62 protein-coding genes (2 of these 62 cut by a window edge) are annotated in these 54986 nt (G+C 70.8%); 24 read left to right on the top strand and 38 right to left on the bottom strand.

Features of this window, described 5'->3' with window-relative positions:
• The 4 genes from LB823_RS06300 to LB823_RS06285 form a co-directional block, all read right to left on the bottom strand.
• A protein-coding gene (locus LB823_RS06300; RefSeq protein ID WP_224645910.1) for an RNA polymerase sigma factor crosses the window boundary here: on the bottom strand, positions 1–606 show its 5' portion. It extends 582 nt beyond the left edge of the window; only the first 606 of its 1188 coding nucleotides appear in the window; it begins with the start codon at positions 604–606; its stop codon lies off the left edge, out of view.
• Positions 606–983, bottom strand: coding sequence for a YciI family protein (locus tag LB823_RS06295; RefSeq protein WP_224645909.1), 378 nt, complete (start codon positions 981–983; stop codon positions 606–608). Before LB823_RS06295 ends, LB823_RS06300 begins: the two co-directional genes overlap by 1 nt.
• 83 nt (positions 984–1066) lie before the next feature.
• A complete protein-coding gene (locus tag LB823_RS06290) occupies positions 1067–1549 on the bottom strand; it encodes a nuclear transport factor 2 family protein (protein WP_224645908.1) in 483 nt (160 codons plus the stop codon).
• Positions 1550–1655: 106 nt separating this feature from the next.
• Positions 1656–2339, bottom strand: coding sequence for a type 1 glutamine amidotransferase domain-containing protein (locus tag LB823_RS06285; protein ID WP_224645907.1), 684 nt, complete (start codon positions 2337–2339; stop codon positions 1656–1658).
• A gap of 92 nt (positions 2340–2431) precedes the next feature.
• On the opposite strand from LB823_RS06285, the gene LB823_RS06280 reads away from it, so the two are divergent.
• Positions 2432–2875 carry a MarR family winged helix-turn-helix transcriptional regulator gene (locus tag LB823_RS06280; protein ID WP_224645906.1) on the top strand — a complete coding sequence of 148 codons (444 nt, stop codon included), beginning with the start codon at positions 2432–2434 and terminating at the stop codon, positions 2873–2875.
• On the opposite strand, the gene LB823_RS06275 is transcribed toward LB823_RS06280, so the two are convergent.
• The 4 genes from LB823_RS06275 to LB823_RS06260 are packed head-to-tail and all read right to left on the bottom strand — an operon-like array spanning position 2872 to position 5809.
• Positions 2872–3321 (bottom strand): acetyltransferase, encoded by a 450-nt coding sequence (locus LB823_RS06275; RefSeq protein WP_224645905.1) that lies wholly within the window; start codon positions 3319–3321, stop codon positions 2872–2874. The genes LB823_RS06280 and LB823_RS06275 overlap by 4 nt on opposite strands.
• Positions 3318–3980: a hypothetical protein gene (locus LB823_RS06270; protein WP_224645904.1), complete on the bottom strand. Its 663-nt coding sequence runs from the start codon at positions 3978–3980 to the stop codon at positions 3318–3320. The genes LB823_RS06275 and LB823_RS06270 overlap by 4 nt, the downstream gene beginning before the upstream one ends.
• A 52-nt stretch (positions 3981–4032) precedes the next feature.
• Positions 4033–4491, bottom strand: coding sequence for a peroxiredoxin (locus LB823_RS06265; protein WP_224645903.1), 459 nt, complete (start codon positions 4489–4491; stop codon positions 4033–4035).
• Positions 4492–4540: 49 nt separating this feature from the next.
• Positions 4541–5809 (bottom strand): ATP-binding protein, encoded by a 1269-nt coding sequence (locus LB823_RS06260; protein WP_224645902.1) that lies wholly within the window; start codon positions 5807–5809, stop codon positions 4541–4543.
• 68 nt (positions 5810–5877) lie between these two features.
• On the opposite strand from LB823_RS06260, the gene LB823_RS06255 reads away from it, so the two are divergent.
• Together LB823_RS06255 and LB823_RS06250 are read left to right on the top strand one after the other, a co-directional pair.
• Positions 5878–6510, top strand: a complete 633-nt coding sequence (locus LB823_RS06255) for a DUF2461 domain-containing protein (RefSeq protein ID WP_224645901.1) — start codon at positions 5878–5880, stop codon at positions 6508–6510.
• 28 nt (positions 6511–6538) lie between these two features.
• Positions 6539–6982 carry a YbaN family protein gene (locus LB823_RS06250; RefSeq protein ID WP_224645900.1) on the top strand — a complete coding sequence of 148 codons (444 nt, stop codon included), beginning with the start codon at positions 6539–6541 and terminating at the stop codon, positions 6980–6982.
• On the opposite strand, the gene LB823_RS06245 is transcribed toward LB823_RS06250, so the two are convergent.
• The 7 genes from LB823_RS06245 to LB823_RS06215 form a co-directional block, all read right to left on the bottom strand.
• The gene (locus tag LB823_RS06245; RefSeq protein WP_224645899.1) at positions 6963–7313 is read right to left on the bottom strand and encodes a hypothetical protein; all 351 of its coding nucleotides are present in this window, start codon (positions 7311–7313) and stop codon (positions 6963–6965) included. The two genes, LB823_RS06250 and LB823_RS06245, sit on opposite strands and share 20 nt — an antisense overlap.
• Before the next feature lie 90 nt (positions 7314–7403).
• A complete protein-coding gene (locus tag LB823_RS06240; RefSeq protein WP_224645898.1) occupies positions 7404–7835 on the bottom strand; it encodes a VOC family protein in 432 nt (143 codons plus the stop codon).
• A gap of 131 nt (positions 7836–7966) precedes the next feature.
• Positions 7967–8965 (bottom strand): acryloyl-CoA reductase, encoded by a 999-nt coding sequence (locus LB823_RS06235; protein ID WP_224645897.1) that lies wholly within the window; start codon positions 8963–8965, stop codon positions 7967–7969.
• A gap of 39 nt (positions 8966–9004) precedes the next feature.
• Entirely contained in the window at positions 9005–9436 is a 432-nt protein-coding gene (locus tag LB823_RS06230; RefSeq protein ID WP_224645896.1) for a YdeI/OmpD-associated family protein, read from the bottom strand.
• A 28-nt stretch (positions 9437–9464) separates the two neighbouring features.
• A complete protein-coding gene (locus LB823_RS06225) occupies positions 9465–9800 on the bottom strand; it encodes a VOC family protein (protein ID WP_224645895.1) in 336 nt (111 codons plus the stop codon).
• 2 nt (positions 9801–9802) lie between these two features.
• The gene (locus LB823_RS06220; RefSeq protein WP_224645894.1) at positions 9803–10633 is read right to left on the bottom strand and encodes a hypothetical protein; all 831 of its coding nucleotides are present in this window, start codon (positions 10631–10633) and stop codon (positions 9803–9805) included.
• A gap of 23 nt (positions 10634–10656) precedes the next feature.
• Positions 10657–12153 (bottom strand): MDR family MFS transporter, encoded by a 1497-nt coding sequence (locus LB823_RS06215; RefSeq protein ID WP_224645893.1) that lies wholly within the window; start codon positions 12151–12153, stop codon positions 10657–10659.
• A 221-nt stretch (positions 12154–12374) separates the two neighbouring features.
• Between LB823_RS06215 and LB823_RS06210 the strand changes: the two genes are divergently transcribed.
• Positions 12375–12839: a nitroreductase/quinone reductase family protein gene (locus LB823_RS06210; protein WP_224645892.1), complete on the top strand. Its 465-nt coding sequence runs from the start codon at positions 12375–12377 to the stop codon at positions 12837–12839.
• Positions 12840–12855: 16 nt separating this feature from the next.
• Here LB823_RS06210 and LB823_RS06205 read toward each other — a convergent pair whose 3' ends face one another.
• Both LB823_RS06205 and LB823_RS06200 read right to left on the bottom strand, forming a co-directional pair.
• Positions 12856–13338, bottom strand: a complete 483-nt coding sequence (locus LB823_RS06205) for an N-acetyltransferase (protein ID WP_224645891.1) — start codon at positions 13336–13338, stop codon at positions 12856–12858.
• A gap of 43 nt (positions 13339–13381) precedes the next feature.
• Positions 13382–14080, bottom strand: a complete 699-nt coding sequence (locus LB823_RS06200; protein WP_224645890.1) for an NAD(P)-dependent oxidoreductase — start codon at positions 14078–14080, stop codon at positions 13382–13384.
• 86 nt (positions 14081–14166) lie between these two features.
• Between LB823_RS06200 and LB823_RS06195 the strand changes: the two genes are divergently transcribed.
• Both LB823_RS06195 and LB823_RS06190 read left to right on the top strand, forming a co-directional pair.
• Positions 14167–14817, top strand: a complete 651-nt coding sequence (locus LB823_RS06195) for a TetR/AcrR family transcriptional regulator (RefSeq protein WP_224645889.1) — start codon at positions 14167–14169, stop codon at positions 14815–14817.
• A 59-nt stretch (positions 14818–14876) separates the two neighbouring features.
• The gene (locus tag LB823_RS06190) at positions 14877–15485 is read left to right on the top strand and encodes a vancomycin high temperature exclusion protein (RefSeq protein WP_224645888.1); all 609 of its coding nucleotides are present in this window, start codon (positions 14877–14879) and stop codon (positions 15483–15485) included.
• A 548-nt stretch (positions 15486–16033) separates the two neighbouring features.
• Here the strand turns inward: LB823_RS06190 and ychF are convergent.
• The 4 genes from ychF to LB823_RS06170 all read right to left on the bottom strand — a co-directional run bounded on the left by ychF (position 16034) and on the right by LB823_RS06170 (position 20812).
• Complete coding sequence (gene ychF, locus LB823_RS06185) at positions 16034–17107, bottom strand: redox-regulated ATPase YchF (protein WP_224645887.1); 1074 nt, start codon at positions 17105–17107, stop codon at positions 16034–16036.
• Positions 17108–17223: 116 nt separating this feature from the next.
• Complete coding sequence (locus LB823_RS06180; RefSeq protein WP_224645886.1) at positions 17224–18207, bottom strand: ABC transporter substrate-binding protein; 984 nt, start codon at positions 18205–18207, stop codon at positions 17224–17226.
• Between the two features lie 50 nt (positions 18208–18257).
• Complete coding sequence (locus LB823_RS06175) at positions 18258–19265, bottom strand: ABC transporter permease (protein ID WP_224645885.1); 1008 nt, start codon at positions 19263–19265, stop codon at positions 18258–18260.
• Positions 19265–20812 carry a sugar ABC transporter ATP-binding protein gene (locus LB823_RS06170; RefSeq protein ID WP_224645884.1) on the bottom strand — a complete coding sequence of 516 codons (1548 nt, stop codon included), beginning with the start codon at positions 20810–20812 and terminating at the stop codon, positions 19265–19267. The genes LB823_RS06175 and LB823_RS06170 overlap by 1 nt, the downstream gene beginning before the upstream one ends.
• Before the next feature lie 325 nt (positions 20813–21137).
• Here LB823_RS06170 and LB823_RS06165 point away from each other — a divergent pair, with 325 nt between their 5' ends.
• The 7 genes from LB823_RS06165 (at position 21138) to LB823_RS06135 (ending at position 29601) form a co-directional block, all read left to right on the top strand.
• Positions 21138–23408, top strand: a complete 2271-nt coding sequence (locus LB823_RS06165; protein ID WP_224645883.1) for a carbon starvation CstA family protein — start codon at positions 21138–21140, stop codon at positions 23406–23408.
• Positions 23369–23569, top strand: coding sequence for a YbdD/YjiX family protein (locus LB823_RS06160; protein WP_224645882.1), 201 nt, complete (start codon positions 23369–23371; stop codon positions 23567–23569). Before LB823_RS06165 ends, LB823_RS06160 begins: the two co-directional genes overlap by 40 nt.
• 67 nt (positions 23570–23636) lie before the next feature.
• Positions 23637–25109: an AlkA N-terminal domain-containing protein gene (locus LB823_RS06155; RefSeq protein WP_224645881.1), complete on the top strand. Its 1473-nt coding sequence runs from the start codon at positions 23637–23639 to the stop codon at positions 25107–25109.
• Positions 25106–25615, top strand: coding sequence for a methylated-DNA--[protein]-cysteine S-methyltransferase (locus LB823_RS06150; protein WP_224645880.1), 510 nt, complete (start codon positions 25106–25108; stop codon positions 25613–25615). Before LB823_RS06155 ends, LB823_RS06150 begins: the two co-directional genes overlap by 4 nt.
• Positions 25612–26820, top strand: a complete 1209-nt coding sequence (locus LB823_RS06145; RefSeq protein ID WP_224645879.1) for an AI-2E family transporter — start codon at positions 25612–25614, stop codon at positions 26818–26820. The genes LB823_RS06150 and LB823_RS06145 overlap by 4 nt, the downstream gene beginning before the upstream one ends.
• A 32-nt stretch (positions 26821–26852) precedes the next feature.
• On the top strand, positions 26853–27938 hold the full coding sequence (locus tag LB823_RS06140) for a DNA recombination protein RmuC (protein ID WP_224645878.1): 1086 nt from the start codon (positions 26853–26855) through the stop codon (positions 27936–27938).
• A gap of 16 nt (positions 27939–27954) precedes the next feature.
• Complete coding sequence (locus tag LB823_RS06135) at positions 27955–29601, top strand: DUF6542 domain-containing protein (RefSeq protein ID WP_224645877.1); 1647 nt, start codon at positions 27955–27957, stop codon at positions 29599–29601.
• 70 nt (positions 29602–29671) lie between these two features.
• Here the strand turns inward: LB823_RS06135 and LB823_RS06130 are convergent, their stop codons facing one another.
• Positions 29672–30622 carry a 4-hydroxy-3-methylbut-2-enyl diphosphate reductase gene (locus tag LB823_RS06130; RefSeq protein ID WP_224645876.1) on the bottom strand — a complete coding sequence of 317 codons (951 nt, stop codon included), beginning with the start codon at positions 30620–30622 and terminating at the stop codon, positions 29672–29674.
• Positions 30623–30681: 59 nt separating this feature from the next.
• Here LB823_RS06130 and LB823_RS06125 point away from each other — a divergent pair, with 59 nt between their 5' ends.
• The 3 genes from LB823_RS06125 to LB823_RS06115 are packed head-to-tail and all read left to right on the top strand — an operon-like array spanning position 30682 to position 32911.
• Positions 30682–31371, top strand: a complete 690-nt coding sequence (locus LB823_RS06125; RefSeq protein ID WP_224645875.1) for a lipid droplet-associated protein — start codon at positions 30682–30684, stop codon at positions 31369–31371.
• Entirely contained in the window at positions 31368–32705 is a 1338-nt protein-coding gene (gene xseA, locus LB823_RS06120; RefSeq protein ID WP_224645874.1) for an exodeoxyribonuclease VII large subunit, read from the top strand. Before LB823_RS06125 ends, xseA begins: the two co-directional genes overlap by 4 nt.
• Positions 32702–32911, top strand: coding sequence for an exodeoxyribonuclease VII small subunit (locus LB823_RS06115; RefSeq protein WP_224645873.1), 210 nt, complete (start codon positions 32702–32704; stop codon positions 32909–32911). Before xseA ends, LB823_RS06115 begins: the two co-directional genes overlap by 4 nt.
• A gap of 18 nt (positions 32912–32929) precedes the next feature.
• On the opposite strand, the gene LB823_RS06110 is transcribed toward LB823_RS06115, so the two are convergent.
• Positions 32930–33544 (bottom strand): DUF4245 domain-containing protein, encoded by a 615-nt coding sequence (locus tag LB823_RS06110; protein ID WP_224645872.1) that lies wholly within the window; start codon positions 33542–33544, stop codon positions 32930–32932.
• Between the two features lie 155 nt (positions 33545–33699).
• Between LB823_RS06110 and glpX the strand changes: the two genes are divergently transcribed.
• Positions 33700–34707 carry a class II fructose-bisphosphatase gene (gene glpX, locus LB823_RS06105; protein ID WP_224645871.1) on the top strand — a complete coding sequence of 336 codons (1008 nt, stop codon included), beginning with the start codon at positions 33700–33702 and terminating at the stop codon, positions 34705–34707.
• 59 nt (positions 34708–34766) lie between these two features.
• Positions 34767–36185 carry a class II fumarate hydratase gene (locus LB823_RS06100; RefSeq protein WP_224645870.1) on the top strand — a complete coding sequence of 473 codons (1419 nt, stop codon included), beginning with the start codon at positions 34767–34769 and terminating at the stop codon, positions 36183–36185.
• On the opposite strand, the gene LB823_RS06095 is transcribed toward LB823_RS06100, so the two are convergent.
• On the bottom strand, positions 36178–36765 hold the full coding sequence (locus LB823_RS06095; protein WP_224645869.1) for an NPCBM/NEW2 domain-containing protein: 588 nt from the start codon (positions 36763–36765) through the stop codon (positions 36178–36180). The genes LB823_RS06100 and LB823_RS06095 overlap by 8 nt on opposite strands.
• A 38-nt stretch (positions 36766–36803) precedes the next feature.
• Positions 36804–37115, bottom strand: a complete 312-nt coding sequence (locus LB823_RS06090; protein ID WP_224645868.1) for a hypothetical protein — start codon at positions 37113–37115, stop codon at positions 36804–36806.
• Between the two features lie 192 nt (positions 37116–37307).
• On the opposite strand from LB823_RS06090, the gene LB823_RS06085 reads away from it, so the two are divergent.
• Both LB823_RS06085 and LB823_RS06080 read left to right on the top strand, forming a co-directional pair.
• On the top strand, positions 37308–38840 hold the full coding sequence (locus LB823_RS06085) for a serine/threonine-protein kinase (protein ID WP_224645867.1): 1533 nt from the start codon (positions 37308–37310) through the stop codon (positions 38838–38840).
• Positions 38841–38850: 10 nt separating this feature from the next.
• Positions 38851–39432: a bifunctional 2-polyprenyl-6-hydroxyphenol methylase/3-demethylubiquinol 3-O-methyltransferase UbiG gene (locus tag LB823_RS06080; protein ID WP_224645866.1), complete on the top strand. Its 582-nt coding sequence runs from the start codon at positions 38851–38853 to the stop codon at positions 39430–39432.
• 48 nt (positions 39433–39480) lie between these two features.
• Here LB823_RS06080 and LB823_RS06075 read toward each other — a convergent pair whose 3' ends face one another.
• Both LB823_RS06075 and LB823_RS06070 read right to left on the bottom strand, forming a co-directional pair.
• The gene (locus tag LB823_RS06075; RefSeq protein WP_224645865.1) at positions 39481–41175 is read right to left on the bottom strand and encodes a fumarate hydratase; all 1695 of its coding nucleotides are present in this window, start codon (positions 41173–41175) and stop codon (positions 39481–39483) included.
• Between the two features lie 79 nt (positions 41176–41254).
• Complete coding sequence (locus LB823_RS06070) at positions 41255–41698, bottom strand: anthrone oxygenase family protein (RefSeq protein ID WP_224645864.1); 444 nt, start codon at positions 41696–41698, stop codon at positions 41255–41257.
• A gap of 80 nt (positions 41699–41778) precedes the next feature.
• Between LB823_RS06070 and LB823_RS06065 the strand changes: the two genes are divergently transcribed.
• A complete protein-coding gene (locus LB823_RS06065) occupies positions 41779–42708 on the top strand; it encodes an AraC family transcriptional regulator (protein WP_224645863.1) in 930 nt (309 codons plus the stop codon).
• Here the strand turns inward: LB823_RS06065 and LB823_RS06060 are convergent.
• From LB823_RS06060 to LB823_RS06030, 7 genes are all read right to left on the bottom strand, one after another.
• Positions 42701–44029 (bottom strand): permease prefix domain 1-containing protein, encoded by a 1329-nt coding sequence (locus tag LB823_RS06060; protein ID WP_224645862.1) that lies wholly within the window; start codon positions 44027–44029, stop codon positions 42701–42703. The genes LB823_RS06065 and LB823_RS06060 overlap by 8 nt on opposite strands.
• A complete protein-coding gene (locus LB823_RS06055; protein WP_224645861.1) occupies positions 44026–44376 on the bottom strand; it encodes a PadR family transcriptional regulator in 351 nt (116 codons plus the stop codon). Before LB823_RS06055 ends, LB823_RS06060 begins: the two co-directional genes overlap by 4 nt.
• A 146-nt stretch (positions 44377–44522) precedes the next feature.
• Entirely contained in the window at positions 44523–45830 is a 1308-nt protein-coding gene (locus LB823_RS06050; RefSeq protein ID WP_224645860.1) for a PhoH family protein, read from the bottom strand.
• A gap of 265 nt (positions 45831–46095) precedes the next feature.
• Positions 46096–46926 (bottom strand): acyl-ACP desaturase, encoded by an 831-nt coding sequence (locus LB823_RS06045; protein WP_224645859.1) that lies wholly within the window; start codon positions 46924–46926, stop codon positions 46096–46098.
• Positions 46927–46958: 32 nt separating this feature from the next.
• Positions 46959–47396 (bottom strand): hypothetical protein, encoded by a 438-nt coding sequence (locus LB823_RS06040; protein ID WP_224645858.1) that lies wholly within the window; start codon positions 47394–47396, stop codon positions 46959–46961.
• A gap of 28 nt (positions 47397–47424) precedes the next feature.
• A complete protein-coding gene (gene glyA, locus LB823_RS06035; protein ID WP_224645857.1) occupies positions 47425–48723 on the bottom strand; it encodes a serine hydroxymethyltransferase in 1299 nt (432 codons plus the stop codon).
• Positions 48724–48732: 9 nt separating this feature from the next.
• Entirely contained in the window at positions 48733–49944 is a 1212-nt protein-coding gene (locus tag LB823_RS06030) for a DUF885 domain-containing protein (protein ID WP_224645856.1), read from the bottom strand.
• 33 nt (positions 49945–49977) lie between these two features.
• On the opposite strand from LB823_RS06030, the gene coaA reads away from it, so the two are divergent.
• Together coaA and LB823_RS06020 are read left to right on the top strand one after the other, a co-directional pair.
• Positions 49978–50913, top strand: coding sequence for a type I pantothenate kinase (gene coaA / locus LB823_RS06025; protein WP_224645855.1), 936 nt, complete (start codon positions 49978–49980; stop codon positions 50911–50913).
• A gap of 45 nt (positions 50914–50958) precedes the next feature.
• Positions 50959–51567, top strand: coding sequence for a TetR/AcrR family transcriptional regulator (locus LB823_RS06020; RefSeq protein WP_224645854.1), 609 nt, complete (start codon positions 50959–50961; stop codon positions 51565–51567).
• Here the strand turns inward: LB823_RS06020 and LB823_RS06015 are convergent.
• Positions 51531–51926, bottom strand: coding sequence for a MerR family transcriptional regulator (locus tag LB823_RS06015; RefSeq protein WP_224645853.1), 396 nt, complete (start codon positions 51924–51926; stop codon positions 51531–51533). The genes LB823_RS06020 and LB823_RS06015 overlap by 37 nt on opposite strands.
• A 79-nt stretch (positions 51927–52005) precedes the next feature.
• Between LB823_RS06015 and LB823_RS06010 the strand changes: the two genes are divergently transcribed.
• Positions 52006–52791 carry an alpha/beta fold hydrolase gene (locus LB823_RS06010; RefSeq protein WP_224645852.1) on the top strand — a complete coding sequence of 262 codons (786 nt, stop codon included), beginning with the start codon at positions 52006–52008 and terminating at the stop codon, positions 52789–52791.
• A gap of 6 nt (positions 52792–52797) precedes the next feature.
• Here the strand turns inward: LB823_RS06010 and LB823_RS06005 are convergent, their stop codons facing one another.
• From LB823_RS06005 to LB823_RS05995, 3 genes are all read right to left on the bottom strand, one after another.
• Positions 52798–53805 (bottom strand): oxygenase MpaB family protein, encoded by a 1008-nt coding sequence (locus LB823_RS06005; RefSeq protein WP_224645851.1) that lies wholly within the window; start codon positions 53803–53805, stop codon positions 52798–52800.
• 127 nt (positions 53806–53932) lie between these two features.
• The gene (locus LB823_RS06000) at positions 53933–54733 is read right to left on the bottom strand and encodes an isoprenyl transferase (protein ID WP_224645925.1); all 801 of its coding nucleotides are present in this window, start codon (positions 54731–54733) and stop codon (positions 53933–53935) included.
• 125 nt (positions 54734–54858) lie between these two features.
• Positions 54859–54986: the end of an ABC transporter ATP-binding protein gene (locus LB823_RS05995; protein ID WP_224645850.1), read on the bottom strand. It continues 658 nt past the right edge of the window; only the last 128 of its 786 coding nucleotides appear in the window; its start codon lies off the right edge, out of view — the gene reads right to left on this strand; the stop codon is at positions 54859–54861.

Here is a 54986-nt window from a genome sequence, read left to right as displayed (position 1 = left end):
GAGGAGGAGTGCATGGCGCTCGCGCGGCGGGGTGGGCCATTCGATCGAGTACGAGCCGTACACGGCTTCGAGGACGGGCCCGAGGCGGCCCGCGAGCGCGTCCACCTCGGGGACCGCGAACGGGATCCGCTCGCGCTCGATGCGCTTCTTCGCCCGCGTCAGGCGGGCGGCCATGGTCGCCGTCGGGACCAGCAGGGCAGCGCCGATCTGCTCGGCGGTGAAGCCCAGGACGGTGTTGAGCATGAGCGGCACGCTCGCGCCCGCGACGGCCGGGTGCGCGCAGACGAGGAGCAGTTCGAGCCGTCGGTCGGGGCTCTCGCCCGGCGCCGCGGCGTCGTGCGCCGCCTCGTCGAAGGGCAGCGAGCGACGCTCCGCCGCGGACTTCCACCGGTCGCGCTGGCGGTTCCTCGCCACGGTGAGCAGCCACGCGTCCGGATCGTCGGGCGTCCCGTCGACCGGCCATTGCGTCAGCGCCCGCTCGAAGGCGTCCGCCAGGGCGTCCTCGGCGGCTGCGAGGTCGTGGGTGCGGGTCGCGAGCAGCGCGAGGAGCCTGCCGTACGAGGTGCGGGCGGCGTTCTCCGCCCGCACCTCGGCGTCCCCGGCCATCAGTCCTCGGCGTTCCAGATGCCCTCGTCGCAGGCTGCGGCGACCTTGCGGACCTCGATCACCGCGTACTGGGTGGCGGGGTGCTTCTCAGCCCAGGCCAGGGCCGCGTCCTGGTCCGGGACGTCGAGCAGGAAGACGCCGGCGAGCGCCTCGCGGGTGTCGGCGAACGGGCCGTCCTGGATCGTCAGGTCGCCGTCGCGGCGGGTGACGGTGACCGTCTTCGCCTGCGGTTCCAGGATCTCGGCGCCGATGAGCACGCCCGCGGCCTGCAGAGCGGCGGTGTAGTCCGCCATGGCCCGCTGCATCTGCAGGAAGGCCTCCTCCGCGATGTCGCCCTCGTCGGGTTCGGCGTTGTTGATCAGCAGTGCGTAGTGCATGGTTCCTCCTCGTATCCACTCTGCCCCAGGGGCGGGCACAGTGATGACGATCGAGGCGACGCGGAATCGACAGGGCGTGCCGATCAGGCGTACTGCAGGTTCGCGCGCGGGATCCTGCCGTCGGCGATGGTGAAGTCGAAGGTTGCCTTGAAGCCGCCGCCCGAGTTGCGGTTCACCTCGACCAGGATCTTCTGACCGTCAGCGCGACGCTCCTCCACCGTGAGCACCTCGATCGTGTAACCGGTGACCTCGGGCTCGGCGAAGGTGCGGATCTCGTCGTGGCCGCGGAATGTGCGCGTGTCGTCGACCAGGACCCCGTCGGCGGTGAACAGATTGACCATGGCGGTGGCATCCCGGTTGTTCCACGCGTCGACGAAGGCCTTGGTGACCGGGTCCATCTGGATCCGCCCGGCCGTCGGCGATGCGGAGGACGCAGCGGCGACGGAGGCCGCCCCGGTCGAGGTCTGACCGGCCTCGTTCGAGCTCGCCCCGCACCCGGCGAGCGCGATCGCGGCGGCGACGGTGGCGACGACGAGCGCCGGGCGGCGACTGGTGGTGCGGAACATCATGGAGACCTTTCGTTCGGTGCGACTGATGAGTCCATCCTGTGCGGTTCGTCCGGTTATGCCCAGATGCTTCCGTTCGGGGGTACCGCCGGTACCCGGTTCGCGATCAGAGGAGCTTCAGAACCGCCTCAGCCACAGGGTGCGCGCTGGCCGGGTTCTGGCCGGTCACGACGGTGCCGTCGGTGACGGCGAACGGGGACCACGCCTCGTCGGCCTGCACGTAGGTGGCGCCAAGCGCGGCGATCCGCTCCTCGAGGTTGAACGGGACGATCGAATCCAGCCCCGCCAGCACCTCCTCGTTCCAGGAGAAGCCCGCGATGCGCAGGCCGGCGATCAGCGGCGCACCGTCGGCCTTCGTGGCGCCGAGGAGCCCGGCGGTGCCGTGACAGACAGCGGAGACGACCTTGCCCGCCGCGTCGAAGTCGCGGAGCAGGGCCGCGAGGCGCTCGTCGGTCGGGAAGTCGAACATGACGCCGTGGCCGCCGGTGAGGTAGATCGCGTCGAAGTCGGCGGCGTCGACGTCCCGGAGCGAGGGCGTGTTCCGCAGGCGGTCCATGAAGGCGGGGTCGTCGTAGCGGGCGCGCGTGCCGCCCTGCGCGAGCACCTCGTGGCTGAGGGACTCCGGGTCGATGGGGACGAAGCCGCCCTCGATGCTGGCGATGACGGTGCTGTGGCCCGCGGCCTCGACGGCATCGACGAAATGGGTCAGCTCGCCGAGCCAGAGGCCGGTGCGGCGGCCGCTCACGGCGTAGGACGGGACGCTGGTGGTGACGACCAGGATGCGGCTCATGACGTACTCCTCAGTTGGTTTGCGCGACAACTGAACGGTATCACAACTGATATGTGCATCAACTGATATGTGACGCCTGTTAGACTGAAGGTGTGGCGGAGCACGAGGAGACCTGCGATTTCGGCTGGTCCGTGGGGGTGTTGAACAAGGCGTACGCGGAGGCGGTGGCGCCGATCCTGGACCGGATCCCGCGCGGGGTGCGCGGCTACCAGACGCTGTACGCCGCCGCGACGTACGACCTACCGACACAGCTGGCGCTCGCGGAGTACCTGCTCATCGACAAGTCGGTGATGCCGTACGTGGTCGACGACCTCGTCGACGCGGGACTCGTGCGTCGCGAGCCCTCCCGCACTGATCGCCGGGCGCGGCGGGTCGTGCCGACCGACGCGGGGCTGTCGATGTTGCGTGAGGTGGGCGCGGAAGTCAGTACCGCCGAGGCGGAGTTGCTCGGGCCGCTCTCCCCCGGCGACGCCGAGGTGCTGCGGCGCGCGGTCGCCACCGTGGCCCGCACGTCGCGCGACGGGTGCGCGGGCTAGTCCTCGGCGAGAGCCAGGTGCAGCAGCGGGTACGGGAGTCCGTCGCCGTCCGTCTCGCTCCGCCCGGTCACCGTGAAGCCGCTGTGCGCGTAGAAGCCGACGGCCTGCTCGTTCTGCTCGTTGACGTCGACGGTGCGCACGCCGAGCTCGCGGACGGCGTGGTCGAGAAGGGCGCGGCCGACGCCGCACCCCCGGGCGTCGGCATGCGCGAAGAGCATCGCCAGATCGTCGCCGGCCGTGCCGGCGAACCCGGCCACGGCACCGTCGATCTCCGCGACGGTGAGCCGGACCTGCGGGAAGTAGTCGCTCGCGAGGCGCGCCTCGATGGCGTCGCGGTCCGCTGCGGCGAGGAAGTCGTGGGTGGCGTCGACGGAACTGCGCCACACCCGCACCAGCGCGGGATGGTCGGCGTCGGTGCCATTGCGGAGCGTGATCACTCCGGTCATTCTTCCGGACCTGTCGAGCGGTTTTCGCCCCATGGGTATCCCTTGGGACGATGCCGCGGCGGGATCAACGGCAAGCCGAGTTCCGGTGCGACCGCGTAGATGTAGCGCCTCACGTGGCGGGGCGCGGGCGCGGTCATCCACCCGGTCGAGAACGACGCGGGACCGGCGGGATGAACCCATCGTCGTTGCCAACCCGTGAGGTCGTCAGACGCCGATTCCAGCGCGGAGGCACGCGCGGACGGATGCAGCTGGAGTAGGAAGTCCGACCGATAGGTCACGCCCCTCGCATCCCGCTTCATCACCTCGATCCTCTGGATCTCCGACCAATCCCACTCGCGGAGTGCCGGATCCGCGACCCAGGGCAGAGCGATGCCCCTCGGCGACAGGATTGCCGCGACGCGGCGCGAGGCCAGGAGAGCCGCCAGCGCCACGACGTAGCCCGCCGAAGCCACCCCCAGCGCGCCGACGACGGCCACCGCGGAGGCCGACTCACCCGCTTGCCGCATCCCCACACTCCCAACGAGTGCGAGCACCGCCATGCCTCCGTACGCCGCCAGCGCGATGAACCCCGCACCGCGGAACCCGAATCCGACGACGAACGCCGGCGGGACCTCGGGTCCGAGAACACCACTGCCGAACCTTCGCCCCATATCCGCCATCATGAATATTCGCGGGGTTGAAAGCAAATCTGCGCGGGGTTCCGGCGGCGCCTCAGGCCCGGAGAGCGGCGAGGGCGCGGTCGGCGTGGACCTGCATGTTCACCTCGGAGGCGATGACGTCGGCGACGGTGCCGTCGGGCCGGATCGCGAAGGTGGTGCGCTTGGTGGGCATGCCGGCGAGCTTGAGCAGTCCGTCGCGCTTCACGCCGAACGCCGTGGCCACGGCGCCGTCGACGTCGGAGAGGAGCGGGTAGTCGAGGCCGTGCTTCGCCGTCCAGTCCTGCTGCTTGGCGACGGCGTCGCGGCTGATGCCGACGCGCTGCACGCCCGCCTCCGCGAACTCGGCGGCGAGGTCGCGGAAGTGGCACGCCTCCTTGGTGCAGCCCGGCGTGAACGCCGCCGGGTAGAAGAACAGGGCGACGGGGCCGGCGGCGAGCAGGTCGCTCAGCTTCCGCGGGGTGCCGTCCTGATCGGGCAGTTCGAAGTCGGGCGCGGTGTCACCGGGTTTCATGTCGACCACGCTAGTCCCCCGCCCGCCGGAGCGCCCCCGCCGGCGGCGCTCACAGGTACTGCCCGACCGGGACGGCCGCCAGCCAGCCACGGCGCCGTACCTCCGTGAGGAAGGCTTCGAGGTCGGTGCCCGCGTTGGCCAGGACGACGCGCCGAACGAGAGCGCCCACGTCGGCGCCGCTGGTCTCGGTCGGCAGGGCGTCGGCGATCGAGGCCACGTCGCCGTCGGTGAGGCCGAGGCCGACCGTGCGCCGTCGCAGGATGCCGATCAGCGCCTCGCGATTCGGGTAGCCCACCTCGACGACGCTGTCGAAGCGGGTCGCGCGGGTGGCGGCTCCGTCGAGTGAGCGCGGGTCGTTGGTCGTCGCGATGGTGAGCACCTCGGCGGACTGATCGACGCCGTCGAGCGCGTCGAGCAGAGACGCGAGCGCGGTGTCGTCGCCGTCACCGCGGCGACGGACCGCGAGGTCCACGTCGTCGAGGATCACGACGCACCGTCCGAGCTCGACGGCCGCCGCGTAGACCGACGCGAGCCCCGCGCCGATCGCGGCCGCGCCGACGACGATCACGGTGAAGTCGCCGACCAACTCGGCGGCGACCGCGCGGGAGACCGCCGTCTTCCCCACGCCGGGCGGCCCGCAGAGCAGTACACCGCGCGCGGCGCGGAAGCCGAGGCGTCGCAGCTGTTCCGCGTGGGTGGTGACCGCGCGGACGGAAAGGTCGATCTCGGCCCAGACCCGGTCGGGGACGACGACGTCGGCGCGGTCTCCGGTGAGCTCGAATGCGCGGAAGGTCATGCCGCCGTGGAAGGAGACTGCGATCGCCCGCCCCTTGAGCGGGTTGAGTTCCTCTGCCGCGGCGCGGATCCGGTCACGGACCGCCTCGCCGACAGCGACGTCGCACGACCGGGTGACGACGCCGACGCTCAGCGTCTCGCGGTACTCGGTCTCGCAGCGCAACACGACCGGCGCATCGGCAAGGGTGCCCGCACGGAAGGCGAACGCCGCATCTCCGGGGATGCGGTCGGCGCCGTCCCCCAGGTCGATCGAGAGCCAGGACGGCGGGTCCGTGTGGCAGGCCGGTCCCGACTCGGCGTCGTGCTCGGCGACGAGCCGCGACACGGCGAGGCCCACCGCGACGGCCGTCGCGGGCGTGGTCGCGATCTTGATGACCGTGTGCTGCGCCTCGAGAACGCCGAGCGCGTCCTCCGCGAAGGACGTCGCGGTACGCGGCGTCACGTGGGCATCACCGAGCAGCGCGCGGATCACTTCCACGGCGCGCGTCACGTCCCGGTTCTCCCCGGTCAAGTCGATGGGCATCGGACGAACGGTAGGCGGGGAAGCCGTCCGGCGCCATCGAATATCCGGGCCGGCGGTAACCTCGGCGCATGAGCTTCACCGGATTCCCCGAGGCTGCGCTGGACTTCTACGACGACCTCGAGGCCGACAACTCGAAGGTCTTCTGGGAGGCGCACAAGGAGGTCTACAAGACCTCCGTCGCCGCGCCGATGGCCGCGCTGACCGAGGAGCTGGCCGACGAGTTCGGCACCGCGAAGATCTTCCGCCCCTACCGCGACGTCCGCTTCTCCAAGGACAAGACGCCGTACAAGACGCACCAGGGCGCCTTCATCGGGGTCGGCCCCGCCACCGGCTACTACCTGCAGATCGGCGCGCCCGGAATGCGGGTCGGCGCCGGCTTCTACGAGGCGAGCCCCACCCGGCTGGCCGCCTTCCGGAAGGCGATCGACAACGACCTGTACGGCCCCGCGCTCGAGCAAGTCATCGCGAAGCTCCGCCGCAAGGGCTGGGAGATCGGCGGCGAGACGCTCAAGACCTCCCCGCGCGGATGGGATGCCGACCACCCGCGGATCGACCTGTTGCGGCACAAGTCGCTCACCGTGATGCGCGACTACGGCTTCGAGGAGATCATCCACACGCCGAAGCTGGTGCCCCAGATCCGCAAGCACTGGCGCGAGACCTCCGCCCTGCTCGACTGGCTGGTCGAGCACGGCGACGCCTGACCCCGCGGCCCTTCCCTACACTGGTGGCATGGCAGGGCGATCTCGACTGAAGTGGATGTGGTGGCTCTGCGCCTACATCGCGCTCGGCCTGGGCATCGTCGGCGTCGTCGTCCCGCTCATGCCGACCACCGTGTTCATCCTGATCGCGGCGTACTGCGCGGCGCGCGGTTCCGACACCCTGCACCGCAAGCTCCTCGAGCACCGGGTCTTCGGCCCGATGATCCGGGACTGGCAGGCCACCGGCGCCGTCAGCCGCAAGGCCAAGTACATGGCCGTCGGCAGCATGGCCGTGTGCGCCGTGATCCTGTTCCTCGTGACGCCGCACTGGTGGATCGCCGGCATCGGCACCGCGATCATGGCGATCGTGGGCACGTGGCTGTGGCTGCGCCCCGAGCCGACGCGCGGGCCTGAGCCCGCCGCCGACGGCGAGGCCGAGGCGGCCCCCGAGGCCGTCAGTCGTCCAGAGCAGTGACCGCGATCCCGTACGGCAGGAAGCGGACCTTCCGGGTGACGTCGGTGTTGTGCTGGTTGGAGCGCAGCGCGTCGATCTCGGTGGCGTAGACCTGCTCGACGCGGGCTCCCCCGTCCTCGGCAGTGGCGATGATCGCCCACACCCCGTCGCCCGTCTCACCCGCCGTCTCCGGCTGGCGTTTCGGGCGGCGGACGGCATCGTCGAACAGCCCGGAGAAGGCCTCCCGGCCCGCGGTGCCGCCGACGAGCCGGCCGATCATGTCCCGGGCCTCGCGCGCGAGGTCGTCGAACTCGCCCGGACCGAACCCGAACGGGTTGTCGTTACCTGCCATGACTTGACTCCTCGAGCCGTAGGGACCCACTTGACTCCAGTGTCCACACCGGAGGGGACCCCGGCCACCCCGTTCATCCAGGGCGAACCGTCAATCGAGGCAGAACTCGTTGCCCTCGACGTCGGCCATGGTGAGGCAGGACTCGTTCGCACCGTCGGCCTCCTGCAGGTAGAGGCGGGTCGCACCGAGCTTCTCCAGTCGCGCGCACTCCGCCTCGAGGGCAGCGAGCCGTTCGGCGCCCACCATGCCGGTGCCGACGCGGACGTCGAGGTGCACGCGGTTCTTGACCGTCTTGCCCTCGGGCACGCGCTGGAAGAACAGGCGCGGGCCGACGCCGTTGGGGTCGACGCACGCGAACGCCGATCCGTGCACCTCCGCCGGCAGCGACGCCTCGAAGGCGTCCCAGTCCTCGAAACCCGGCGGGGGCGGCGGCACGATGTACCCGAGCACCTCGCACCAGAACAGCGCGACGCGCTTCGGATCCGCACAGTCGAAGGTCACCTGAATCTGTCTGACGGTCATGCGGAAACGTTAGCGGCGGCAGCGGCCAGATCTCGACCTCTTTTCAGGTAGCGCTCGCCGAACATGCGGTCATCGATCCAAGCGATCGTGAGGAAGAACGACCGCACATTTCACCGCGACGCGTCCGCCGGTTACCAGCCGCGGCCGAGGTCCACGACCGCGCGGCCGGTGTACCCGCCCGCGCGGAGGTCCTCGACGACGGCGCCGACACCGTCGATCCCGATGTCGTTGGCGACGAGGTCGAGATGCCGCGGGCGCAGGTCGGTCTCGATCCGCTGCCACAGGGCGCGACGCGGCGCGATCGGCATGAGCACCGAATCGATGCCCGCGAGGGTCACGCCGCGGAGGATGAAGGGCATGACCGTGGTCTTGAGGCCGGCGCCGCCGGTGAGGCCGCTGGCGGCGACGACGCCGCCGTAGTTGAGGGTGCTGATCACGTCGGCGAGCGCGGCCCCACCGACGCAGTCGACCGCGGCGGCCCAGCGACTCCTGCCCAGCGGCCGGGGCTTGGCGTCGGGGTCGAGCGGGAGCCGGCCGATGACCTCGGCGGCGCCGAGCTCGCGCAGGCGGTCCGCGGCGGCGGGTTTGCCCGACGACGCCACGACCTCGTAGCCGAGGCCGGCGAGCAGGTCAATGCTGGTGGAGCCCACGCCGCCGGTCGCGCCGGTGACCACGACGGGCCCGGCATCGGGGGTGATGCCGGCGTCGAGGATGGCAGCGACGCTCATGGCCGCGGTGAAGCCGGCGGTGCCGATGGCGGCGGCCTCGCGGGTGCTCAGGGCAGCCAGCTTGACGGCCCATTCGGCGGGGACGACGGCCTGTTCGGCGTAGCCGCCGTCGCGGGCGGTGCCGATCTCGTAGCCGTGGGCGATGACGCGGTCGCCCGCGGCGAACTCGTCCGAGGTGGATTCCAGGACGGTGCCGGAGATGTCGATGCCGGGGACGATCGGGTATTGGCGCACCACACCGCCGCCCGGTGTGAGGGCCAGGGCGTCCTTGAAGTTGACACCGGAGAACTCGACGGCGATCCGCAGCTGCCCGGGCTCCAGCGCCGCCGGTTCGCGGGTCTCCACGCGGGTGGTCACCGCGTCGTCGGCGGATTCGGCGATCAGGGCCCGGAACTGGGTCATCGTGGTCTCTCCTAGGGTCTCGGCGGCTTTCCCGCGATCCTAGAGGGAGGCGATGACGGCGGCGATGCGCCGCTCGCGGGTCTCGGCCCGCTTCGCCTCGGCCACGCCGCGCGCCGCCTCCTTGCGGCGGGTGTAGCTGAGGGCGTCGAAGGCCTCGCGTCGGCCCGCCGTCTGCAGCGCGGCGGCGAGATCGTCCGGGAGGTCGACGGTCCGCTCGGCCTCGTCGAGCTCGACCAGGGCGTCGACGGTATCGCCGATCTCGACCTCGAGGTCCTTGCGTGCGGCCTTGGACAGGCCGATCAGGTTGCACCCACCCATGCCCGCGAGCCGCAGCCGCGCGGTGCGATCGCCGATCGTGACGCGCACCGCCGCGCGCTTCCCTCCGCCGAGTTCCTCGACCTGCGCATCGGTGAGTTCGATGGCGGTGGCCGGCCCAACCGGCTCCAGCGTGGTTCGTACGTGCAGTGCCATGCGTTCCATCGTCCCCGAATTCGTCGGGCTATGCGGGCCCGCCGCCGATCCCGACCTCGTTGCCGTCGGGATCGATGAAGACCGCCTTGCGCACACCGTTGTCGTAGGACTCCTCCGAGTCCGGCCGCAGTCCGCGTCCGGCCGCTGCGGCGAGGAAGGTCTCGAAGTCGCCGAGGAACAGCGTGACCGCGGAATGGCCCGCGTGCTCGGGGAGCAGCTCGACGTAGACGTGCACGTGCTCCCCCAGCGTCCAGACATGCTCGACATCGTTGGGCGCGAACGATTCCACGTCACCGAAGAGCTGCTCGCCCCATGCGATCGCGCGGGGCAGGTCGGTCACGGCGAGGCGTGCGAACAGGTCCATGGTCATTCCTTCGGTCGGCGCGGCGACGGGGCTCGCCGCAGCAGGCCCGGGAGTTCGGCGACAGCCTCGGCACCGGCGAGGCTCTCGTCGATGTTGACGAGGGCGAGCAGGCGCAGCGGCGCGCCGACGCGTGCTGCGGCCTCGAACTTGTGGTGGCCGTCGAGGAGGAAGTGGGTCACCGCCCAGTGCTCGTAGAAGTCGACGGCGTCCGCAGCGATCACAGCTGGGGCGCGCCGGTCGAGCATCGACAACGCCACCGCCGTGGGCGTCGTCCCGCCGGCGAGCAGGTCGACGTAGTGCTGGACGCGCTTCTCGTCGTTCCAGTTGGGCTGCACCATGGGAACAACGAATTCGAAGAGGTGCTCGTCGGGCGCGACCTCGGTCTCGAAGGTCCGGTAGTAGTGCGTCAAGGGGTTCTGCGGCAGTCCCCAGATCGTGTCGATTCCCCACGTGGCGACCTGCTCGTGCGTGAAGTAGTCGCGGTCGTCGTACGGTGCGACCAGTTCCGGGGTGACCTCGACGAGGAGCGGCTGATACTCGCCCTCTGGCAGCAGCCGTGAGAATGTGGCGATGACCTCGTCGTCGACCAGGTCGAGTCCTCGTTCCAACCTATCCAGCGGTTCCCGCTCGTCCGAGATGTCGTAGCCGATGTTCTTGCGTTCGAACAGGAATGGTGACGTCCCCGTCCAGAATGACAGCTCGAGTGCGGGCGACCCCTCGATGAACAGATACCTGGTGGAGACAGGATCGTCAGGATCGATCTGGTCGATCCGCAGCGTCGCCTCGTCGTGCGGGACGCCGAGGCGGCGCTGCGGAGCGGTGGAGATCAGCATGCGCGGATCGTAGGCCGGGGCCGTCAGTGATGCGCCGGGCCGGACGGGGCGGCACCGTCGACCTTGGAGGGTAGGAGCAGGGCGGCCACGACGACCACGACGCCCATCAGCGCGGCGGCGGCGAAGGCCCACTGCAGTCCGCCGACGAAGGCTTCCGGCTGGGAGGCGCCGGTCTCGGCGAGGCGCGACGACCGGTTGGACATGACGACGATGAGCGCCGCGGTGCCGATCGCGCCGGCGACCTGCTGGAGCGTGCCGAGCAGCGAGGAACCGTGCGAGTACAGGTGCTCCGGCAGGTCGCCGAGGCCGACTGTGAAGATCGGGGTGAAGACGGCGGCCAGGCTCACCATGAGCGCGACGTGGATCGCGACGAGCAGCGGGTACGGCGTGGTCGCGCCGATGCGGCTGAGCGCCGCGAGGGCGACGACGATGCCGATCGCTCCGGGGATCACCAGCGGGCGAGCACCGACGCGGTCGTAGAGTTTGCCGACCTGCGGGCCGAGCAGGCCCATCGCGAGTCCGCCGGGCATGACCAGCAAACCGGTCTGCAGCTCGGACAGCCCGCGCAGCTCCTGCAGGTACAGCGGCAGCAGGATCATCGAGCCGAGGAAGGCCATGAAGCCGGCCGTCATCAGCAGCAGGGAGATCGCGAAGGTGCGGTGGCGGAGGGTGCGCAGGTCGAGCAGCGGCATCTCGCGCTGCTGCAGGCGCACCTGGTAGGCAGCGAACGCGGCGATGAGCAGGACGCCCGCGACGACGATGAGGACCGGCCCGGTGACATCACCCGTGCCGATCTCGCTGAGCCCGTACACGAGGCTGCCGAAACCGCCCGCCGCGAGCACGACGCTGAGCCAGCTGATCGGCGTGCTCTCGGTCTCGCCGACGTTCTGCAGCTGCCGCATCCCGGCGACGCCGACGAGCACCGCGATGGGCAGCACGAACACGAAGATCAGGCGCCAGGAGCCGAGGTGCAGGATCACGCCGGAGACCGCCGGGCCGAGGGCGGGCGCGCACGACATGGCCAGGGTGACCTGGCCCATCACACGGCCGCGGTCGCTCTCCGGGACGACGGTCATCAGCGTGGTCATGAGCAGCGGCATCATCACCGCGGTGCCGCCCGCCTGGACGACGCGGGCCGCGAGCAGCACCTCGAAGGTCGGGGCGATCGCGGCGAGGGCGGTGCCGGCGCTGAACGTCGCCATGGCCACCGCGTACGCCGTGCGGGTGCTGACCCGCTGCAGGAACCAACCGGTCACCGGGATCACCGCGGCCATGGTCAGCATGAACACAGTGGAGAGCCACTGAGCGGCGCGGGCGTCGACGTGGAAGTCCGTCATGAGGCGCGGGATCGCGTTGATCATGATCGTCTCGTTGAGGATCACGACGAAGGTGGCCGCGACCAGCAGCTTGATCACCAGCGGCGTGCGCCCGGCCTGCTCGATCCGCGCGGTCGGCGACGCGTCGGCGGGCTTCGTCAGGTCGGTGGGGGGATGGTCCATCTGTTCAGTGTGCGTGGCCATGGTGGCTTCCTCATAGTCGTTTTCCGCGGCGACCTGTCGATCGCCCTCATGAATACGACGAACCACTGACAGGTTTTTCGACATCACCCGCCGACCCGATTCGTGAATCCGGCGTTCTGCCGGCGCACGAGGCCAGATTCGGCCTCGTGTGCCCGGATTCCGCTGTTTTCACGAGCGTCGGCGCCCTGGCCGGGCCCGACGGACGGGTCTACCGTCGAGGCATGAGCAGGAACGCCGGAACCGCCAGCACCATGCCGCTCCAGGGCGTCATGAACGCCGTGATGCGCACGTTGCTCAAGGCTCCCGGAGTGTCCAAGTTCATCGGCGAGCGGCTGCTCACGCTGTACGTAGTGGGCCGGAAGTCGGGCAAGGTCTTCGAGGTGCCCGTCGCGTACACGAAGCACGACGGAAATCTCCTGGTCGGCTCCCCGTTCGCGTGGGGCAAGAACCTGCGCACGGACGACCCGATCGACATCCAGCTCGCGGGCCGCCGGAGGACCGCCCACGTGCGGGTGGTCTCGGACGAGGCGGGCGTGGTCGAGCTGTACGGCGTGATCGCGGCCGACAACAAGAACTTCGCCTCGTTCAACAACATCAGCTTCACCGCCGACGGCTCCCCCGCCCCCGACGACCTGCGCCGGGCGTTCGACGGCGGTGCGAGGGTCTTCATCCTCACCCCGCACTGACGCCGCACCCGCCGGCTCATCGCGGATCGCACCACATCGGCCACAGCGGCGGGGCGTCCGGGGCGGCGATGATCGGAGCGCCGAGATCGACGAATCCGTTCCGCCCGTACAGGCGGCGATTGTCCTCCGAGGACGCCTCCAGGTAGCACGGCAACCCGCGGGCGGCGGCGCGGCACAAGCACTCCGCGAGCATCTTCGCGCCGATACCCTCTCCGCGCCGCGCCGGCAGGACCGCCATCGACGCGAGATGGATGTGCGGCTCGGCGGGCCGCACACTGTCCGTCGCCGCCTGCACCGCCCGCATCCGGCGCGCGAGCGGATCGTCGCCGGCGATTGCATCTTCCGGGCCGGACCGCGGATCCAGCCAGATCGAGACGCCCACGGCGCCCGCGCTCGGTACGACCGCCGTGGTGACGCCGCCCGTCGACATGGCCTCGGCGATCGCGGCGGCGAACATCTGCTCAAGGACAATCTCGCGGGCGGACTCGTCGGGATGCATCCAGCAGGTGAACGCGTCTTCCGCGAAGGCGGTCGCGCACTACTCATCGCCGACCCGCCAGCGCACTCGGGGGCTCGCAGCCTACGATGGCCGGCGCCGACCGGATCAGAGAGTCGTCGGTCAGCGCCTCGACCATGTACAGCGCGTAGTCGGCGCGACGCATGCGGTCACTCGCGAGGATCGGGTCGCCCACGTGCTCCCCCGCGATCGGGAGGCCCTGGCCCGGTCCCTCCTCGAGTGTGCTCGCCCGCACGAGGGTCCACGCCGCGTCACTCGCATAGATCCGTCGTGCCGCCTCGACCTGGTCGTCGATGTCCATGATCCGTGCCGCCCGCATCACTTTCGTCAGTGCGGACTGCATCAATACCGTTCGCTTCGAGTACAGATCCGCATCGTCGTACGGCACGTGCCAGCCGCACGAGAAGATCAGCCGGGCATCGGGTTCCGCGGCGTCGAGGACAGCCTGCGCCGTCCCCGAGGAGTAGCCGCGCACTCCCCACGGCACGAGGACCGTGAGCACGCCGTCGCACCCGGCGACTGCGCGACGGATCACGTCCGTGTCGTCGGTGTAGCCGGGTATCACCGTGATCCGGTCCGCGCGATCGGCGAGCTTGCCGACGCTGCGCTCCCGGCAGACCCCCACCACCTCGTAGTCGCGCCGCAGCGCCTCGTCGACCAGGTAGCGGCCGAGCTTCCCCGACGCACCCACGACGCAGACCCGTCGAATCCCCTGCTCCTTCATGACGTCTCCTTCTCGAGCTATGAAACTTACGATGTAAGTACGCTAGACTTACGCGGTAAGTTTCCGCAAGACCCGAGAGGACCTTCGTGCGAAAGAACCGGCCACCGCTGACCCGGGCGCGTGTCGTCGGCGCCGCCGTCGCGCTGGCGGACGCGACAGGTCTCGCCGCCGCCACCATGCGGGCCGTCGCCGGTGCCCTCGATGTCGAGGCGATGTCGCTGTACAACCACGTGAAGAATCGGGAGGCCCTGCTGGACGGCATGGTCGACGCGGTCTTCGCAGAGATCTCGACTCCCGCCGAATCCACCACGTGGCGCCCCGCGCTGCGCGAGATCGCCGAGCAGACCCGGGCCGCACTACAGCGGCACCCCTGGGCGATCGGCATGCTCGATTCGCGCACCACGCCTGGGCCCGCGACACTGCACCGCCACGATGCCGTCCTCGGCCTTCTGCTCTCCGCCGGCTTCTCCGCGTCAGCGGCGGTGCGCGCCGTCGCAGTGCTCGACAGTTACGTCTACGGCAGCGCACTCACCGAGAAGAGTCTTCCGCTCGGTGACGATCGCACGATCGCCGACGCGGCCACAGAACTCGCTTCGACGGTTTCCGAATCTGAATACCCGCACCTCGTCGAGGTTGCGCGAGTCCGGGCCGGCAGCCAGGGCGCCGATTCGTACGACGAGGAGTTCGCGTTCGGGCTCACACTCCTGCTGGACGGCCTCCAACCCGATTCGCCCTGACGACGGACCGGCGCTCCGACATCCGCGGCCGCGTCCGGGCGATAGGTACGCTCGGTCCAGTGTTCGCCATCCTGCGCCGCCTGATCCGCTACGCCGTGATCGCTGCCGTCCTGTCGATGGCCGCCTCGAGCGCGTGGGTGCAGTGGGAGAGCCGCTCGCGCATCCAGCAGGACGCGTCCCGGCCGTGGGTGATCGTGCTGGGCGACCGCGTGCACGACGGCGAACCCTCGGTCTATCTACGCGAGCGGCTCGACACCGCACTGACGGTCCTGCGTGAGAACCGGGCGCAGCGCGTTCTCGTCTCCGGACACGCGGCATCGACGAAGGGCGACGAGGTGGCCGCGATGCGGAAGTACCTCGAAGAGCGCGGCGTCGCCGCCGGCACCATCACCGACGACCGCTTCGGCGTGACGACGTACAACACGTGCGCCCGCGCGGCATTGGTCTTCGGGATCACGCAGGCGATCCTGGTGACGCAGGACTTCCACCTGCGCCGCGCCGTCGCGCTGTGCCAGGCGCAGGGCATCGACGCGGTGGGCGTCGAGGCGGATTCCGACGCCGGCGTCTATCTGACGGTGCGGAACTGGGTCCGCGAGGTCTCTCTGTCGCGCCCGAAGGCCGCGCTCGACGCCCTCCGCGATCCCGGACCGGTGTCGCTCGACAGGTGAGCGGGCGAGCGTCCACGACTTCCTTGCCCGGCCGGGCGACCAGCGGAAGTCGACGACTAGTCGAGCGGATCATGCCATCCGGCGCCGGCGGATCTTCATTGCATCCCAGATGCTCGGCGGATCGGCGCGATATCTCCCCGACCTGCTCTCGCGGGAGGGATCGTGAGCCCAGCACCACCCTGTGTCACTCGCGGTCCAGGTTCGCCCGTGATCGTCGCGAATCTCGACGGTCACCGCGTACCGCCAGAATCGGTCGTCTCCCGAGTGCGGTGTGAATCGTAGGGTGAGACCCGCGGTCTCCGCCCACTCGCTCGGGATGCGCCGAGCGGCTAACTGACGGACGAGCTGAGCGCCGTACTGCCTTGCCAGCGAATCAACGTTGGAGTCGTCGCGCAGGTCGAGATCGACTCCCGACGGGCCCGCTTCACGACAGAGAACGCCGATGCCCCACCAGCCCGCGATGTCGTTGTTCCGGCTACCGAAACTGGTGGCGATCCCTCGGCACACGTCTTCGAGCTCGCGGCGCCGGGGCATCGGGACGTCCCGACCTACACGTTGAAGCGGAACTCGACCACATCACCGTCGGACATGACGTAGTCCTTGCCCTCCATGCGGACCTTGCCGGCGGCTTTCGCGGCGGCCATGGTGCCGTTGGCGTCGAGGTCGGCGAAGGAGACGATCTCGGCCTTGATGAAGCCCTTCTCGAAGTCGGTGTGGATCACGCCGGCGGCCTTGGGGGCGGTGTCGCCCTTGCGGATCGTCCAGGCGCGCGACTCCTTGGGGCCGGCGGTGAGGTAGGTCTGCAGGCCCAGGGTGTGGAAGCCGGCGCGGGCGAGCGAGTCGAGGCCCGGCTCGTCCTGGCCGATGGACTCCAGCATCTCGGCCTGGTCCTCGGGGTCGAGCTCCAGCAGCTCGGACTCGATCTTGGCGTCGAGGAAGACGGCGTCGGCCGGGGCGACGGCGGCGACGAGCTCCTCGCGGCGCGCGGCGTCAGTGAGCACGCCCTCGTCGGCGTTGAAGACGTACAGGAAGGGCTTCGCGGTCATCAGGTGCAGCTCCCGGACCGGCGCGGTGTCGAAGCCGGCGCCGAACAGGGTCTTGCCGTCGGTCAGGATCGCCTCCGCGGCCTTGACGGCCTCGAGCGTCTCGACGAGCTCCTTGTTCTTGCGCGCGTCCTTCTCGAGGCGGGGCAGCGCCTTCTCGATGGTCTGCAGGTCGGCGAGGATCAGCTCGGTGGCGACGGTCTCGATGTCGGCGAGCGGGTCGACCTTGCCTGCCACGTGCACGACGTCCTCGTCGGAGAAGACGCGCACCACCTGGCAGATCGCGTCGGCCTCGCGGATGTTGGAGAGGAACTGGTTGCCCATGCCCTCGCCCTCGGAGGCGCCCTTGACGATGCCGGCGATATCGACGAAGGACACGGTGGCGGGCAGGATGCGCTCCGAGCCGAAGATCTCGGCCAGGCGGTTCAACCGCGGGTCCGGCAGGTTCACCACGCCGACGTTCGGCTCGATGGTGGCGAACGGGTAGTTCGCCGCCTCCACCTCACTGTTGGTGAGGGCGTTGAACAGGGTGGACTTGCCGACGTTGGGCAGTCCGACGATTCCGAGGGTAAGGCTCACGGGGCCTCATTCTACGTGGTCGCACGTGCGCCTCCCGACGGTGCGGGAGGTGCACTTCCCGACGGTGCAGGCCGCCCTCACCCAGGTCCGGCCCGCACCGTCGGAAAGCCCGTCGGTCAGCGGTAGAGGCTGCCCGCGATCTTGGGGTCGTCGACATTGGTCTTGTCGTACCAGTAGAAGCCGGTGTCGATGGTCTTGGGCAGCGATTCGCCCTTGATCGCCTTCACCGCAGCCGCGACGGTCTCCCGGCCGATGCCCACGGGATTCTGGGTGATGGCGCCGGCCATCAGGCCCGAGCGGATCGCGTCGATCTGCGCCGCGCCCGAGTCGAAGCCGATGATCTTGATCGCCGGCTTGTTCGCGCGCTGCGCCGCGTTGACGATGCCGGTGGCCGCGCCCTCGTTGGTGCCGTACAGGCCCGCCAGGTTCGGGTACGCCTGCATCATCGTGGCCGCGAGGTCGGCCGCCTTGGCCGGGTCGCCGCCGTACTGCACGTCGACGATGCGCACGCCGGGCGCGTTGGCCTTGATCCACTCCGTGAAGCCGTCCCGCCGATCCACACCGGTCTTCGACGTCTGATCATGTGCGATGACGCCGATCTCGCCCTTGCCGCCGATCAGGTCGACCATGCGCTTCGCGGCCTCGGCCGCCGCCGCCTTGTTGTCGGTCGACGCCGTGGTGACGGGGATGTCGCTGTCGACGCCGGAGTCGAAGGCGACGACCGGGATGCCCTTGTCCTTGGCCTGCTGCAGGATCGGCGCGACCGCGGCCGAATCGAGCGCGGCGATCGCGATCGCCGACGGGTTGCGGTCGAGCGCGGTCTGCAGGAGCTGCACCTGCTTCTCGACCTGCGTCTCGTTGTCGGGGCCCTCGAAGGTGATGGTCTTACCGAGTTCCTTCGCGGACTCCTCGGCGCCCTTGTTGACGGCCTTCCAGAACTGGTGCTGGTAGCCCTTGGAGATGATGGCGATCTGCCCGTCGCCACCCGACGAGCCGCCGCTGGAGCACGCGGTCGCGGTGGTGACCATCGCGACCGCGGCGACGGTGACGGTCGTCGCCCGGAAGATGCGCCGCAGGGGCGTCGAAGCCTTGGTGAACACGCGTTTCTCCTTGGTTGGGTGGGAGGTGGTTACCGACGGGCGTCGGTGACTCAGGGTCGTTTGCGGACGATGTCGATGTAGACGGCGACGAGGATCACCACGCCGACCGCGATGGACTGCCATTCCTGCGGGATCGACATGATCCGCAGGCCGTTCGTGAGAACGCTCATGATGAGGATGCCGATGACCGTGCCGGTGATGGTGCCGCGGCCGCCGGCGAGCGACGTGCCGCCGATGACCACCGCGGCGATCGCCTCGAGCTCCAGCCCCTGGCCGCCGGTGGGCTGGGCGGAGTTCAGCCGCGCGGCGGCGAGCACGCCGGCCAGGCCGACGAAGACGCCGGAGAAGGTGTAGACGATGACCTTCCAGTTCTTGACGTTCACGCCGGAGAGCCGGGTCGCCTCTTCGTTGCTACCGATCGCATAGGCGTAGCGGCCCAGCTTCGTCTTCGCGAGCACGATGCCGGCGATCACCGCCATGAGCGCGAGCAGCACCACGCTGAAGGGGATGCGGGCGCCCGGCACGAGGGATTTGTTGGCGATGGCGCTGAACCCCTCGACCGAGGTGAACCGGATCGGCTCGGTGCCCGAGATCACCAGCGACGCACCGATCGTCACCAGCATCATGGCGAGCGTGGCGATGAAGGGCGGTATCCCGAGGTACGCGACGACGAGGCCGTTGACGAGGCCGACGAAGGCGCCGAACAGGACGCCGCCGATCACGCCCACCCAGAGCGGCAGGTTCCAGTGCACCAGGAAGACGCCGGTCATGATGCCCGACAGGATCATCGCCGTGCCGATCGACAGATCGATGCCGCCCGTGATGATCACGATGGTGGTGCCGAGGGCGAGCAGGCCGATCGTCACCGAGGCGACCAGGATGCCCGTGAGGTTGCTGGCGGTCAGGAAGTTCGGGCTCGCGAACGAGAAGAAGATCACGATCACGATGAGGCTGACGAAGGCCAGGAACTGCTGCATCTGCCCCCTGATCCAGGAGGTCAGCGCGAAGCCGCCGGCGGCGCCGCTGTCGGGCGTGGGGGGCGCGGTGGTCGCGGTCATCACTTCACCGCCGTCTCGTGGAAGCGGGTGGCGTTCTCCATGATCGTCTCCTGGGTTGCTTCGTCGCTGTCGAGAATGGTGGCGAGGCGGCCCTCGCCCATCACCGCGATGCGGTGGGAGAGGCGCAGCACTTCGGGAAGGTCGCTGGAGATCACCATGATCGCCTTCCCCGACGCCGCCAATTGTTCGAGGAGCCGGTAGATCTCGTCCTTGGCGCCGACGTCGATGCCGCGCGTGGGCTCGTCCACGATGAGGATGTCGCAGTCGCGGGCCAGCCACTTGCCGATGATGACCTTCTGCTGGTTGCCGCCCGACAGGTTGCGCACGGCCTGCCGGATCGACGGCGTCTTGACCCGCAGCCGGGACACCATGTCGGTGGCGAGGGTGTTGAGCTCGCCGTCGCGGATCACGCCGAACCTCGAATGGGCGTCGAGCGACGACAGCGCGATGTTGTCGCGGACCGTCTGGTCGACGACGGCCCCGAATCGCTTGCGATCCTCCGAGAGGTAGCCGATGCCGAGGGCGGCCGCGGTCGCCGGGGAGTCGATCGTGCGCTCGGTGCCGTTCACCGCGATCCGGCCCGCGGTGATCGGGTCGGCGCCGATGATCGCGCGGGCCAACTCGGTGCGGCCGGCGCCCATGAGACCGGCGAAACCGAGGATCTCGCCGCGGTGCAGCTCGAACGAGATGTCTTGCAGCGGATGCCGACTGCTCAGTCCGTCGACCTTGAGGACCACGTCGCCGGGCGTCTCCGGCACCGTCGGGCGTTGCTCGTCGGCGACCTCGCGGCCGACCATCATCTCGATGATCTCGCGCATCGGCGTCGTCGCCGTGGGGCGCTGGCCCACGTACGTGCCGTCGCGCAGCACAACGATGCGGTCGGAGATGCGGGGCAGTTCGTCCATGCGGTGCGAGATGTAGACGACGCCGGTCTCGTCCGTGACGAAGCGTCCGATCAGATCGAACAGGGTCTGCACCTCGGCGTCGTTGAGGGCGGCAGTCGGTTCGTCGAGGATCAGCAGCCGTGCGTTCTCCGAGAGCGCGCGGGCGATCTCGACCATCTGCTGCTTGCCCACGGTCAGGTCCCGGACGCGCGCGTTGGGATCGATGACCATGCCGAGCCGTTCGAGCAGGGCCGTGGTGTCGCGGACGGCGCCGCGACCGTCGACGACGCCGAAGCGGGTGCGTTCGCGGCCCAGCGTGATGTTCTGGGCGACGGTGAGATCCGGAACCAGCCCCAGCTCCTGGTGGATGATGCTCACACCGAGCGACTGCGCCTGCGCGGGCGAGGTCAACTGGACCGGGGCACCGTCGATCTCGATCGTGCCCTCGTCGGGCGATTCGACCCCGCTGAGCAGTTTCATGAGCGTCGACTTGCCGGCGCCATTCTCGCCGACGAGCGCGATCCGCTCCCCCGGGTACACCTCAAGGTCGACGTGATCGAGGGCGACGACGCCGGGGAAGCGCTTGGTCACGCCGCTCATGCGGATCAGCGGGACGCGTGCGGCCGATGCGCCCGGGCCCTGCGACGTCGCTTCCACGCTCATGCACTCACCGCCCGATCCGGCGCCGACAGGCGGCGTCCTTGGTCCTTCGGTCAGGGTGGACAAGCGACCCCCCTGTGTGCTGAGTCACATTAGACATCGGATGTTTGCATGTCAATAGTCGGTGCACCGACAAGAAACGCGACGAAATCGCTAGCGCAGACGCAAACACATCAGATGTTCTGGTGTCATTGCTCGTCGGACCGCGCGCCGACGCCACCCATCGCCCGCCCGCACCAACGCGAGCGATTCCGCGACGCCCGCGCCACCCGGATGAAACGATGATCCCTGCGAACCACCACCGTGGCGTAGACATCCAGGAGGCCTCGTGTCAGCTCCCACCGCTCCGTCGACCACGGAGACCGACGGCGACATCACCTACGTCCGGACGGACCCGGACCTGCCACCCGTCGCCGTGATCGATCGCAGCCCGATCACCACCAAGCACAAGGTGATCTTCGGCGTGATCGCACTCATCGGCGCCGGCGCGTGGGCGATGATCGCCCTCGCCCGCGGCGAATCCGTGAACGCCGTGTGGTTCGTGCTCGCCGCGATCTGCACCTACGTGGTCGGCTACCGCTTCTACGCCCGCCTCATCGAGCTCAAGGTGGTCCGCCCGCGCGACGACCACGCCACACCCGCGGAGGTGCTGGAGAACGGCACCGACTACCTGCCCACGGACCGGCGCGTGCTGTTCGGGCACCACTTCGCCGCGATCGCCGGCGCCGGGCCGCTCGTGGGTCCCGTGCTGGCCGCGCAGATGGGCTACCTGCCGGGCACCATCTGGATCATCGTCGGCGCGCTGGTCGCCGGCTGCGTCCAGGACTACCTCGTGCTGTGGGTCGCGACCCGCCGCCGCGGCCGCTCCCTGGGCCAGATGATCCGCGACGAGCTCGGCCCCGTCGGCGGCGCGGCCGCGATCATCGGCATCGCGGCGATCATGACCATCCTCATCGCGGTGCTCGCGCTCGTCGTGGTGCAAGCGCTGGGCCACAGCCCGTGGGGCGTCTTCTCCATCGCCGCGACCATCCCCATCGCGCTGTTCATGGGCGTCTACCTCCGCTTCCTCCGCCCCGGCCGGGTCTCGGAGGTCTCGCTCATCGGCTGCGTGCTGCTGCTCGCCGCGGTGATCGGCGGCCGTTACGTGGGCGAGAGCAGCTGGGGCAAGGACCTGTTCACGCTCACCCCGGTCCAGCTGAGCTGGGCGATCATCATCTACGGCTTCGCCGCCTCCGTGCTCCCGGTGTGGCTGCTGCTCGCGCCGCGCGACTACCTGTCGACCTTCATGAAGGTCGGCACCATCGTGCTGCTGGCCATCGGCATCATCATCGCCCGCCCGCTCATGGAGGCGCCCGCCGTCTCCGATTTCGCGACTCGCGGCGACGGTCCGGTCTTCGCCGGCTCCCTGTTCCCGTTCCTGTTCATCACCATCGCGTGCGGCGCCCTCTCCGGCTTCCATTCCCTGGTCAGCTCCGGCACCACGCCGAAGCTGTTGGAGAAGGAGGGGCAGATGCGGCTGATCGGCTACGGCGGCATGCTCACCGAGTCCTTCGTCGCGATCATGGCGCTGATCACCGCGTCGATCATCAACCAGCACTTCTACTTCGCGATGAACGCGCCGATCGCCAAGACGGGCGGCACCGCGGAGACCGCCGCCACCTACGTCAATTCGCTGGGCCTGAGCGGCGATCCCGTCACCGGCCAGCAACTGTCCCAGGCGGCGAAGGACGTCGGCGAGGAGTCCATCGTCTCCCGCACGGGCGGCGCACCAACGCTGGCCTTCGGCATGTCCGAGGTGCTACACCAGGTGTTCGGCGGCTCGTCCATGAAGTCCTTCTGGTACCACTTCGCGATCATGTTCGAGGCGCTGTTCATCCTCACCACGGTCGATGCCGGCACCCGCGTCGCCCGGTTCCTCGTCTCGGACGCCCTGAGCAACCTGGGCGGCCCCTTCCAGCGGCTCAAGGACCCGAGCTGGCGCGTCGGTGCGTGGGTCGCCTCGCTGCTCGTCGTGGCCGCATGGGGCAGCATCCTGCTCATGGGCGTGACCGACCCCCTGGGCGGCATCAACACGCTCTTCCCGCTGTTCGGCATCGCCAACCAGCTGCTCGCCGCCATGGCGCTCACGGTGGTCGTCGTGGTGGTGGTCAAGAAGGGCTACTACAAGTGGGTCTGGATACCCGCGATCCCGCTCGTCTGGGACCTCATCGTGACCATGACCGCCTCCTGGCAGAAGATCTTCAGCTCCGATCCGGCGGTCGGCTACTGGAAGCAGCACAGCAACTTCAAGGCCGCCGCCGAAGCCGGCAAGTCCTCGTTCGGCTCCGCCAAGACGCCGGAGGCCATCGACGCGGTGGTGCGCAACACCTTCATCCAGGGCACGCTGTCGATCGTCTTCGCGCTCATGGTGCTCATCGTCGTGATCATGGGCGTGTGGACCGTCTACCGCACGGTCTCCGGGAACGGCCGCCCGCTCACCGAGGAGGAACCGGTGCCCAGCAAGCTGTTCGCGCCGAGCGGCCTCATCCCCACCGCCGCCGAGAGGAAGGTGCAGGAGCAATGGGACGCCCAGGGAGTGACTCGATCATCCGGGCACTGAAGGCGGTCCGCTGGTACGTGGGCTCGGTCATGGGCGACAACCACTACCAGCGGTACGTCGAGCACCGTCGCGCGACGCATCCGGGCGAGCCCGTGATGACGGAGCGCGAGTACTGGAAGGCGCGCCACGACGGCGCGACGGTGCAGGCCCGCTGCTGCTGAGCCCGCCGCCACGGTGATGTCCGAAAGCCGCTAGCGCACGTCGCCGCGCGATGCCAGAGTCGAAGGCGTGACCACCAGCTCACCCCACCTCGACTTCGACCGGTGCTACCGGGCGATCGCCGGGCGCGATCCCCGGTTCGACGGCCAGTTCTACACCGCCGTCGCCACCACCGGCATCTACTGCCGCCCGTCGTGCCCCGCGACCACCCCCAAGGCCGCGAACGTGAGCTTCCACCTCACGGCCGCCGCGGCGCAGGCCGCGGGCTACCGGGCGTGCCGGCGCTGCCTTCCCGACGCCGTACCCGGCTCGCCCCGGTGGAACCTCGAATCCGACCTCGCCGCGCGGGCCATGCGCCTCATCGCCGACGGGGTGGTCGACCGGTCCGGGGTGACGGGCCTGGCGGAGCGGCTCGGCTACAGCTCGCGACAGCTCACCCGGGTCCTCACCGCGGAACTCGGCGCCGGCCCACTGGCACTCGCGCGGGCGCACCGCGCCACCACCGCGCGGATCCTCATCACCGGCACGACGCTGCCCTTCTCCGACATCGCCTTCGCCGCCGGCTTCACGTCGATCCGCCAGTTCAACGACACGATCCGCGAGGTCTTCGCACGGACCCCGTCGGAGCTGCGGACGCAGCGCGGCCCCGACCCGGCGGCCCCGTCGACCGGGGAGCTGAGCCTGCGCCTCGCGCTGCGCGGCCCCTACGCCACCGGCTGGGTGCGGTGGTTCCTCGCAGCGCACGCCGTCGCGGGCCTCGAGCACGCCGACGGTGACCGCTACACCCGCGTCCTGAGCCTGCCGGGCGGGAACGGGATCGCCGGCATCGATCTGGGGCCCGCCCCGGACGGGTACGTCCGCGCCACTCTCTCGCTCGCCGCGATGAGCGACCTGTCGACCGCAGTCGCGCGGCTCCGGCACCTGCTGGACCTGGACGCCGACCCCACCGCCGTGGACGAGGCGCTGGCCGCCGATCCGCAGCTGGCGCCGCTCGTCGCCGCGACGCCCGGCATCCGGCTGTTCGGCACCGTCGACCCCGCGGAACTACTGCTGCGCACCATGATCGGGCAACAGATCTCCATCGCCGCGGCGGCCACACACCAGGCCCGGCTCGTCGAGGCGCTCGGGGCGGAGGTCGACGACCCGTCGGGCAGGGTGCGGCGCGCCTTCCCCACCCCGGCCGCCGTCGCCGAGCGGGGCGGCGAGGTGCTCACCGGCCCGCGAACCCGGATCGCCGCGATCCTCGGCGTCGCGACCGAGCTGGCCGAGGGGCGGCTCGTGCTGCACGGCGGCATGCCCAGGGAGGAGGCGCGCGCGGAGCTGCTGCGGCTTAAGGGAGTCGGGCCGTGGACCGCCGACTACGTGGCGATGCGCCTGCTCGCCGACCCCGATACCCTCCTCGCGTCCGACCTCGTGGTCGCGAAGGGCGCGGAAGCCCTCGGGCTCGACATCACCGAGAACCGGTGGAGCCCGTGGGGCAGCTACGTCTCCCTGCACCTGTGGAACCACTCGCTCACCACCGACCGGAGGATCACGCCGTGACCGCCCACTTCGCCACCGTCTCCACGCCCGCCGGGCCCTTCACCGCCGTCGTCGACGCCGACGGGGCCGTCCTCGCCTCGGGCTGGACCGCGGACCCCGGCGACCTGCTGCCCGTCATCCACGCGACGCTGCGGCCCATCGCCGTCGACGAGCGCGCCGAGCTCGGCGCCGTCACCCGGGCCGTCGCGGCCTTCCACACCGGCGAGGTGACCGCGATCGACGACATCGTCGTGCGCCAGCGCTCCGGCGCCTTCGTCGAGCACGCCTGGGACGTGCTGCGCACCGTCGAACCCGGAAAGCCCGTGACGTACACGGAGTACGCCGACCTGTCCGGGCGCCCGGCGGCGGTCCGTGCCGCGGCAATGGCCTGCGCGCGCAACGCGGCGGCGCTGTTCGTGCCCTGCCACCGGGTACTGCGGCTGGACGGCTCCCTCGGCGGATTCCGGTGGGGACTCGCCGTGAAGGAGTGGCTGTTGGACCACGAGGCACATACGATCGCGACGTGAGCGAAGAGACGACGACCCCGCCGCCGGGCAAGAAGACCCGCAGCGAGGTCTACGGCGAGGCCGGCCGCTGGCTGGCCACCTGGAGCTGGCGAACCGTCGCGGTCGCGGCGATGCTGTTCGTACTCAGCTGGATCATCGGCGAGTTCTGGACGATCCTGCTGCCCGTGCTGCTGGCGATCCTGCTGTGCACCGTGCTGTGGCCGCCCGTGCGCTGGCTGCGCAGCAAGGGCCTGCCGCCCGCGCTCGCCACCGCGCTCGTCCTGCTGCTCTCCCTGGGCCTCCTCGGCGGCGTCATCGGCGCCATCGCGCCGTCCATCGGCGGGCAGTCCAAGGAGATCGCCGACCGCGCCGTCGAGGGCGTCGGCAAGGTGCAGAAGTGGGCGCAGGGCCCGCCGCTGAACCTGCAGGACGAGCAGATCAGCAAGTTCGTCACGTCGATCACCAAGAAGCTGCAGGAGAGCGCCGAGACCATCGCGTCGGGCGTCTTCACCGGCGTCAGCGCCGCCGGCTCCTTCGTGGTGGCGATCGTGATGGTCGCGATGCTGACCTTCTTCTTCCTCAAGGACGGCGACAAGTTCATGCCGTGGCTGCGACGCCACTCCGGCACGCCCGTCTCGGAGCACTTCGCCGAACTGCTCAGCCGCATCTGGACCACCCTGGGCGGCTTCATCCGCACGCAGGCGCTGGTCAGCTTCATCGACGCCCTGTTCATCGGCCTCGGCCTGGTGATCCTGCAGGTGCCCCTGGCCGGGGCGCTGGCCGTGATCACCTTCCTCGGCGGCTTCATCCCCATCGTCGGTGCCTTCGTCGCCGGCGCGCTGGCGGTGGTCGTGGCGCTGGTGACCAACGGTCCCGGTACCGCCCTGGCCGTCCTCGCCGTGGTGATCGCCGTGCAGCAGCTCGAGGGCAACGTCCTCTCCCCGATCCTGCAGTCCCGCTCGATGGAGCTGCACCCCGCGATCGTGCTGCTCGCCATCGCCTTCGGCAGCACCCAGTTCGGCATCATCGGCGCCTTCCTCGCGGTGCCCGTCGCCGCGGCCATCGCGGTGCTGTTCCGGTACCTCGGCGAGCTCGTCGACGAACAGACCGGCGAGACGCCACCGCCCGAGGAGGAACCGAAGCCCAGCTTCTGGGACAAGTTCCGGCGCAAGCCCGCGGCACCGGCGGCGGACCCGGCGAAGGACACCCCGGCCGAGACGGCCTGAAACTTGTCAGTGGGGGCGTCCATGCTGACGGCATGGACCTCTCGCATCTGATCGTCGCGCTGCTGGCGCTGCTGGTCGGCGGCGCCGTGGGGATCATCCTGGCCCGGTCCCTACCCGCGCCGCCCGGCCGGTCCGACGGTGCCGGGCCCACCCCCGACGCGGTGGCCGGGCCGGTGAACGCGCTGCTCGCGCCGCTGCGGCAGACCCTGGATTCGCTGGGCCACGAGTTCGCCGTGGCCGAGCGCAGCCGCGTCGCGGCGTTCGCGGGGCTGCGGGAGCAGATCGGCACCGTCGCGCGCACGAGCGAGGCCCTGCGCGCCGAGACCGCGACGCTGCGCTCCGCGATGAAGTCGTCCACGGTGCGCGGCCGCTGGGGCGAGTTGCAGCTGGAACGGGTGGTGGAGCTGGCCGGGCTGAGCCGGCACTGCGACTTCTCCACCCAGGTGGGCGGCACGGTCGGTGACGCGCGGGTCCGGCCCGACGTCGTGGTGCACCTCGCAGGCGGACGCGATCTGGCGGTCGACGCGAAGGTGCCGCTGGACGCGTACCTGCAGCTGCTCGAGGCGCCGCCGGCGCAGCACGCCGCCCTGCTCTCCGACCACGCCCGCCGGTTCCGCTCCCACGTCGTGCAGCTGGCGGGCAAGCGGTACTGGGAGGCCGTCGGCTCGCCGGAGCTCGTGGTGATGTTCGTGCCCGCCGAGGCCTTCCTCGACGCCGCGCTGCAGGCCGACCCCGAGCTGCTCGAATTCGCCCTCGACCGGAATGTGGTGCTCGCCACACCGACCACCCTCGTCGCGATGCTCCGCGCCGTCGCGCTGAGCTGGCGGCAACACGCCCTCGGCGAGGATGCGGCGCGGATCCAGGCCCTCGGCCGCGAACTGAACGAGCGATTCGACGTTCTGAACAGCCACTTCTCCTCACTGGGTACGGCGTTGGGCAGGACCGTCGAGGCGTTCAACGCCACCGTCGGCTCGTACAACTCGCGGGTGGGCGTCACCGCCCGCCGTCTGGCCGATCTGGATTCCATGCCCGACGGTGCGCGCGACGATCCGCTGGAGCTCGACCGCGCGCCGCGGGCCGTCCCCACGGCGGCAGATTCTCGGTTCTCACAGCCTTAACCGGTACGGTTCACCTGTGTCGAAGTTCCCACCGTCCCGCTCCCAGGTGCCCGTCGACGAGCGTTCCGTGCTCGCGACGGTGCCCGGACTGCCGTGGTGGGGCGCCGTCCTGACCATGCTGGTCTTCACCGCGGCGGGCGCCCTCGCCTCGGGGGAGTTCGCGGGCGCGAACGCCGGTGTGCTCGCGATGTCGGTCGGCGCGGTCGTCGCCGTGCTCGCCGTGCGCAACCGCGCGCTGTTCACCGCGATGGTGCAGCCCCCGCTCATCATCGCCACCGCGATCCCGCTGTACCGCTGGTTCTCCCTCCCCAGCCCGCGCAAGACCAGCCAGATCCTCACCGACGTGCTGTTCCCCATGATCTCGCTGTTCCCGTGGATGTTCTGGACCACCGTGATCGTGCTGGTCATCGGCGGCGCGCGCCTGCTGCAGTACCGCTCGCTCACCGCGAACGCCCGCAGCGCACAGCGCGGCGGAGCGACGTCGGGGACGAAGGCCTCGCTCGCCAAGGCCGGCGCCAAGGCGGGCGCCAAAGTCGGATCCAAGGCCGGTGCGGCGAAGCCGGAGACGGCGAAGCCCGCCCTCGCCGGCGCTGCGAAGCCCGCTGCAGGCGCTGGAGCCACGGGTGCCGCGGCCGGCGGGAAACGGCCCGCCGAGTCCGCCGGGCTGCCACTGGGCGAGCGGATCCGTGCGGCGTTCACCCGCCTGCGCCCCGCGCCCGCGGCGGGCGCGGTGGGCGCCGCTGCCCTCGTCGGCGACGGCGCCGACCGCTCGGAGCGGCACCAGAGCCGCTCCACCGAGCACCACTCGAGCCGCGCCGTCCGGGACCGGGCGGATCGGGCCGACCGTCGCGAACCCGCAGAGGCCGACGCCGCGGTCCGGGGCCGCAGCTCGGCCGCGCGCCGCGAGGACCCGCGCCGGGATCTCCGCCGCGACGAGGTGCGGCGCGACGAGCAGCGCCGGGACTCGGCAGCGCGCCTCGCGCGGACCCGCGAAGAGATCGCCGCGCGCGACGCCGGAGCACCCGCGACCCAGATCAACCGTGTCATCCGGCCCGACTCGGGGCAGATCCCGCGACCGCCGATGCCGAGGCGTCCCGGCGAGGACGACCGTCGGGCGGTACCGCGCGGCGCCCGGCCCCGCCCCGCCGTCGCGCAGGGCGACCGGCCGCGGCCCGGGATCCACGACTCACGGGAACTGCGGCACGACGACGAGCGTCGCCGGATCGGTGAGCCCCAGCCCCGGTGGCGCACTCCGCGGGGTCCTGAGGGACGCCCGGACGCCCCCGCCGCGCGCGCGGCGGCCCCCGCCGACTCGCGCGACTACCGGCGCGAGGCCGGCGACATCGACCGCGCCCGCGGCGTGGACCCCGCGGCGCCCCGCGCCGGGCGGGAGCGCTCGCAGATCCCGCGCGACGACTTCGCCTCGCTCCCCCGCATCTCCGGCAGCCGCGCCGCGCAGCCCGACCTCCCCAGCCTGACCGGCGAGGAGCGGACCGCGCGCCGGGGCGAGACACCGTCGAACCCGGGACGCTACGAGCACTACCGGCCCCCGCGCTACCGTCCGCAGAGCGAGGACTCGGCGGTGGAGACCAACTTCCGGGACGACTTCACGGAGCCCGCCGACGAGCCCCGGCAGATCCGCCGGCACCGCTACAAGGACTGACTCCTCCCACAGCACGCGAAAGGGCGCGCCACCGGATCCGGTGGCGCGCCCTTCGTCGTCGCGGGTGCGGTCAGGCCTTGGCGCGGGGACGCAGCTCGCGCGGAAGCGCGAAGACCAGCGTCTCGTTCGCAGTGGTGACAGCCTTGACGTCGTGGAAGCCCTCGCCGTCCAGGTACTCGACGACGCCCTTGACCAGGATCTCGGGCACCGACGCGCCGGAGGTGATGCCGACCGTCTCCACGCCGTCGAGCCAGGCGGGATCGATCTCGCGGGCGAAGTCGATGAGGTACGCGGCGCGGGCGCCGGCCTGCAGCGCCACCTCCACCAGTCGCACCGAGTTCGACGAGTTCCGCGAGCCCACGACGATCACCAGATCGCACTCCGGGGCCATCGCCTTCACCGCGACCTGCCGGTTCTGGGTGGCGTAGCAGATGTCGTCGCTCGGCGGATCCTGCAGCTTGGGGAACTTCTCCCGCAGGCGGCGGACCGTCTCCATGGTCTCGTCGACCGAGAGCGTGGTCTGCGAGAGCCAGACCAGCTTGTCCTCGTCGCGGACGGTGACGTTGTCGACCGCGTCCGGGCCGTCGACGAGCTGCACGTGCTCCGGCGCCTCGCCGGCCGTGCCCTCGACCTCCTCGTGCCCCTCGTGGCCGATGAGCAGGATGTCGAAATCGTCGCGGGCGAAACGCTTGGCCTCCTGGTGCACCTTGGTGACCAGCGGGCACGTCGCGTCGATGGTGCGCAGGCTGCGCTGCGCGGCGCCCTCGTGCACCGCGGGCGAGACGCCGTGCGCGGAGAACACGAGGAGCGAGCCCTCGGGCACCTCGTCGGTCTCGTCGACGAAGATCACACCCTTGTCCTGCAGCGTCTCCACGACGTGCCGGTTGTGCACGATCTCCTTGCGCACGTACACCGGGGCGCCGTGCTTCTCGAGGGCCTTCTCGACCGTTTCCACCGCACGGTCGACGCCCGCGCAGTAGCCACGCGGCTCGGCCAGCAGGACACGCTTGCCAGAACTCATGCCTCCAGGCTACGGCACCTGACGGTGTGCCGGTGAGCGCGATGAGGCACCCTGGACACATGAGCCGTTTACCGTTCGTGGTCCGCGTCGCCGTCGGGGCCGTCGCCCTCGCCGCCGAGAAGGGCCAGGAGTTCGTCGGGGGCGCCGTGAGCGCCCCGCTCACGCTGGGCAGCAAGTCCGCGCAGGCCTTCATCCACGTCCAGCAGGACCTCGCCGACCTCGCCGTCCGCGGCGACCGCGCGCTCGAGAGCGTCTTCCCCGCCAAGGAGGAGGAGCAGGCCGCCTGGGCGACCTTCGACGACGACGAGGACGTCGACGTGGACCTGCCCGCGGCGAAGCCCGCTTACGGCGAGGTGCGGCCGGCCACCGAGCCCGCCCTCTCCCCCGAGGCCGCGCAGGCCGACGCCGCGCAGGCCGACGGTGCCGCGAAGTCCACCTCGGTCGCCACCGCCCCGCCGGCCGCGGACGAGCAGCCGGCCGCCGAGGAGGCACCGTCGGGCGCCGGGCGGTACGCGCTGTACAGCTCCCCCGCCCCGGCACCGTCGGACGCGGCGGCGCCCGCCGAGACCCCCGACGACCTGCCCGCCGCGGTGCTCCGCATCGACTACCCCGAGCTCACCCTGGCGCAGCTGCGCGGCCGGCTGCCCGGCCTGACCACGCCCGAGGTGGAGTCGCTCGTCGAGTACGAGCGCGGCCACAAGGCGCGGCCGCCCTTCCTCACGATGCTCGAGAACCGCATCACGCGGTGACCGGACCGGCTTCCACCAACGCGCCCGCCGGCGGCGCGGGCGGCCCGTCGACCGCGGAGCACCCGTGGCCGGTGCGCGTGGTCTCCATGAAGATCGCGCAGTGGATCGATCGCCTCGGCGAGGTGTGGGTCGAGGGGCAGATCACCCAGCTCAACCGCCGCGGCGGGGGCACCGCCTTCCTCACACTGCGCGACCCGTCGGCGAACGTCTCGGTGCAGGTCACATGCCTGCCGGCGGTCCTCGACCGCTCCGAGGTGCCGCTCACCGAGGGCACGCAGGTCATCGTGCGCGGCAGGTTCACCTACTGGACCGGCCGCGGCAGCCTGTCGCTGCGGATCACCGAGATCCGTGCCGTCGGCGTGGGCGAGCTGCTCGCCCGCATCGAACGGCTCCGGCAGCTGCTGCACGCCGAGGGCCTGTTCGACCCGCGGCTCAAGCGGCCGCTGCCCTTCCTGCCCCGCACCGTCGGGCTGGTGACCGCGCGGGCGAGCGCCGCCGAGCGCGACGTGCGATCGATCGCCGAGGGCCGCTGGCCCGACGTGCGGATCCGCGCCGAGTACGCCACCGTGCAGGGCCCGACCGCGGCCCCCCAGCTGGTGGCGGCCCTGCGCGCCCTCGACGCCGACCCCGAGGTCGACGTGATCATCATGGCCCGCGGCGGCGGCAGCGTGGAGGACCTGCTGCCCTTCTCCGACGAGACGCTGTGCCGCGCCGTGCACGCCGCCCGCACCCCCATCGTCTCCGCGATCGGCCACGAGCCCGACAACCCGCTCTGCGACTTCGCCGCCGACGTGCGCGCCGCGACGCCGACCGACGCCGCGAAGCGCGTGGTGCCCGACGTGGTCGCCGAGCTGGAGCGGATCGCCGAGCTGCGCGGGCGCGCGGCGGCGGCACTGCGCGGGTGGGTGCGCCGGGAGGAGCACACGCTCGACGCGTTGCGGTCGCGACCGGTGTTCGCGCATCCGCTGCGCCTCGTCGACGACCGCGCCGACGATGTCGCGCGCCTGCTGCGCGACGTCCGGCGGGACGTGCGGCGCACCGTCGAACGGGAATCCGAGCGGACCGCGCACCTGGCCGCGCGGCTGACGTCGCTCGGTCCCGCCGCGACGATGGCGCGCGGCTACGCCGTGGTGCAGAAGGTGACGCCGGACGGCGAGAATCCCGTGGTCCGCGGCATCGACGAACTCGCGCCCGGCTCGCAACTGCGGGTCCGGCTGCCCGACGGTGCCGCGACCGCTGCCGTCATGGGCGTGACGAAGCTGGGCGCCACAGCGCCGAAGAAGGGCATGGTCCCGCTGGGCGGAGCCCGGCCCGAACAGGAGGAGAACCGTTGACCGAGCAGACACCGGTGGCCGAGCTGGGCTACGAGCAGGCCCGCGACGAGCTCGCGGTCGTGGTGAAGCTGCTGGAGCAGGGCGGGATCGACCTGGACGAGTCGCTGAACCTGTGGGAGCGCGGCGAGGCGCTCGCCAAGCGCTGCGAGGAGCACCTCGCGGGTGCACGGGAGCGCATCGAGAAGGCGATCGCCGCCGAGGAGTGAGCGGACGGGCCGCGCCGCCTACCGGGGCGGGGCGGGGGCCGGCGCCCCGGACCGCGGCAGCGGCTGCTGCGACTGGACCGCGGCGGCCAGCTCGGTGAACCGCGGCACGGTGCCGCCGCCGAAGACGACGAGGACGGCACCGTCGACCTGGAGGACCCAGGCGCTGCGGTTCTTGTCGTTCGGGCCGTAGACGTCCCAGGTCCGGCCCTCGACGGGGACCGTGCCGGAGGGCTTGGCCTTCGCGCCGTAGACGGACTCGAGCACCACGTCGGCGGGCGATCCGGACTGCGAGAGCTGCAGCGAGTTCTTCTCGGGCGTCACGTAATTGACGGAGAAGACCTTGCCGCCGACCACGTCGTCGTCGCGGGTGGCGGTGGCCTTCCAGCCCTCCGGCACACCGTCGACCACGCCCGCGCCGCCGGGCATCCGCACCGGGAAGCCGAGCGTGTCCGCCGACACCTGGTAGACGCCCTTCGGGTTGATCGGCTCGACGGTCTCGTCCTTGGGGTCGGCGCCGAAGCCCAGCTTGAAGTTGCCGGATGCGAACAGCACGATCAGGCACAGAGCGAGCAGCGGAACCATCGTGAGCACCATGTCGCGACGGTTCTGCAGGATCCGGGGTTTGTCAGCCACGCCGTCCAGTATCCCGCGCGCGACGTCCGGCGGTGGAGGCGGGCATGGCGCGACGGGCCGTGGCCCGACCGGCCCCGTCGCCGACCGGTAGGGCATGGAAGAATCGAGCGAGGCCCGCCGCGCCCACCCGCGCGCATCGAGATCCGGAGGAATCCATGTCCGATACCCACGCTGAGAAGAACCCCATCGCGCCGGACCGGAACCTGGCCATGGAGCTGGTCCGCGTGACCGAGGCCGGCGCGCTCGCCGCGGGCCGCTGGGTGGGGCGCGGCCAGAAGGAGTCGGGCGACGGCGCGGCCGTGGACGCGATGCGCCAGCTGGTCTCGACGGTGTCGATGAGCGGTGTGGTCGTGATCGGCGAGGGCGAGAAGGACGAGGCGCCCATGCTCTACAACGGCGAAGAGGTGGGCAACGGCTTCGGCCCGTCGACCGACGTCGCCGTGGACCCCGTCGACGGCACGACGCTCATGGCCAAGGGCATGCCCGGCTCGATCGCGGTGCTCGCGGTCGCCGAGCGCGGCGCGATGTACGACCCCTCCGCCGTGTTCTACATGAACAAGATCGCCGTGGGCCCCGAGGCGGCCGGCGTCATCGACATCGAGGCCCCGATCGCGGACAACATCGCGAAGGTCGCCAAGGCCAAGGGCATCAAGGTCACCGACGTCACCCTGACGGTGCTGGACCGCCCCCGGCACGAGCAGCTCATCGCCGACATCCGCGCGACCGGCGCGATCGTGCGCCTCATCTCCGACGGTGACGTGGCCGGCGCCATCGCCGCCGCCCGCCCCGAGGCCAAGACCGACATCCTCGTCGGCATCGGCGGCACGCCCGAGGGCATCATCGCCGCGGCCGCACTGCGCTGCATGGGCGGTGAGATCCAGGGCACCCTGGCACCGTCGAACGACATCGAGAAGCAGCGCCTCGCCGACCTGGGCATCGACCCGACGCAGGTGCTCGGCACCACCGACCTGGTGCGCGGCGAGCACGTCTACTTCGCGGCGACCGGCGTGACCGACGGTGACCTGCTGCGCGGCGTGCGCTACCGCGCCGACGGCGCCACCACGCAGTCGATCGTGATGCGCAGCAAGTCGGGCACCGTCCGCACCGTGGACGCGACGCACCGCCTGACCAAGCTCAAGACCTACGCGCAGATCTTCGACTGAGAGTGATCTTCTCCTCGGGCCCTGGGAACATTCCCGGGGCCCGAGTAGGTTTCTAAGGTATGGCTAACAACGCTGACACCCCGGAGACCGAGTACCGCATCGAGCACGACACCATGGGCGAGGTCCGGGTGCCCGTGAACGCCCTCTGGCGCGCGCAGACGCAGCGCGCCGTGGAGAACTTCCCGATCAGCTTCCGCCCGCTCGAGCGCGCCCAGATCCGCGCGATGGGGCTGCTCAAGGCCGCCGCGGCGCAGGTCAACCAGGACCTGGGGCTGCTGGCGCCGGAGAAGGCCGCCGCGATCATCGCCGCCGCGCAGGAGATCGCCGACGGGCTGCACGACGACCAGTTCCCGATCGACGTCTTCCAGACCGGCTCGGGTACCAGCTCGAACATGAACGCCAACGAGGTGATCGCCTCGCTCGCCGCACGCGCCGGGGTCCAGGTGCACCCCAACGACGACGTGAACATGTCGCAGTCGTCGAACGACACCTTCCCCACGGCGACGCACGTCGCCGCCACCGAGGGCGCCGTCACCACGCTGATCCCCGCGCTGGAGCACCTGCAGGCGGCGCTCGCCGCGAAGTCCGCGGCCTGGCGCACGACGGTGAAGTCGGGCCGCACGCACCTCATGGACGCGGTGCCCGTGACGCTGGGCCAGGAGTTCGGCGGCTACGCCCGCCAGGTCGAGGCCGGCGTCGAGCGGGTGCGGGCCACGCTCCCCCGCGTCGGCGAGGTGCCGATCGGCGGCACCGCCGTCGGCACGGGCCTCAACGCGCCGGAGGGCTTCGGTTCGCTCGTGGTGGCGGAGCTGGTGCGGCTCACGGGGGTCGAGGACATCCGGCTGGCGAAGGACAACTTCGAGGCGCAGGCCGCGCGCGACGGGCTCGTCGAACTGTCGGGCGCGCTGCGGACGATCGCGGTGTCGCTCACCAAGATCGCGAACGACGTGCGCTGGATGGGCTCCGGGCCGCTCACCGGGCTCGGCGAGATCGCGCTCCCCGACCTGCAGCCCGGCAGCTCGATCATGCCCGGCAAGGTGAACCCGGTGCTCCCCGAGGCCGTGACGCAGGTGGCCGCGCAGGTGATCGGCAACGACGCCGCGGTGGCGTGGGGCGGCGGCAACGGCGCCTTCGAGCTCAATGTCTACATCCCGATGATGGCGCGCAACGTGCTCGAGTCGATCACGCTGCTGGCCAACGTCTCCCGGCTCTTCGCGGACAAGTGCATCGAGGGGCTGGTCGCGCACGAGGACCGGCTGCGGACGCTCGCCGAATCCTCGCCGTCGATCGTGACCCCGCTCAACTCGCTCATCGGCTACGAGGAGGCGGCGGCCGTCGCGAAGCAGGCGCTCAAGGAGGGCAAGACGATCCGGCAGACGGTGATCGACCGCGGCCTGATCGGCGAGAAGCTCACACTCGAGGAGCTGGACCGCCGGCTCGACGTGCTGGCGATGGCCAACGTCGACCGGGTCAGGTGAGGCTAGCGGCGCCGATGGCGCCGTAGGGCGCCGGGGCGGGCGCGCATTCACCGTCGGTCGCGAGGGCGGAGACGGTGACCGACCGGGCACCGTCGAGCGGGATCGAGATGGTCTGCGGCGCATCGTCGCGCGCGAGGGTAGCGGCCAGCTTCGTCGCGCCGTCGACGATGAAGGAGACGCGCACCCGCAGGTCCCGCGGGGTGTGCGGCTGGAGTCCGAGGACGCCCGTGAGCTTGGTGAACTCGCCGCCGAGCCGGTAGACGGCGGTCGCCGCAGTGCCCTCGCAGCCGATCCAGACGCCGGTCGCGCTGCGGTAGGTGGTTCCCGCGAGGGTCGCGGTGAGGGCCTGGCCGGTGTCACCGACGGCGCTGGAGCTGGCGAGGCGGGCGTAGAGCGGCGTGCCGGTGGGCGTCGGACTGACGTCCTCCGTCGCCGTGAGCGACGAGGCCGTGGCCGTCTTCGCCTCCACGCTGTGCGAGCCCGGGTGCGCCTCGTTCGACGGTGCCGCCTGCGCCCCGCAGCCGGCGATGGCGAACGCGGCTGCACAGGTCGCTGCAGTGAAACTTGTTCTCAATCTCACCCGCTGAGGATAGCCCGTCGCCGGGCCCGTGGAACCGGTCAGCGACGATCGACGAGCACATAGGACGCGCCCGCGGCGGCCGCCGCCACGGCGAGCACCGACGGCCACGCGCCGATCTTCTTCGCCAGCGGATGCGACGCACCGAATCCGCCCAGGTAGACCGCCCCGAGCGCGGCCGCCGTGCCCGCTCCCGACTTCGCGTGCCAGCCCTGGGCCGCCGCGGCACCCGCCGCCGCGAGCACGACGCCGCCGAGCGGGCGGATCCCCGTCTCCCGAGCGATGTAGTAGCCGCCCACGAGACCCGCGGCGGCGATCGGGGCGGTGCCGATCCGGTCGATGATGTCGGTCATTCCTCGACAGTACCCACTACTGGGCGTAGTAGACCCGTGTCGCGCGGCGCACGACCGATTCCCTGCGGGTTTCGGCGACCGAATCGCAGGTCGGCGCCGCCGAAACCGCAGGGAACTGATCGAGGAGCTCTCAGCCGAACAACACCCGCCCGCCGGAGCCTGTCGCGGTAGGTTCTTCGCGGGGAGGTCAGCATGACACTGGTATCGGGCGAGATCTTCGCCGGCTACACGATCGTTCGACAGCTCGGCGCCGGCGGTATGGGCGAGGTCTATCTCGCGCAGCACCCACGATTGCCCCGGCAGGACGCGATCAAAGTCCTGCCCCCGCAGCTCGCCTCCGACGAGGTTTTCCGCCAGCGATTCCTCCGCGAAGCGGACCTCGCCGCGGGCCTGAACCACCCGAACATCGTCAGCGTGCTCGACCGCGGCGAGGATTCGGGCCGGCTGTGGCTGTCGATGCCCTACATCGACGGTATCGATGCGGCGGCCCGCCTCGGCCGGTCACCGAACGGCCTTCCGTTCGACGAGGTGATCGCCATCATCCGCGACACCGCCGCCGCGCTCGACTTCGCCCATCATCGCGGGGTACTTCACCGCGACGTCAAACCCGCGAACATCATGCTCGACGGGTCTCGCGCGCTCCTCACGGACTTCGGCATCGCTCGCGCCGCCGACGACGCGTCGGATCTGACCGCGACGGGCACCACCATCGGCTCCGTTGCGTACTCCGCGCCGGAACAACTCCGTGGGGAACCCATCGGACCTGCGGCCGACACGTACTCGCTCGCCGCCACCGCCTACGCCCTGCTCACCGGCCTCCGCCCGTTCGATCGCAGCAGCCCGGTGGCGGTCGTCGCGGCCGCGCTCGACGGCCAGGTCCCATCGGCGCATGCGGCCCGTCCCGACCTGCCACCGAGCATCGACGCGGTTCTCGCGCGCGGAATGTCCCGCGCGGCGCACGACCGTCCCTCGACGGCGGGCGGATTCGCTGCCGAACTGGCCGCGACGCGCTCTGGCGCGAGCGACTCCACCGTGCTCCGCCCGGCGCCCACGGGCCACCAGTACGACCGCACGATGATCGCGCCCACCCCCACGCCGCCACCGGCGTCGGCGCCGAACATCGCGGGAGCGCCGACGCCCGCAGCGAGTAGTCCACGTCGACGGTGGGCACTACCTGCCGCCGCCACGGCAGTCGTACTGCTCGGAGCAGCCGTCGCCGGAGCGGTACTCCTGACCCGCTCCCCCGAATCCGACATCCCTACCGCCGCTACAAATCCACCACCGAGCGCCACGGTATCGACCACTGCCGGACCGGCCACGGTCACGGCGGCACCGTCCACGGTGACGGTCCAGCCCACCGCGACGACGACGGCGCCGCCGCCGCGGCCCTCGGCGGATCTCGGGCTCGGCAAGCCCGTGAGCACGCCGGCGTGCGACGGCCGGTACATCCTGGCCCTCGTCTCGATCGAGGAGAGCAACCCGTCGCTGCGCGCCCTCGTCACCGCGCGCCTCACCGCCGAGCCCACCGCGCAGTACTTCTACAGCGGAGCCCTCAACTGCGGCTCGATCAACGCGGTCGATGCGAACGGCGAACGTTTCTACACCCCGTACATCGACTACGGCACCGACCTCGGGGCCGCCTGCTATGCGGTGCAGCACAGGAGTGGAGCGTACGTACGCACCCTCCGCAACGGCGTCGCGATCGGCACGAACCCCTGCGGGTAACTTGGACGGTATGAGCACGCCGCGCTGGTTCACGGACACCAAAGAAGGCCACAGCGAGTGGTACATCGAGCGCTTCCGGACGATGGCGCGCGAGGGCGCGGACCTCGCGGGTGAGGGTCGGCTCGTCAACGCGATGGTGGGCCGCGGTTCGCGGATCCTGGACGCCGGGTGCGGGCCGGGCCGGATCGGCGGCTACCTGCACTCGGTGGGCCACGACGTGACCGGAGTGGACGTGGACCCGAAGCTCATCGCCGCGGCGCAGGAGGATCATCCGGGCCCGCGGTGGCTCGTGCAGGACCTCGCGGAACTGGACCTCGACGGCACCTTCGACGCCATCGTCTGTGCGGGGAACGTGTTGGTCTTCGTCGCGGAGGGCACGGAGACGACGGTGCTCGCGAACTTCCGGAAGCATTTGACGCCAGAGGGTTTCGCGGTCGTCGGCTTCCACACCGACCGCGGCCTGAGTCCCGAGCAGCTGGACGCCCACGCCGCCGAAGCCGGCCTGCGGACCGACCTGCGCCTGTCCACCTGGGACGTCAAGCCCTGGCACGACGGCGCCGATTTCGCCGTGACGATCCTCCGCCCGGCCTGACGGAACGAGCGGCGCACCGTCGAACCCGACGGCGGTGCGCCGGACGGCCTACCGCTCCTTCGAGCGCACCCGGATCCCGCTGAGCGGCAAGGCGACCTCACCCGACGGATCGGTGAAGAAGTCGTTGCCCTTGTCGTCGACGACGATGAACGCGGGGAAGTTCTCGACCTCGATCTTCCACACGGCCTCCATGCCGAGCTCGGGGTACTCGATGACCTCCTGCGACTTGATGCAGTCGAGCGCGAGCCGGGCGGCGGGGCCGCCGATGGAGCCGAGGTAGAAGCCGCCGTGCGTGTCGCACGCCTGCGTGACCTGCTTCGACCGGTTCCCCTTCGCCAACATCACGAGAGATCCGCCCGCGGCCTGGAATTCATCGACGTAGCTGTCCATGCGGCCCGCGGTGGTGGGACCGAAGGAGCCGGACGCCATGCCCTCCGGCGTCTTCGCGGGTCCGGCGTAGTACACCGGGTGATCCTTGAGGTACTGCGGCATCGGGGCACCCGAGTCGAGCAGGTCCTTGATCTTGGCGTGCGCGATGTCGCGCGCGACGACCAGCGGTCCGGTCAGCGACAGTCGCGTCTTCACGGGGTACTTCGACAGCTCGGCGAGGATCTCGGACATCGGCCGGTTCAGGTCGATCTCGACGACCGCGCCGCCCTCGATGTCCTCCGCCACACCGGCATCCGGCATGTACTGCGCCGGGTCGGTCTCCAGCTGCTCCAGGAAGACTCCGTCCGCGGTGATCTTGCCGAGCGCCTGGCGGTCCGCGGAGCACGACACCGCGATCGCGACGGGCAGCGAGGCTCCGTGCCGGGGCAGGCGCACGACGCGCACGTCGTGGCAGAAGTACTTGCCGCCGAATTGCGCACCGATGCCGAAGGACTGGGTGAGCTCGAAGACCTTCTCCTCCAGCTCCTTGTCGCGGAAGCCGTGCGCCGAGATCGATCCCGTCTCGGGCAGCTCGTCGAGGTAGTGCGCCGAGGCGTACTTCGCGGTCTTGAGCGCGAACTCGGCGGACGTGCCTCCGATGACGATCGCGAGGTGGTACGGCGGGCAGGCCGCGGTGCCCAGCGAGCGGATCTTCTCGTCGAGGAACTTCAGGATGCGGTCCGGGTTGAGGATCGCCTTCGTCTCCTGGAACAGGAAGGACTTGTTGGCCGAGCCGCCGCCCTTGGCCATGAACAGGAATTTGTACTCCGGACCCTTCGGCCCCTGCTCGGTGGCGTAGATCTCCACCTGGGCCGGCAGGTTGGTGCCGGTGTTCTTCTCCTCGTACATGGTGATCGGCGCGTTCTGCGAGTAGCGCAGGTTGAGCTTGGTGTACGCGTCGTAGACGCCGCGGGAGACCCACTCCCCGTCGTCCACGCCGGTCAGCACGCCCTCGGACTTCTTGCCCATGACGATCGCGGTGCCGGTGTCCTGGCACATCGGCAGCACGCCGCCCGCGGAGATGTTGACGTTCTTGAGCAGGTCGAGCGCCACGAAGCGGTCGTTGCCCGACGCCTCGGGGTCGTCGATAATCTTCCGCAGCTGCTGCAGGTGCGCGGGCCGCAGGTAGTGGCTGATGTCGTGCATCGCCTCCGCGGTCAGCTGCTGCAGCGCCTCGGGCGCGACCTTGAGGAACTTCTGCCCGTCGACCTCGAAGGTCTCCACGCCCTCGGCCGTGACGAGCCGGTAGGGCGTCGTGTCGGGGCCGATGGGCAGCAGGTCGGAATAGATGAATTCGGGGCTGTTCGAAGTCACGTATCGAGAGTATTCCCCGGCGGATCGCCGGTCCGGGTTAGGTTGCCCTACCTGCGGCGACCCGGGCCCGACGGTGCCGTCACCGCAGGGCCGGGACCGCGAGGCCCACGGCGGCCACGACGCTGAGCCACAGCCGCGCCAGGTTCCACGTTCCCCAGGTGCGCGCGAACTCGGCCCATTCGACGGTGCCCGCCATCAGCCGCTGGTTCAAGGGGACGTTCACCGCGATGGTGAACACGAAGGCCGCGACCGCACAGAGCGCCCCCAGCCCGGCGGCGAGGGTCCGGGCGTCGAAGCCCTCCGCGATCACCAGCCAGACGGCGGCGACGACCGGCAGCAGCGCGCCCAGCATGAAGAGCGCGAGGAAGGGCGGCCGCTCGACCGCGACGTTCATCCGGCGCATTGCGTCGGCACCGTCGGGGGCGCCCCGCTCGGCCGTGATCACCGTGGCGTACGCGAAGTAGAAGCCGGCCAGCACCGCGCTGAGCAGGGCGGCCGATCCGAGGAGGAGTTTGAGTGTCATGGATCAAGGATCGCGCCCGAGCGTGGCGCGATCCATGGTTCAGACCCCGGATCGCATACGCATTCGTCTAACCTGACGGGGTGGACCCGCTGTTCCGGATGGTGTCCGGGCTCCGCGCCCAGGGCCTGTTCTCGCTGCGCATCTCGATGGTTCCGCCGTGGTCGGTGGACATCGACGACGGTGCGCCGCTGAGCGTGATCGCGGTCGACCGCGGCGCCGCCTGGATCGCCGGAGCGGACACCCGGATCCGGCTCGAGGCGGGCGCCGTCGCGCTGGTCGCGCACGGGCCGCACTACGTCGTCGCCGACGAGCCGGATCGCCCGCCGACCGTCCGGATCGAGGAGGGCGGCGCGTGCGTGCCGCTCACCGAGTCGATGCGCTCGACCACGCACCGCGGCCTGCTGACGTGGGGCAACCACGACGAGGGCCCGGATCAGCTGTTGGTCGGTACCTACGCCTCGGCCTCCCAGGTGGGCCGGCACCTCGTCGCGCAGCTCCCCGAGTTCACGGTGCTGCCGCCCGGCGAGGTCGACGAAGCGCTGATCGGGCTGATGCGCCGCGAGCTCGCGGATCCGCGCCCCGGCCACAGCTTCGTCATCGACCGGCTCCTCGACGTCGTCGTCTGCGCCGCGATCCGCTCCGCCGCCCGCACCGCCCCGACGGGGTGGCTGTCGGGCACCGTCGACGACGTGGTCGCGGGCGCGCTGGACCTCATCCACGAGTCGCCGGACGAGCCGTGGACGGTGGCCTCCCTGGCCGGCGCGCTGCACGTCTCCCGGGCCGGCCTGGCGGCGCGGTTCCGCGCCGGGGTCGGCGAGCCGCCCGGCCGCTACCTCACGCTGTGGCGGCTCACCCTCGCGGCCGACGCGCTGACCTCGTCGGACGACGGGCTCGAGGCGATCGCCCGGCGCGTGGGCTACGGCTCCGCCTTCGCGCTGAGCGCCGCGTTCAAGCGCCACCACGGCCTGAGCCCGTCGCAGTTCCGCGCCCGCGAGGCCGCCGTCAGCTGAATCCGAAGAGCGGCGGGAAGGCGAGGGCGACGACCGCCGCCCACGCCGCGTACGCGGGCAGCGTGCTCGTCTGCCAGCGCTCGATCGCGGCGAAGTCCCTGCTCCCCCGGACGAATCCGAGCCCCATCCGGGCCGCGCCCGCGAGGATCACCAGCAGCACCAGGTTCAAGCCCAGGACCGCGGCCTTGTTCGGCGACGTGCCGAACTCGGCGGTGCGGGTGACCATCGCGACGAGCACCACGAGGTCGACGGCGATCGCCGCGACGACCAGCGCCACCTGCAGCCGGTCGAAGACGTCCGGCCGGCGCCGCGGGTCACGGGCGGAGACCGCGTACAGCAGCAGCCCGACGACGAGCACGAGGACCACCGTCATCAGCACCAGCAGGTCGCGGTCGGCGCCGATCAGGCCCGGGCGCGACGCGAAGGCGCCGAGCACCACCACGAGCATGACCAGCGTGATCGGGGTGAAGATCCGCGTGAGCACGGGCGCGATGTTCTCGATCACCTCCTGCTTCGCCTGGACCAGCCACGCGGCCACCAGCACCGCGCCGCCGACGCACAGCGGCAGCGCCCACTCGGTGACCGGCGACTCCGCGTCCAGCCCGACGGCGCCCAGCGCCGCGATCGTCAGGCCCGTGATCGCGCCGCCGCCGAGGGCGATGAGCAGGAAGTAGATGACGAACTCGCCGGTGAACCGCACGAAGTCCATCCGCCGGGGCGCCGAACGCCACGCGCCGCCGGTGTAGGCGACGCCCACGCCGAACCACAGCACCACCGGCGCGGCGACGACGGCCAGGACCTCTGTGGAGCCGCCGGACTCGAACGGGTACGCGGCGAGGAGACCCGCCATCACCGCGAAGCCGCCGAGCACCACCGCCACGGCCCGCCGGGGCATCGCGCGCTTCCAGGCGAAGTACCCGACGAGGAAGGGCGCCACCGCGAACCCGACGAAGCGCGGCGCGGACTCACCGAGCAGGTGCAGCACCGCGAGCAGCGACAATCCCGCCGCGCCGCCGAGTGCGAGCACCACCGGCAGCTCGCCGCGCCGTGCGGATTCGTCCTCGGCGCTGCCCAGCACCAGTTGCTTCCACAGCCGCTCGGAGTGCTCGCGGGCGAACTCGTGCGCCACCGCGTCGGCGGCACCCATTCGCTTGACCGCGACGAGGAAGGACTCGTCGCCGTCGAGGCCGAGGGCCTCGAGGTCGGAGATCTGATCCCGCAGATGGGACTCGAGCTCGTCGACCTCGTCGGCCCGCATCCGGCGCCGGCCCTCCAGGTAGCCGCGCCACTGCCGGATCTGCGCGTCGACCGGGCCGGTCATGCGAGCCCCGGCTGCGGCGCACCGTCGGACCAGAGGCCGTCGAGGGCGGCGCTGACGACCCGCCACTGGTCCCGACGGTCCGCGAGCGCCTCCCGCCCGGCGGGCGTGATGGCGTAGTGCTTGCGCTTGCGGCCGGTGTCGGCGACGCCCCAGCGCGATTCGACGTGCCCGAGCCGCTCCAGCCGGTGCAGCAGCGGGTAGAGCATGCCGTCGGACCACTCCAGCCGCCCGCCGGAGAGCTCCCGGATGCGGGTGAGGATCGCGTAGCCGTAGCTGTCGCCGCTGCTGAGGATGCTCAGCACCAGCGGGGTCGCCGACGCGGCGACCAGATCCTTATCGATGTGCATCGACCCTCCATACCTAGAACCACTAGGTACAGATATACCTTGCGGTTCTAGGTATAGCAACGGGGCACGTTCCGAAACCGGGCTCCTGGGGCCGCACGGCGACGTATTTCCATCGTGGTCGCGCAGGAGGCCGGTTTCGGAACGGGCTACGCGCCGGGGGCGAACTCCTCCAGCATCTCGGTGACCAGGGCCGCGATCGGCGAGCGCTCGGAGCGGGTGAGCGTGACGTGCGCGAACAGCGGGTGGCCCTTGAGCTTCTCGATCACCGCGGCGACGCCGTCGTGCCGGCCGACGCGCAGGTTGTCGCGCTGGGCGACGTCGTGCGTGAGCACCACCCGCGAACCCGAGCCGAGGCGCGAAAGCACGGTGAGCAGCACGTTGCGCTCCAGCGACTGCGCCTCGTCGACGATCACGAAGGAGTCGTGCAGCGAGCGGCCGCGGATGTGCGTGAGCGGCAGCACCTCCAGCATCCCGCGCGACATCACCTCGTCCATCACCTCGGGCGAGGCGAGCCCGTCGAGGGTGTCGTAGACGGCCTGCGCCCACGGCCCCATCTTCTCGTTCTCGGAGCCGGGCAGGTAGCCGAGGTCCTGGCCGCCGACCGCGTACAGCGGGCGGAAGACGACGACCTTGCGCTGCGTGCGCTTCTCCAGCACGGCCTCGAGCCCCGCGCAGAGCGCCAGCGCGGACTTGCCGGTGCCGGCCTTGCCGCCGAGGGAGACGATCCCCACCGACTCGTCGAGCAGCAGGTCCAGCGCGACGCGCTGTTCCGCGCTGCGCCCGTGCAGCCCGAAGGCCTCCCGATCGCCGCGCACCAGCTGCAGCTGCTTCTCCGCGGTCACGCGGCCGAGCGCGCTGGACGTGCCGCCCAGCAGCCGCACGCCCGTGTTGCACGGCAGCTCCCGCGCGGCGTCGTGATCGACGACCCCGCCCGCGAACAGCGCGTCGATCACCTCGCGCGAGACCTCGAGCTCCTCCATGCCGGTCCAGCCGGAGGTCACCACGTCCTGCGCCCGGTACTCGTCGGCATCCAGCCCCACCGCGCCGGCCTTGACCCGCAGCGGGATGTCCTTCGAGACCAGCACCACGTCGCGGCCCTCGGCGCGCAGGTTCAGCGCGCAGGCGAGGATGCGGGCGTCGTTGGTCTCCGTGCGGAAACCGACCGGCAGCACCGTCGGATCGATGTGGTTGAGCTCGACCTGGACCGTGCCGCCGCCCGGAGTGGGGATCGGCTGGTCGAGTCGGCCGTGCTCGAGCCGCAGGTCGTCGAGCATGCGCAGGGACTCGCGGGCGAACCAGCCGAGTTCGGCGTGGTGACGCTTGCCCTCGAGTTCGCTGATCACCACGAGCGGGAGCACGACGTCGTGCTCGGCGAAGCGGGTGATGGCCCAGGGATCGGACAGCAGGACGGAGGTGTCGAGCACGTACGTGCGGGGGGTCTCACGGAAAGACACGGTGACGCTCCTAGCCTGCGCGGCGCCCACGCAAGCGTGTAGCTGCGGCCGGCCGGTCCAAACGCCCTCGGTGCGCGGTTTACGCCCCGACGACGAGGACCGGGGCCGGCCCTCTCGCGACGATGAGTCGAGTCACGGTTGGAACCTCCCGGGACGAACTGCTTCCCCGCAATCCGTCACCGCCAAACTAACGCCGAACGCGCCGCGCGGCCCGGAGGCTGCGCGGCGCGTTCGTGAACACTTCGTTACGGGCCGGGGACCGTTGTTACAGGGCGAGACCCCAGGTCGCGAGGAGCCCGTTGAGGATCTCGCGATCACGCTCGGGCGAGCTGATGCCGGCCTCGGTGACGATGCGGCGGGCCTCGTCCAAGCCGTCCGCGGTCTCGGCGCCGATCGGCGACGCGACGCGCGCCTGGCTCAGCAGGGCGTCCTTGACGTGGCCCTCGTTGACGTCGAGCGCGACGGTGAGCAGCTCAGTCCAATACTGCTGCTGCACGCGGTCGTCGTTCGCGACCTTGCGCAGGGTGGTGGCCAGGCCGGGCGGCGTGCCCTCGGCGTTCTCGGCGTAATCGGCGAGGCGGTCGAAGTAGTCGGCGGAGAGCGCCTCGTGCACGATCACCATGGCGATCTGCTCGGCGATGTGGATCTCGTCGCGGGTGCCCTCGTACTGCCGGTAGCCGCGGGTCACGGCCTCGAGGCGCCACATCTCCAGCTGCTCGACGTCGCAGGTGCGGCTGACCACGACGTGGTCGCGCAGCGCAATGCCGTGGCGGTTCTCCTCGGCGGTCCAGTGGCCGACGAACTTGCCCCAGTCCGACTCGATGAGGTGGTGCTGCGCCAGCAGGCGGTGGAAGGACGGCAGGTGGTCCTTGGTCAGCAGGCCCAGGATGAGGCCGTTGCTGACCACCGCGTCGACCTTGACGTCGGTGGGGACGAAGTCCTCGCCACCGAGGAAGGCGTAGTTGCGGCCGTCGTCCCACGGGATGTAGTCGTGCGGCTGCCAGGCGTCGCCGGCCTCGACGTAGGCCGCGCGGATGTCCGGCAGCGCCTTGTCGATGGCGAGCGTCAGGTCGTCCTCTGAAGTGCTGGAAGTCACCCGGACACTGTAAGGCAGCGCCCACCCGGCCTTCAAACCACGGTGACGACGACCCCCGCGACCGCCACGACGCCGGGCGCGGTCGCGGTCACCTCGACGTAGCGGTCGGTCTGGGTGACCCGGCAGCCGTCCGAGGCGGACGCCGTCTCCTCGTCGGTCAGCCGCACCACCCCGGGCGGGCCGACGACGGTGTAGTCGCTCGCCCTTCCGAGGAGTTGCTCCGACCCGCCGACCTTCATCGTGATGGCCCGGGTGGCCGGGACCCCGTCGGGTCCGGTCGTGGGCGTCGAGGTCGCGCGACTGGTGAGGCCCTGTCCGTAGACGACGGCCGGATGCGCCCCGCTGTAGACGCGACCGCCGCACTCGACGTTCTCGTCGGAGGTGAACCGGGTGACCAGCAACACGACGACCGCCACGGCGGCCACAGCGACCACGGTCGCGATCCCGGCGATCACTCCCGTTCGCTTCATCCGACGGCTCCTCCCCCGGCGACGCCGGTCAGCGCGAGAGCAGGCCCCAGTCCTCGAGGCCCTCGTACAGCGGGACCTCGAGCGCCAGCGCGGAGACGCGGGCGCGCAGCGCGGCGGTGTCGGCGGCCTTGCCCTGCGCGAGCGCGGTGCCGATGATGTCGGCGACCTCGGTGAACTCCTTCTCGCCGAAGCCACGGCTGGCGAGGGCGGCGGTGCCGATCCGGAGGCCGGAGGTGACCATCGGCGGGCGCGGGTCGAAGGGCACGGCGTTGCGGTTGACGGTGATGCCGACCTCGTGGAGGAGGTCCTCGGCCTGCTGGCCGTCGAGGTCGCTGTTGCGCAGGTCGACGAGCACCAGGTGCACGTCGGTGCCGCCGGTCAGCACGGTGATGCCGGCGTCGGCGACGTCCTTGCCGTTCAGCCGGTCGGCGAGGAGCTTGGCACCGTCGAGCGTGCGCTGCTGCTTCTCGCGGAACTCCTCCGTGCCCGCGACCTTGAGCGCGACGGCCTTGGCGGCGATCACATGCATGAGCGGGCCGCCCTGCTGGCCGGGGAAGACGGCGGAGTTGAGCTTCTTCGCCCACTCCTGCTTCGCCAGGATGATGCCGGAGCGGGGGCCGCCGAGGGTCTTGTGGACGGTGGAGCTGACGACGTCGGCGTGCGGCACGGGGCTCGGGTGCAGGCCCGCGGCGACGAGGCCGGCGAAGTGCGCCATGTCGACCCACAGGTGGGCGCCCACCTCGTCGGCGATGGAGCGGAAGGCGGCGAAGTCGAGCTGCCGCGGGTACGCCGACCAGCCGGCGACGATCACCTTGGGCTTGGAGTCGAGGGCGATCTTGCGCACCTCGTCCATATCGACCCGGTGGTCCTCCTTGGAGACGCCGTAGAAGACGTTCTCGTAGAGCTTGCCGGAGAAGTTCAGGCGCATGCCGTGCGTGAGGTGGCCGCCGTGCGCGAGGTCGAGGCCCATCAGGGTCTCGCCCGGCTCCATGAGGGCCTGCAGCACGGCGGCGTTGGCCTGCGCGCCGGAGTGCGGCTGGACGTTGGCGAAGTCGGCGCCGAACAGCTCCTTGGCCCGGTTGCGCGCGAGGTCCTCGACGACGTCGACGTACTCGCAGCCGCCGTAGTAGCGGCGACCCGGGTAGCCCTCGGCGTACTTGTTGGTGAGCACGGAACCCTGCGCCTGCAGCACGGCGCGCGGCACGAAGTTCTCCGAGGCGATCATCTCCAGCGTGTCGCGCTGGCGCGCGAGCTCGCCGTTCATGGCGGCCGCGACCTCGGGATCGAGTTCGGCCAGGGACGCGGAGTTCACGCTGGAATCGCTCATGCGGTCATCCTAAGCCGCGAGCTCCCGCCGCAGCGCAGACGGGGTGAGGGGCTCGTCGAGCAGCCTTCCGAACTGGTCCAGCCGCGCCGGCCCGGAATCGGCGCGATCGAGCCAGGTGCCGAGCAGCGCGTAACCCTCGACGTAGGTGCTGATGTACGCCCGCCACAGCGGCGAGCCGACGAAGCGCAGCGACTGCCGCGCGCTCCGCTCTGCCATGAGGCCCCAGCGCTGCAGGTAGGCGGCCACGTCGTCCTCGCTCGCGGCGCGGTCGTGCAGCAGCAGCGCGGCGTCCTGCCGCACGTGCAGCAGGCCCGACGAGGCCGCCGCGATCCGCTCGGCGAGCTCCCCGTCGAAGGGCAGGCCGAGGTCGGCGTAGATCTCCTGCGCCCAGCGGCCCCAGCCGGGGCCGATCGCGGCGTGCAGCGCGTGGTCGGCCAGGCCCTCCGCCATGAGGCACTGCGGCGTGTTGACCAGGAAGATCGCCTGCTCCGGCTGGTTCTCCCCCGCGACCAGCAGCTGCTCCTTGCGGCAGTGCTCGGTGTGGTGGCCCGGGTAGGCCTCGTGCGCGATGAGGTGCGGCAGCGACGAGAGGTACTGCGGCAGGTCGCCGTTGACCGCGACCCGCGAGGTGTAGTCGCCGAGGTAGTAGTTGAAGCCGGACCAGGGCTTGTCGTGTTCGATCTCGAACCGCACGGTCTCCGCCTCGGGCAGCGGATAGCGCCCCCGCACGACGTCCCGCAGCGCGCCGGCCAGCGCGTCCACCACCTCGGGCACGCGCTCGGCGGGCACCAGGAAGCGATCGCGCTGGGCCTGCATGCGGGGCTGCAGCGGGCCCGTCCCGGGCAGGATCTCGTCGAGCGCGGCGTGCGCCGCCTCGTAGTCGGCGGTGTCGCCCATGGCGATGTCGACGTCGAAGTAGGCCTTCACCTCGTCGACGAAGCCGATCGGCGCACCGTCGAACTTGCGCGCCGAGCACTCGAGCGCGGCGACGTGCCCGGCCAGGAACTCGCGGCGCGGCGCGCTGAGCGCTGTGTCGGCGGCGACGTCGTGCAGCAGGGCGCGGGCCTCCGCGGCGAGGCGGGCGGGTTCGGGGGCGTCCTCGGCCTCCACCGCCCGACGGTGCGCCGGGTCGCCGAAGTAGGCGTCCACGAAACCGGATTCGATGCGGTCGAACCGCAGGCCCAGCCGCAGGTAACGGTCGGTGACGCTCAGCTCCTCCATGCGTGCCAGACTAGAGGGCATGTCTGACGCGGGGTGCCTCGTCCGGTGAGCGAACCGAGCCCGTACATCGAGCTCGACCGCGCTCAGTGGCGCGAGCTCCGGCAGTCGACGCCGCTGTCGCTGACCGAGGCCGACCTGTCCGACCTCCGCGGCCTGGGCGAGCAGATCGACCTGGCCGAGGTCGCCGAGGTCTACCTCCCCGTCTCCCGCCTGATCCACCTGCAGGTGGCGGCGCGGCAACGGCTCTACGCCGCGACCGCGACCTTCCTCGGCGAGCAGCGGCACAACGCGCAGGTCCCCTTCGTCATCGGCGTCGCCGGCTCGGTGGCGGTCGGCAAGTCGACGACGGCCCGCGTGCTGCAGGCGCTGCTCGCGCGGTGGGACTCGCACCCCCGGGTGGACCTGGTGACCACCGACGGCTTCCTGCACCCGACGGCGGAGCTCGAGCGTCGCGGCATCATGCACCGCAAGGGCTTCCCCGAGTCCTACGACCGCCGGGCCCTCCTGCGCTTCGTGACCACGGTGAAGTCGGGCGCGGAGGACGCGACCGCGCCGATGTACTCGCACCAGCTCTACGACATCGTTCCCGGCGAGTTCATCCACGTGCGCCGGCCCGACATCCTCATCGTGGAGGGGCTCAACGTGCTGCAGACCGGGCCGCGACTCATGGTCTCGGACCTGTTCGACTTCTCCGTCTACGTGGACGCGCGGATCGAGGACATCGAGCGCTGGTACGTCGACCGGTTCCTCTCGATGCGGACCACCTCGTTCGCGGACCCGTCCTCGCACTTCCACCACTACGCCGGGCTCTCCGACACCGAGGCCCGCGACCGCGCGGAGGGCATCTGGGCGGGCATCAACCGCCCGAACCTGGTGCAGAACATCCTGCCGACCCGCCCGCGCGCGACGCTGGTGCTGCGCAAGGACTCCGACCACTCCATCAACCGCGTTCGGCTGCGCAAGCTCTGACGGTCCGCGCCCGGCGGCGCACCGTCGGGCCTACGATCGATCACCATGACCCGTCCCGGGGCCTCGCTGCCCGAACTCCTTCTGCAGGCGGGCGCACGCGCGGACGTCGACGACGCCGATGCGCACGTCTACCGGGCCGCCCTGCGCGCACTGAGCCGCAACGGCACCCGTCGCACGACGGTGGAGAAGATCGCCGCCGAGGCGGGGATGAGCCGGATGACCCTGTTCCGGAAGTTCGGCTCCAAGGACGAGATCCTGGCCGCCGCTCTGGCGTGGACGCTGGGCCGACTGTTCGCCCAGACCGCGGAGGTGGTCGCGGCGACCCCCGACATCCCGACGCGGATCGAGGAGGTGTTCGTGCTGTGCTGCCGCGCGGGACGGGGCCTCGTTCCCGCGGATCCGCGGGAACGTGCGGAACTGTTCGCCGACGAGCGCCTCGACACGGTGCGGCACGGCATCCGGTTCGTCCGCGCGATGATCGTCCAGGAGCAGGAGGCCGGGACGATGCCCGGGGACGCGACCGACGTCCGCGCCGACGCCCTCGTGCGGCTCACCACGGCGTGCTTCGCCGTCTCCCCCGCCCCGTTCGATCTCGAGGACGACGACGCCGCGCGCGCCTACGCACGCACGGCGCTCGTCCCCCTCGTGCAGTGATCGCGCTCGACGGCCGCAGCGATGATCTCGTCGAGAAGCGCCCGAGACCTGACGAGGTCGGTGATAGCCCCGTCAATCCGTTCACGTTCCGCTTTCAATTGATCCGTGAGCTTCGCGGTGGCACGTTCATTGGGCCCGCCCTCTGGGGCCTGCATGCACGGAAGCATTCGAGCGATCCTGGGGCTGTGTAGCCCCGCGGCGAACAATTGCTGCACGAGAATCACCCGGTCGACCGCCGCCTCCGGGTAGTCGCGATGCCCGCCCGGCGTGCGAGCCGGCGACAGGAGCCCCTGTTCCTCGTAGTACCGCAGCGACCGCACGCTGACGCCTGTGCGTCGGGAGAGTTCGCCGATCTTCACGCTGCGCTCCTTGAACCTCACATCACTGTCAGGCCCTACCGTACGTCGGCCACCGCATCCACTGAACCGGAAGGAACCCATGACCACGACCGCCGTACTCGGCGACGGCACACGCCTGCGGTACCAGCTCGAAGGACCGGAGGGTGCCCCGACAGTCGTGCTGTCGAACTCGATCGCCACGACAGCAGCGATGTGGGACCAGACCGTCCCCATGATGACCGGCGACCTCCGCGTGCTTCGATACGACACTCGCGGGCACGGCGGGTCCGATGCCCCGGTCGGCGCATACTCAGTGGCACGCCTCGGGCGGGACGTCCTCGAGCTGCTGGACGAGCTGGGGATCGATCGCGCGCACTTCTGCGGCCTATCACTCGGCGGCATGGTCGGACAGTGGCTCGGGGTACACGCGCCTGACCGAGTCAATCGCCTGATCCTCGCGAACACATCGGCCTACCTGGGGCCTTCGGGCCAGTGGGACGCCCGGATCGCGAGTCTGCTCGCGGGCGAAGACCTCTCAGACACGGCCGATCGGTTCGTGCGTAACTGGTTTCCGGCGGAGTTGCTAGCCGACGACCAGATCGTCGGGCCGTTCCGCGATGCGATCCCGCGAATGAGCCCGACAGGTTTGGCGGGTTGCCTGTCCGCCGTGCGTGACTTCGACATGCGGCGCACCGTCGCACTGGTCAAGGCCCCGACACTCGTCATCGTCGGCGAACACGACGCCGTCTGCCTGCCGGAACACGGGGAACACATCGCCCGCGTGGTGCGCGGCGCGGAGATCGCCACCCTCCCGGTCACCCATCTGTCCAACGTCGAAGCACCGCAGGCCTTCGTCGACCTGGTGCGGCAATTCCTGATGGCGTAGCCCGACTCAGCCGAACGGGCAGCCGGCGGAGGGCGACTTCGCCCGCTGCTCCGGCGTGCGCTCGCGCTGGAAAGCGGTGAAGTCCGGCAGGTCCCGCTCCTTCATCGCCCGCAGGGCACGCGCCTTCCCGCGCGCGTAGTACGCCAGCGGCGTGTAGCCCACCCGCTCGGGGATCACCTTGTAGGCCTGGCGGATCGCCGCGGTCACGGCGCGGTACGAGTACTCCTCTCGGCGTGTCCACCCCACGCCCAGGATCTCGCGGACCTCGGGCCGCAGGACACCGACGGTGAGCAGGTAGACCGCCCGGTTGACCGAAACGCCGACCGGCTTGAGGGCCGGCTCGATCGCGCGGAGGAACGGGCCCGCCTCGGGTGGGAGCGGCGGATTGCCGTGGGCGAAATCGTCGAGGAACTGCAGCGCGCCGGGATGCGGGATCAGCTTCGTCAGCATGTCCGCGTAGTAGCGACCGAAGGCATCCGGCTCCCACGGGACCGCACCGTCCGGCACCTGCACGATGTCGGCGATCTTGCGTGAGTCGTCGAAGATCTCGAGGACGTCGGCGTCGGTGAGCGAACGCCCGAGGCTGCGCGGCAGGGAGTCGATGCCCGTGATCGTTCCGGTGGCGATCACCCAGCCGTAGGCCTCGGGATTGAGCGCGCTGATGTGCTTGCCCTCGGCGTTGCGCATCTGCAACGGCTGGTGCTGTGCGCGCAGCCGGTACCCCTCCTCGACGGCGGCATCCTCGCCGAAGTACCAGCGCTGCACCGAGTCCATGGACCGGATCGCGCGGCCGACCGGATCGGTGTACGCGACGCTGAACTCCCCCACGATGTCGCCGATCACCGGATGCATCAGCTGCATCACGAACGCCGCGCCGTTGATCGGCAGGAACGCCCACTGGCCGGCGACGGTGCCGCTCATCCCCAGCGGGTCGACGAACGGCGATCGGGGACCGTAGCGCGCGGGCGCGCGAACGGTCTCGGTACGGCTCTCGGGCTCCGCCAGCTGGGTCATGCCGCCTCCTTGTTGTTACGACTGATGATTAAATCGTAACAGCGTGTGGCGCGCATCACCAGGAGTTGGTGATAGGAATTTCTCGATCACCACTCACGAGAGCGATCACCGCAGGCGAGGAGGGCGGTCAGGCCCCGAAGCGACGGTGCCGCGCGGCGTAGTCGCGCAGCGCGCGCAGGAAGTCGACGCGGCGGAACTCCGGCCAGTAGGCCTCCGTGAACCAGATCTCGCTGTACGCGCTCTGCCACAACAGGAAGCCGGAGAGCCGCTGCTCCCCCGACGTGCGGATCACCAGGTCCGGATCGGGCTGCCCCTTGGTGTACAGGTGCTGGTCGATCCCCTCGACGGTGACCGCGTCCACCAGTTCCTGGCCCGACATCCCGTCGGCGAGCTCGCTGCGCAGCAGGGACTGCACGGCGTCGACGATCTCCTTGCGCCCCCCGTAGCCGACGGCCACGTTCACGTGGGTGCCGGTGCGCCCCTTCGTGCCCTCGGCGGCGGCCGTGAGCCGGCGCGCGGCGTCGGGCGGCAGCAGGTCCATCGCGCCGACGATCTTCACCGACCAGTTCTTGTCCGGGCCCGAGATCTCCTCGACGACGTCGGTGATGATCTCCAGCAGCGCCGCGAGCTCGTCGGGGTCGCGCTGCAGGTTCTCGGTGGAGAGCAGGTAGATGGTGGCGAGCTCGATGCCGGCCTCGTCGCACCACTCCAGCATCTCGGCGATCTTCTTCGCGCCCATGCGGTAGCCGTGGCTCACGTCGCTGAACCCGGCGGCCCGGGCCCAACGCCGGTTGCCGTCGCAGAGCACCGCCACGTGGCGGGGGCGCTGCGCCCCATCGCGATAGGCGTTGGTGAGCTCGTTCACCAGCCGTCGCTCGTAGAGCGCGTAGGCCGGCGAGACGAGCTTGCGGGCCGCGTCCGTGGGCAGCGACACTGGCAGTTTGGGGGCACTCACCACGCCTGCAACCCTACAACCGGAACCTGAGACCCAGCCTCATTCGCGCGCGGTGGACGGCGCCCGCCGGGCGGGTGCCGTCCCCGGCACGGTCGGCGTCAGTCGTGCGCCGCGTAGATCGCGGCCGCCAGCTCTGTCCGCAGAGCCTGGAACTCGGCGGTCGCGGTGACCGACGGGTCGCGCACGGTGTCCGGCCCGTCGCCCGGCAGCTCGACCTTGCGGTCGA

The organism is Tsukamurella sp. M9C (assembly GCF_020169415.1).
Classification (GTDB): domain Bacteria; phylum Actinomycetota; class Actinomycetes; order Mycobacteriales; family Mycobacteriaceae; genus Tsukamurella.
The sequence above is the reverse complement of the archived record's forward strand: the minus strand, read 5'-3'. Positions and strand labels throughout refer to the sequence as shown.

Coding starts and splice junctions, on each gene's coding strand:
- LB823_RS06295 (WP_224645909.1), bottom strand. CDS start 983: ATGCACTACGCACTGCTGATCAACAACGCCGAACCCGACGAGGGCGAC.
- LB823_RS06290 (WP_224645908.1), bottom strand. CDS start 1,549: ATGTTCCGCACCACCAGTCGCCGCCCGGCGCTCGTCGTCGCCACCGTC.
- LB823_RS06285 (WP_224645907.1), bottom strand. CDS start 2,339: ATGAGCCGCATCCTGGTCGTCACCACCAGCGTCCCGTCCTACGCCGTG.
- LB823_RS06275 (WP_224645905.1), bottom strand. CDS start 3,321: ATGACCGGAGTGATCACGCTCCGCAATGGCACCGACGCCGACCATCCC.
- LB823_RS06270 (WP_224645904.1), bottom strand. CDS start 3,980: ATGGCGGATATGGGGCGAAGGTTCGGCAGTGGTGTTCTCGGACCCGAG.
- LB823_RS06265 (WP_224645903.1), bottom strand. CDS start 4,491: ATGAAACCCGGTGACACCGCGCCCGACTTCGAACTGCCCGATCAGGAC.
- LB823_RS06260 (WP_224645902.1), bottom strand. CDS start 5,809: ATGCCCATCGACTTGACCGGGGAGAACCGGGACGTGACGCGCGCCGTG.
- LB823_RS06255 (WP_224645901.1), top strand. CDS start 5,878: ATGAGCTTCACCGGATTCCCCGAGGCTGCGCTGGACTTCTACGACGAC.
- LB823_RS06250 (WP_224645900.1), top strand. CDS start 6,539: ATGGCAGGGCGATCTCGACTGAAGTGGATGTGGTGGCTCTGCGCCTAC.
- LB823_RS06245 (WP_224645899.1), bottom strand. CDS start 7,313: ATGGCAGGTAACGACAACCCGTTCGGGTTCGGTCCGGGCGAGTTCGAC.
- LB823_RS06240 (WP_224645898.1), bottom strand. CDS start 7,835: ATGACCGTCAGACAGATTCAGGTGACCTTCGACTGTGCGGATCCGAAG.
- LB823_RS06235 (WP_224645897.1), bottom strand. CDS start 8,965: ATGACCCAGTTCCGGGCCCTGATCGCCGAATCCGCCGACGACGCGGTG.
- LB823_RS06230 (WP_224645896.1), bottom strand. CDS start 9,436: ATGGCACTGCACGTACGAACCACGCTGGAGCCGGTTGGGCCGGCCACC.
- LB823_RS06225 (WP_224645895.1), bottom strand. CDS start 9,800: ATGGACCTGTTCGCACGCCTCGCCGTGACCGACCTGCCCCGCGCGATC.
- LB823_RS06220 (WP_224645894.1), bottom strand. CDS start 10,633: ATGCTGATCTCCACCGCTCCGCAGCGCCGCCTCGGCGTCCCGCACGAC.
- LB823_RS06215 (WP_224645893.1), bottom strand. CDS start 12,153: ATGGCCACGCACACTGAACAGATGGACCATCCCCCCACCGACCTGACG.
- LB823_RS06210 (WP_224645892.1), top strand. CDS start 12,375: ATGAGCAGGAACGCCGGAACCGCCAGCACCATGCCGCTCCAGGGCGTC.
- LB823_RS06205 (WP_224645891.1), bottom strand. CDS start 13,338: ATGCATCCCGACGAGTCCGCCCGCGAGATTGTCCTTGAGCAGATGTTC.
- LB823_RS06200 (WP_224645890.1), bottom strand. CDS start 14,080: ATGAAGGAGCAGGGGATTCGACGGGTCTGCGTCGTGGGTGCGTCGGGG.
- LB823_RS06175 (WP_224645885.1), bottom strand. CDS start 19,265: ATGACCGCGACCACCGCGCCCCCCACGCCCGACAGCGGCGCCGCCGGC.
- LB823_RS06170 (WP_224645884.1), bottom strand. CDS start 20,812: ATGAGCGTGGAAGCGACGTCGCAGGGCCCGGGCGCATCGGCCGCACGC.
- LB823_RS06160 (WP_224645882.1), top strand. CDS start 23,369: ATGGGACGCCCAGGGAGTGACTCGATCATCCGGGCACTGAAGGCGGTC.
- LB823_RS06140 (WP_224645878.1), top strand. CDS start 26,853: ATGGACCTCTCGCATCTGATCGTCGCGCTGCTGGCGCTGCTGGTCGGC.
- LB823_RS06130 (WP_224645876.1), bottom strand. CDS start 30,622: ATGAGTTCTGGCAAGCGTGTCCTGCTGGCCGAGCCGCGTGGCTACTGC.
- LB823_RS06125 (WP_224645875.1), top strand. CDS start 30,682: ATGAGCCGTTTACCGTTCGTGGTCCGCGTCGCCGTCGGGGCCGTCGCC.
- glpX (WP_224645871.1), top strand. CDS start 33,700: ATGTCCGATACCCACGCTGAGAAGAACCCCATCGCGCCGGACCGGAAC.
- LB823_RS06100 (WP_224645870.1), top strand. CDS start 34,767: ATGGCTAACAACGCTGACACCCCGGAGACCGAGTACCGCATCGAGCAC.
- LB823_RS06090 (WP_224645868.1), bottom strand. CDS start 37,115: ATGACCGACATCATCGACCGGATCGGCACCGCCCCGATCGCCGCCGCG.
- LB823_RS06085 (WP_224645867.1), top strand. CDS start 37,308: ATGACACTGGTATCGGGCGAGATCTTCGCCGGCTACACGATCGTTCGA.
- LB823_RS06080 (WP_224645866.1), top strand. CDS start 38,851: ATGAGCACGCCGCGCTGGTTCACGGACACCAAAGAAGGCCACAGCGAG.
- LB823_RS06070 (WP_224645864.1), bottom strand. CDS start 41,698: ATGACACTCAAACTCCTCCTCGGATCGGCCGCCCTGCTCAGCGCGGTG.
- LB823_RS06060 (WP_224645862.1), bottom strand. CDS start 44,029: ATGACCGGCCCGGTCGACGCGCAGATCCGGCAGTGGCGCGGCTACCTG.
- LB823_RS06055 (WP_224645861.1), bottom strand. CDS start 44,376: ATGCACATCGATAAGGATCTGGTCGCCGCGTCGGCGACCCCGCTGGTG.
- LB823_RS06040 (WP_224645858.1), bottom strand. CDS start 47,396: ATGAAGCGAACGGGAGTGATCGCCGGGATCGCGACCGTGGTCGCTGTG.
- glyA (WP_224645857.1), bottom strand. CDS start 48,723: ATGAGCGATTCCAGCGTGAACTCCGCGTCCCTGGCCGAACTCGATCCC.
- LB823_RS06030 (WP_224645856.1), bottom strand. CDS start 49,944: ATGGAGGAGCTGAGCGTCACCGACCGTTACCTGCGGCTGGGCCTGCGG.
- LB823_RS06020 (WP_224645854.1), top strand. CDS start 50,959: ATGACCCGTCCCGGGGCCTCGCTGCCCGAACTCCTTCTGCAGGCGGGC.
- LB823_RS06010 (WP_224645852.1), top strand. CDS start 52,006: ATGACCACGACCGCCGTACTCGGCGACGGCACACGCCTGCGGTACCAG.
- LB823_RS06005 (WP_224645851.1), bottom strand. CDS start 53,805: ATGACCCAGCTGGCGGAGCCCGAGAGCCGTACCGAGACCGTTCGCGCG.